The sequence below is a fragment of the Apilactobacillus zhangqiuensis genome (genome assembly GCF_019656215.1).
Taxonomy (GTDB): domain Bacteria; phylum Bacillota; class Bacilli; order Lactobacillales; family Lactobacillaceae; genus Apilactobacillus; species Apilactobacillus zhangqiuensis.
The window spans coordinates 1-57,671 of the sequence record NZ_BPLK01000002.1 but is presented as its reverse complement, the minus strand read 5'-3'; the positions used below and the strand labels follow the sequence as shown (position 1 = coordinate 57,671).

Here is a 57,671-nt window from a genome sequence, read left to right as displayed (position 1 = left end):
TTTGAATCGTTCTACGATCTTGTTTAACCATACATATGTCTCCCCCTCAAAAATCACTTATCTAATAATTCAATTACATTATAAAAACAACGCGCTCATAAAGTCAACACGTTGTTCAGTATCTTTTTTATTTTTATTCTTTTTTGTTCCCTAAAGCTAGGATAAATACCGTACTTAGTACCAAAAGACCACCGATAACTTCTGCACCATTAAATGATGTATTAAGGAAAATAACGGCCCCGATGGTAGCAGATAGTGGTTCAAATGTATCTAACATCCCTGCAACAGTTGGTGAAATGAATTTCAAACTACTGATGAAACAAATAAATGACATCATCGTACCAAAGAAGACAATAAAACTAACACCTAATACTGTACCAAGAGTTAAATTAGGAACATCTACCCAAAAAGGATGAATGAAGGTAAAGATAATTCCGCCGACTAGCATTGCCCATCCAACGACGACTAGCGTTGAAAAACGTTTTAATAGGTTCACCGGTAACATGGTTTGAATTGCACCAGCTAGTGCTAATAATAGTCCAGCGGTTAATGCTGGAGTTGAGATTGCTAGTTGGGTTAAATGACCCTTAGTTACCAATAGCCATGTTCCAATTAAAGCAACCAATACTGCAGTGGCTTCATACTTGTTGGGTAGTTGGTGATAAAAGATTGCTGTAAAGATAACAATCAACACCGTTCCCAAACTTTGCAACACCGTTGCGGTTCCGGCATTACTTAGATTAACCGTTACTAAGTATAGGTATTGCACGGCTGCTAAACCGAATACTGCATATGCAGCAAACACCCCTAGATTCTTTGGTTTCTTCCAAAGATCCATTACCGGTTCTTTTTTAACAAAATTGGTGAATAATAGGATGATAATTCCTGAAATCCCCATCTTAATTCCCATTAGCCATTCGGGTGATAAATGATTATCTTGGAATAAAAATTGTGATACAGGACCTTGAATCCCCCAAAGGATAGCCCCGGTCACTGCTAGGATTCCACCGATTAGTCTCTTTTGCGCTTGTGTCTTATTTTCCAATCCAATTCTCCATTTCTCTAGTTGTTTAATACCATTATAGGACAAAAGAAAAAGCGTTGTCATTAAAGACAACGCTTTTTTATGATTAGTGATTATAACTAGTCTTTGTAGTTTGCAGGAGAATCGTCCCACTTATCAACAGTATCTGTCATTTTACCGGTAGTGTGCCATTCAAAATCAGGGTACCATAAACTACGCTTTTGCTTGTCGATACCTTCGATGGCCTTCATGTCATCTTCTGATAACTTGAAGTCGAAAATATCTGAGTTTTGAATAATTCTTTCTTCATGTGATGACTTAGGAATGGTTACTACACCTTTTTGCCAGTCCCAACGAAGAATTACTTGAGCAACTGACTTGTTGTACTTGTCAGCAATCTTCTTAATTTCTTCGTTAGATAAAGCTTCCCCACCACCAAGTGGTGACCATGCTTCTAGTTGAATTCCAGCATGGTTGTTAAATTCTAGGATATCCTTTTCTTGGTTAACTGGATTGAATTCCATTTGGTTAACAGCAGGAACGATATCACTATGATCTAACAAGTTTTGTAGTCTTTCGTTATCGAAGTTTGAAATTCCGATAGCTCTAATCTTACCTTGACGGTATAATTCTTCCATTGCCTTCCAAGTATCAATGTACTTGCCATCTACTGGCCAGTGCATTAGGTATAGGTCAATGTAAGTTAAATCAAGACGTTTTAGTGTACCATTTAAGGCATTAATTGTACTTTCATAACCTTGGTCACCGTTAAATAATTTAGTTGTAATAAATAAATCTTTACGGTTTTGTCCAGTTGCGGCCAAACCTTCTTTAATTCCTTCACCAACACCAGTTTCGTTACCATATTGCTTTGCAGTATCAATTAAATGGTAACCCTTGATGATTGATTCTTTAACTGATTCCTTGGCACTTGTATTATCTGTTTTCCAAACACCTAAACCAAGACGAGGCATTTCAACGCCATTGTTTAGAGTAGTTGTTTCTTCAAGTCCTTCTAATCTGTTCATAGAAAATTCAGCCTCCTATTTCTTAAGTTCAACTTTATGGTAAATCCCATCTTCGTCATTTTCAAGAAAAAAGACATGATTATAATCAAATATAATCGAATATTAATCTTCGTATCCGTGTGGGTGCTTTTGAGTCCAAGTCCATGCACTAGCGATAATGTCTTCAACATTGTCGTGTTGAGGTTTCCAGCCTAATACTTCACGAGCCTTAGTAGAATCAGCAACTAAAGTGCTTGGATCACCTGGTCTTCTTGGTGCGTCTTCGGCAGGAATTTCCTTACCAGTAACCTTACGAGCAGTCTCTAGCATTTCCTTGTTGGAGAAACCAGTTGATGAACCTAGGTTGAATGCTTCTGAATCTCCACCCTTCATCAATCTGTCCAATGCTAGAATATGAGCATCGGCTAAGTCGACAACGTGGACATAGTCACGAACGTTAGTACCATCTTTGGTTGGGTAGTCTGTACCAAAGATTTGTAATTTTTCACGAGTACCTTGAGCAACTTGTAGGATGATTGGAATTAAGTGAGTTTCTGGACCATGGTCTTCGCCAATTGACCCATCCATCTTTGCTCCACCAACGTTAAAGTAACGTAGTGCAGTGTACTTGATACCATAGGCAACGTCAGCCCACTTCATCATCTTTTCCATCATTAGCTTACTTTCACCATAAGGGTTGGTAGGTACTTGAGAATCGGTTTCCTTTACAGGAATGCTTTCAGGTTCTCCGTAGGTAGCAGCGGTAGAAGAGAATATAATGTTCTTAACGTTATGTCTTTGCATTGCTTCTAATAGATTAATCATTCCACCAGTATTGTTATCAAAGTACTTCAATGGTTTTTCCATTGATTCTGGAACGATTGAATTGGCGGCAAAATGAATTACCCCTTCAATTTTTTCGTTATCAAAGATTTTGTCTAAGAAGTCAGCATCTCTGATGTCTCCTTGATAGAACTTTGCTTTTTTATTAACACTGGCTAAGTGTCCAGTTGCTAGATTATCAGCAACGACAACATCGTAACCTTTTTCGATTAAACGATCTACGGTGTGAGAACCGATATAACCGGCTCCACCTGGTACTAAAATTGCCATATAAGAACGCTCCTTTTAAATTACTTATATTATCATTATCAAACAGGAACCTTAAAAATTCAATAAATTCCAGAAAAAAAGACGCGGTATCATACCGCGTCTTTTAATTGTTTTATTAGTCGTTTTCGTACTTCTTGAATACAAGAACTGCGTTGTGACCACCAAAACCAAATGAGTTTGAAATTTCGTAGTTAACTGGTGACTTCTTGTTGTCTTCGTTTACTAGTTCTACTTCAACTTCTGGATCGATGTTCTTAACACCGTAGTTAACTGGCATTTGTTGACGTTGTAATGCACCAACCATGATAACGGCTTCTAGTGAACCAGCAGCACCTAGAGCATGACCAGTCATACCCTTTGTACTACTTACCTTGATGTGGTCGTTGTCAGCAAATACTTTCTTGATAGCTTGTGATTCAGCTGAATCGTTAGCATGAGTACTTGTTCCGTGAGCGTTAACGTAGTCAACGTCCTTAGGATCAACGTTAGCATCTTTAAGAGCTAACTTCATAGCATCAACAGCACCTGAACCGTCTGGTCTTGGAGCAGTTAAGTGGTAAGCATCTGAGTTAGTACCGTAACCAACAACTTCGGCTAAGATGTTAGCACCACGAGCCTTGGCATGTTCTAGTTCTTCAAGAACTAAAGTACCGGCACCTTCACCCATAACGAATCCATTTCTATCCTTATCGAATGGAATTGAACCACCTTCAACAGTTTCTGAAGTTGAAAGAGCTGATAGAGCAGCGAAACCTGCAATACCTAATTCGTTAACTGAAGCTTCTGAACCACCGGTAATCATCATCTTGGCTTTACCAAAACGAATGTAATCAAATGCATCACCAATAGCGTTAGTACCTGATGAACAAGCAGTAACGATTGCTTGAGAAGTGTTTCTAGCATTTAAGTTAATTGAAATGTTACCAGCAGCCATGTTAATGATTGAGTTAGGAACGAAGAATGGAGATACACGACCTGGACCCTTCTTTGACATCTTGATTGCTTGTTCTTGGATAGTTGTTAAACCACCAATACCTGAACCATAGATAACACCTAATTCATCTGGATCAAATTCGCCTTCTTTTAGGCCAGCTTGTTCCATAGCTTCGTAAGCTGAGTATAAAGCGTAACGTGAGAAATCATCCATACGTTTTGAAATCTTCTTGTCGATACGTTTTAGTGGATCAAAATCTTTAACTTCGGCAGCTAATGTAACACCAGTTTCTGAAGCATCAAACTTAGAAATTGGAGCAATACCTGTCTTTGAAGCAAAAATATTGTCTAAGAATGTGTTAGCGTCGTTACCTAAAGGACTAACGGCACCAATACCTGTAATTACAACACGCTTTTCCATAGAGTTATCCTCCTTATTTACGTTTTACGTCTGGAACGATAAATGTTAGTTGAGCTGAACAAGCTTTCTTGTCGCCAACGTAAGCAGTACAGTCAACTTGTCCCATGTTCTTCTTTTGTTTACCCATAGTAACTTCGAAACGAACAACGTCACCAGGTTTAACCATCTTTCTGAACTTAGCACCCTTAATTTCGCCAAGGTAAGCAGTCTTATCCTTATACTTTTCACTCTTCAAAATAAGAATTGAAGCAGTTTGAGCCATAGTTTCGATGATTAAAACACCAGGCATAACTGGGTTTCCAGGGAAGTGACCTTGGAAATAGTTTTCGTTGATAGTTACGTTCTTAGTAGCAACTACCTTTTCGCCAGGGATTAATTCATCAACCTTATCGATGTATAGAATTGGGTATCTGTTTGGAATTAAATCCATAATTTCTGTTGTATTTAAAACACTCACAATAAGCACTCCTCGTATAATTCAAAATTTTAACAATTAAACGTCTTTTATTAATCTAATTTATGATCCTAATCCAATAGGATTATGGATAACCACCTCATGTAGTTTTCATATCTAGATGAGGTAATTAACATAAATAAGTTTAACAATTACCGTACTAAGTTACAACGTACAAGACTCTTTTTATTACTTAAAATAAATAAAACGCTGTCATAGCAATGCTTTACGTATATTTCCTTATGTGACACATGGTAGAATGTATATCTATTTTGCCGTTTTTTATTAGAATTCAGCTAATTATCATGATTTGATTCGTTTAATGTTTGAACAACCCATTACCCCGGAAAATCATTTAACAGCAGATATTAATCGTCATATGTAGCAAGGGTTCCAACGTAGCCATCAGCTATCTCAATATCGGTTAATTTAATTTTACGATCTAATCGTTTAGCAGATTTCTTGGTATCAACATCAATGTCGACACTCTTAACCTTACCGGATAAACCAGTACCGACTAATTTTAATGCTGATTCCTTGATTGTCCATAGTTTAAGCGTTTCATCACCTTCAACAGATTCGTCTAAATTGCTTAAGTAATCTAATTCTTTATCAGTAAAAGCACGAGTAATGCGCTTGTAAGTAAATGGACGTAATTTTTCGATATCTATTCCTATCTCTTGATTTGAAACCGCAAGGATTACCAAATCATATGAGTTAGAAATATTATATTGAAATTGGTTTGACTTTAGAAATGGTTTGCCATGATCACCATAGTAGAATAGGTCACCATGCAATAATTCATCAATACTAATTCCCATGTAATCTGCCAGCATCAAGTTACCGACAATTGCTTGACGTTTATTATACTTCGTAAAATCAACATCAGCCTTCTTGAAGATTTCTTGGTACTTTGGATTTTGAATAGAATCGATAAAAATTTCTGTATTATTAAGCAAGTAAATGAACACCTTTATCAGCGTAAATCAAGTCACCAGTAACACCTGATGATAGGTTACTCATTAGGAAAGTAGCAACGTCACCAACTTGGTGGATGTCAACAGCTTCACCGTCAACAGTTCTTGCTTCTGATTCCTTCAATAGGTCACCGTGATTCTTGATACCAGTAACAGCTAGAGTCTTGATGGCACCAGCTGAGATAGCGTTAACACGAATCTTCTTAGGACCTAGGTCTGAAGCTAGGTATCTAACGTTAGCTTCTAGAGCAGCCTTAGCAACACCCATCATGTTGTATGAAGGGATAGCACGAGTTGAACCCATGTAAGTTAGAGTAGCAATACTACCTTGAGGATTCATAACACGACTTGCATAACGTGATACTGAAATTAGTGAGTAAGCTGAAACGTCTTGAGCTAAGTTGTAACCATCTTTCTTAACATCAATAACGCCACCTTCAAGAGTTTCCTTGTCAGCGTAAGCAATGGCATGAATAACACCATCGATGTTACCAAATTTAGCTTGGATGTCTTGGAAAGTCTTTTCAACGTTTGCATCTTCAGCAACGTCACATTCGATCATTTCAGTTCCTTCAGGAACAAGCTTGTCTAATTGACGCTTTAGTCTTTCGTTTTGGTAAGTAATGATAACTTGAGCACCGTTATCCATTAGTGACTTAGCACAACCCCAGGCAATACTACGTTTGTTAGCAACACCCATAACAACAATTGTTTTTCCATCTAATAAGTTTGACATTATGATTTGGCCTCCTAAAATATACAAATCAATTAAATTACATTAGTTGAATTTACGGTAACGTTCATGACGTTGGGCCAATAATTCTTCTTTAGGTAATTTGTTAAGTTCATTAATTTTTTCAATTAAAGCTTCTTTGAAGTTTTGCATTGAGTTTGCATCTTTGACTTCGGGAATAATCTTATCAATGATTTCATTGTCTAATAGTTCCTTTGGTGTAAGTTGCATTTGTTCAGCAGCTTCTGCTGCCTTACTTGAATCTTTCCACAAGATTGTGGCATAACCTTCAGGTGATAGGACTGAATAGATACTATCTTCTAGAGCCCAGACGGTGTCACCTACAGCAAGTGCTAAGGCACCACCGCTTCCCCCTTCACCTACGATGACACTGATATATGGCACTTTTAACTTAAGTCCTTGCATAATTGATTGAGCAATCATGTAACCTTGACCCTTGTATTCAGCGTCCATACCAGGATATGCACCAGGTGTATTAATCAAGTTAATGATTGGACGGTTAAACTTTTCCGCTTGTTTCATCAAACGTAAAGCTTTTCTGTATCCAGAAGGTTCAGCTGATCCAAAATGTCTTTCGATATTTTCGTCAGTGTCGTTTCCCTTTTGGATACTGGTAATGGTAACTGGTTGACCAGCAATAGTTCCGATACCTGCGTAAACGGCAGGGTCATCACTGTAAGCACGGTCACCGTGTAGTTCCATAAAGTCATCAGTAATTCCAGCAACTAGGTCTTGGATACTAATCTTATCAGCACTTCTAGCCGCTAAAACACGATCATATGCTTTTCCCATAATACTAATATCCCCCTAATTCCAAGCCAATAACTTGGCTAATACTGATTTCATTTCATCTCTCTTAACAATGGCATCTAAGAAACCATTCTTAAGTAGAGTTTCTGCACGTTGGAAATCCTTTGGTGGACGTTGTTGAATTGTCTTTTCGATAACTCGACGTCCAGCAAAACCGATTAATGTGTGTGGTTCAGAGATGTTGATATCTCCTTCCATGGCATAACTAGCAGTAACCCCACCGGTAGTAGGATCAGTTAATACAGAAATGTATAGTAATCCTTTTTCGGCGTGATCAGATACAGCTTGTGATACCTTGGCCATTTGCATTAATGAGTGGATTCCTTCTTGCATTCTGGCACCACCAGAACATGAGAAGACAACTACTGGTAAGTTCTTTTCGGTAGCTTGTTCGAATAATCTAGCAAGCTTTTCACCAGTGGCAGTACCTAAACTACCCATGATGAAACGGGAATCCATTACACCTAGGGCAAATTCAGCATCGCCAATCTTAGCAAAACCGGTTTGAACACTTTCGTTTAGGTCAGTGGCCTTCTTTGACTTTTCAAGCTTTCCAGCGTACTTTTCGTCGCCTAGGAAACGCTTTGGTGCGCTGATTTCTGAATCAATTGGTGTGAATTCATCCACAGTCATGTTGATTCTTTCTTGAGCACCAAGTCTAAAACCATAACCACAATTAGGACATAACTTGTATTCTCCTAACTTCTTGTTGTAAAAGTTTTCTTCACAAACAGGACATTTGATGAACAAATGATCTGGAACTTTATCCATTAGTGTTTGTAAATCTTTGGTTTCTTCTGATTTATTATTCTTCAACGTTTTTCAACCACTCTTTCAAGAATGATTTTTCAATGTATAGATTATTGAAATCTGAATCATTGAAATGTTTGTCTTGTAACAAATCGTTTAGGAATTGACGGTTAGTCTTAACTCCATCAACCTTAAATTCATTAATTACTCTTCTCATTTTTACGACAGCCTGAGGCTTGTCAGGCATATGTACAATGATTTTAGCAATCATTGAATCATAGAAAGGAGAAATAGTGTCGCCTTGTTCAACTCCTGAATCAATACGAACACCCTTAGTTCCGAACGGGAAGTTAACCTTACGAAGAGTTCCTGGTGCTGGTAAGAAACCATGTGCAGGATCTTCTGCGTTAATACGGCACTCGATTGCGTAACTATCTACTTTGATGTCGTCTTGGGTGAATGGTAATTCTTCACCAGCAGCAACTTGAATTTGAGCCTTGATTAATTGAACTCCAGCAACTTCTTCAGAAACTGTGTGTTCAACTTGTAGTCTGGTGTTCATTTCCATGAAGTAGAAATTGTTGGTCTTTTCATCCAATAGGAATTCAAAAGTACCAGTGTTTTCATAACCAATTTCCTTGGTTGCCTTTGCAACAAGTTGACCTAAGTAGTCACGTTGAGATTGAGAAACTTCCATACAAGGAGTTTCTTCGATAATCTTTTGGTGACCTCTTTGTAGAGAACAGTCACGTTCAGGGAAGTAGACAACATTTCCCTTTTGATCAGCGATAACTTGCATTTCAATATGCTTAGCATCACTTAAATCCTTTTCCATGTACAATGAATCGTCATTGTATGAAATTCTTGCTTCACGCTTAGTAGTGTTGAAGATTTCCTTTAGTGATTCTTCATCATCACATTCACGGATACCTTTTCCACCACCACCGGCAGCAGCTTTAAGCATAACTGGATAACCAATTTCATCCGCTAGTTTTAAAGCTTCGTCTAAAGTTTCAATGGAGCCATCTGAACCAGGAATGGTTGGTACTCCACTGTTCTTCATTGCTGCCTTGGCATGAGATTTATTTCCCATTAAATCAATTACTTTTGAACTTGGTCCAATGAACTTAATTGAACATTTTTCGCAAAGTTCAGCAAATTCAGCGTTTTCAGATAAAAATCCGTAACCGGGGTGAATAGCTTCTGATCCAGTTAAAACAGCAGCGTCAATCACTGCAGCCATGTTCAAGTATGATTCGTTTGGTTGTGGACCACCAATACATACTGATTCATCGGCTAATTTAACGAACATGCTATCCTTGTCGGCAGTTGAATAAACGGCAACAGCTTTAATGTCCATCTCATGAAGTGCTCTTATGATTTGCACCGCGATTTCACCACGGTTAGCAATTAATACCTTTTTAAACATTTCACTCATCCTTTATGAACTTATTCAATTGCAAAGATTAAAGTACCTTCACAAATAACTTCGCCATCTCTAGTAACTGTTCCATGACCTTCACCAATGTTTCTCTTTAGCTTTGTCATTTCAACAGCTAGTTCCAACTTGTCGCCTGGTCTAAAGCTGTCTTTGTAAGTAGCTTCTTTGATACCACCAAAGAAAACATTATGTCCTTTGTATTCAGGCATTGATAGTAATGCACATACTCCAGTTTGAGCTAGCATTTCCATCGCGATTGGTCTTGGCATTCCAAATTCAAGATGTTGTTTTGAGAAGAACCATTCGTTAACAGTTAAAAGCTTTTCAGCCTTTGCACCTTCACCAGGTCTTACTTCAATAATCTTGTCTAACATTTGGAATGGGAATCTTTGAGGAATGAAATCTTGTACGTTATAGTCCAAAATTAATCCTCCTCAATTTCAAAAATTGGTTGATCGTATTCAACCATGTCACCATTTTCAGCAACCTTCTTAGTAATAGTTCCAGAAACGGGACTCTTAACTTCGTTGATAACCTTCATGGCTTCGATTACACAAACAGTATCGCCCTTCTTAACGTGATCGCCCACTTTTTTGTAGACTGGTTTTTCAGGACTTGGGGCAAAGTAGACGATACCAACAAGTGGAGCCTTAATCTTTGCACCTGAAGCAGCTGGTTTAGCAGCTGTTTGTTCACTTTCAGTTGCACCAGCAGCTGGAGCTGGTTGAGCAACGTTTTGTACTGCAGCGTGTTCTAACTTACTGAAGTATAAATCAGTACCATCATCGGCAGTAATCTTAAATTCTTTCATGCTGGACTTATCGAACTTGTCCATTAACTTTTCAATGTCTTTTTGTTCCATGTTTTTATATCTCCTGTTAATTAAGAATGTTCTTACTTAACTTTGATTACATAGTTAATCCACCGTCAACGGTGATTACTTGTCCATTCATGTATTCATTCTTGATTAAGAATTCAACAACTTGAGCAACTTCGTCTGGAGTACCAAAACGTTTTGCTGGGATTTTTTCTTCCCAATCAGCGATGTAACTGTCGCCTAATTTAGCTGTCATAGCAGTCTTAATCATACCTGGAGCAACCGCATTACAACGGATTCCACGTAGAGCACCTTCTTGGGCTGTAGTCTTAGTTAAACCTACAATACCGGCCTTAGTAGATGAATAGTTAGCTTGACCTAAGTTACCATGTAGACCTGCGATACTTGAAAGGTTGATAATACAACCCTTACGAGCTCTTTGCATCTTCTTCATAGCAAACTTAGTCATGTTAAATACACCAAACAAGTTAGTGTCTAATACTTGTTTGAATGAATCACCCTTCATTCTAGTTAATAGAGTATCTTGGGTGATACCGGCATTGTTAACCAATACGTCTAGTTTGCCGTATTTTTCAATAACACTGTCAATCATTGCTTTAGCGTCATCTTCTGAAGCAACGTCTCCAACCAATACATCAATTTCTGAATCGAAGTTAGCTTGGAAAGCCTTCAATTCTTCTTCATTCAATTGACGGTGTGAGTTAGCGATTACGATATTGTTTTCATCCTTAGCTAGACGAACTGCGTCGGCTAAACCTAATCCCTTAGTTGCACCAGTGATTAGAATTACTTGTTTTTCGTTATTTTCCATAATTATTCTCCTAACTTATCTAATAAGGCATCTAGAGTTTCAACACTTTCTACATTGTATGTATCAGCCTTTAATGTCTTTTTAGCAAGCTTACTTAGCGTATTTCCTGGACCGATTTCGATAAAAGCGTCGATGTTTTTGTCTTCTAATGAAGCAACATCTTGCATGAAATGTGTAGGATTGATTAGTTGGTTAACTAATGTTTCCTTAATGGTGTCCTTAGTAAATGGTTTTACAGTAGTATTGCTGATTACATCTACTTGAGGTTCATCAAATTCAACACTTTCAAGACGTTTTGCTAATTGATCTGATGCAGGTTGCATCAATGGAGTATGTGAAGCTACGGCTACTTGTAGTGGAACTACACGTTTTGCGCCTTTTTCCTTCAATACTTCCATGGCGTTTTGAACCCCTTCTTTAGTACCACCAATAACAACTTGTGACTTGTTATTGTAGTTAGCTGGGTATACGTCATCAATTTCATCACAAACGCTCTTCACAAAATCAGGGCTAAGACCCAATACAGCAGCCATAGAACCTGGATTTTGCTTACCTGCTTCATCCATGTAATGTGAGCGATCGTGTACTAGCTTTAGCCCTGATTTAAAAGATAGTGCTTTAGCAGCAACTAAAGCACTATACTCGCCTAAACTCAATCCCATCATTGCAACAGGTTTCTCTATTTTGTCTTCTAAAATACGATGAATTGCTACACTCATCGTCAAAATAGCGATTTGAGTATTATTAGGATTATCAAAAATTTCCGGATCAGCTAAGTTTAAATTCAATGTTTCTGAAGCCTCATCAATTGTACGTTTGTACACAGGGTTTGACTTGTACAAATCCTGTCCCATTTCCTTAAATTGACTACCTTGGCCACTAAATAGATAACAAATATTCAAACTTAAACACTCCTAGTTAATTAAAACTAATTATTATTCTTCAACTTTACCAGCAACGTAGTCAACTAATTGTTGTACAGTTGCGATGTCGTTGTCACTGTCGATTTCGATGTCGTATTCGTCTTCTAGAGCATCGATGATTTCAAATAAGTCTAAACTGTCTAGGTCTAGTTCTTCTTTGAAGTTAGTGTCCATCTTGATGTCTTCAGCCTTAACGTCTGATTGATCTACAACGATTTCTTTTACCTTGTCAAAAATTGCGTTCTTGTCTGCCATAATATAATTCACTCCATATATAAAATTAAAATAATAAATTAATACCTTAAAATAATAGTTCCTGTGGTTAGGCCGCCACCGAAACCAGAAAGGGCGATAATATCTCCCTTAGCTATTAAACCATTTTCCATCATTTCTGACAACAAAATGGGTTCACTAGCTGCAGAGGTGTTCCCATAAAGATTAATATTGATAGGGAATTTGTCCTTGCTAACGCCCAATTTACGGGCTACAGATTTAATAATTCGCGCGTTAGCTTGATGTAACACAAAGTGATTTATGTCACTTAACTCAATCCCAGCTTTTTCTGCTGCTTCTTTAATTGATAATGGAACATTCTTAGTTGCGAAGTTAAATACTTCTCTTCCATCCATGTGCAAATAACGATCTGTGTCGTCATCATCTCGTGGTCCAAATGTTTCATTTCCCAATATATGACCAGCAAGAAGAGCTTCTCTTCTATCTCCATAATTCTTCAAGTTACTGGATAATACTTCTCCATCACCTTGGTTTGAAACTAGCATTCCACCAGCACCATCACCAAATAGTACAGCGGTGGTTCTGTCTTCCCAGTTAATCAAGTTACTCATTTTTTCTGAACCAATTACCATCCCTAAAGCGTTAGGCTTTAGTTCAAATAATGAGTGCATCACATGAGTAGCGAAAACAAATCCAGAGCACGCAGCGCTGATATCAAATGCAACAGCATTCCTAGCACCAACAATACCTTGAACTGCAGAAGCAGTTGATGGCATATGGTAGTCTCCAGACATCGTAGCTACAATGATAAAATCAATATCATTCGCATCAACGTTTCCGTTCTTAAGTAATTGCGAAGCAACCTCAGCACTTAAAGAAGTGTTAGTTTCCTTAGTGGCGATTCTACGTTGCTTAATCCCGGTTCTTTTACTGATCCATTCATCAGAAGTATCCATGATTTTAGCTAAATCGTCATTGGTAACTATCTTTTCAGGAACAGCTTTAGCAGTAGCTAAAATTGAAAAACTGCTCATGATATCTCCTCTAAACTGAATTTAGTTTACTTTCTCGATAGTATCTATAAAATACCACTCATTTATTTTTAATTAATTCCCCCTTTTTTTCAACTGATAATAACTCATATCGACGCCATGTCAATGGTAAAATGTTGTTATATCAACGGTTTAGATATACTTTTCATCCATATTTTTAAAAGTTACGCATTATATATTATGTAACGCATCATAAATGCTTGTTTCTTATAAAATTAAAAAGCCACCTATAATAGGTGGCTTTTTTCTATTTAATTACTCTATATATTTCATCCATTGGTTGACGCTTCTTAGGAGTAATATCTTGGTCACGGTATCCGAAACCAGCCATTACTGAAACGCCCCATTCTTTAGGATCTAAAATTCCCTTTTCAGTTAGAATATTTTCAATCTTTGAACGGTTGAATCCTTCAATCGCACAACTATCAATATCTAATTCAGCTGCTGCAGTCATCATGTTAGCTAATGGAATGTATGTTTGTCTGCATGCCCAATCAAATCTCTTTCTGTCATCAGTTAAATCAAATTGTGTCTTTTGAAAATCATCAAACTTCTTTGAGAATGGTGAATCTGGAGCAAAATGGTGACCACTAACATCTTCAGTAATGTGTTGAACATACTTACTAGTTGCAGTGATACCCTTTTTAGCTAAGATAATTAAGAAGTGGCTGGCACCATTTAAACTGTTTTGAGCACCCCAAGCGTCTTCATAGATATCCTTTTTTAAATCTTCACTTTCAATTAAAAGGAATTGCCATGGTGCAAAGCCAAATGCACTAGGTGAAAGTCTACCTACTTCCATGATAGTATCCCAATCTTTGTCTGAAATTTTCTTGCTTGCGTTAAACTTTTTTGTCGCATAACGACGATGAGCAGTTTTAATAATTTCTTCATTTTTATCCATTATTATCTACCTCTTTTACGTATATATTAGATGTAACTTAACATAAAGATTTGTTTAAGTTCAACAATATACACTTATCTCATGCGTAATAAAATTGACGCGGTATAGTGATTTAACTATACTTAAAATGTAATTTAAATAAGTTTATTGGAGACTTTATTATGAATGCACAAGACTTATATCAAAAATGGGTTGATCAACCTAATCTAAACGAATCCGTAAAACACGACCTAGCAAAAATCGCTAATAACAACGAAGAAATTAACGATGCTTTTGGTACTAACATGTCATTTGGTACCGCTGGTATGCGTGGTTTAATCGGTGCCGGTATTAATCGTATGAATATCTACACAGTTAGACAAGCTACCGAAGGTCTAGCATCATACATGGATACATTAGATAAAGAATCAAAGAACCGTGGAGTTGCCATCAGTTTTGATTCCAGATACCACTCAAAGGAATTTGCATACGAAACAGCCAGAGTCTTAGGACAACATAACATTAAAGCTTATGTATTTGATGATATTCGCCCTACCCCTGAATTATCATTTGCAATTAGACACCTACATACTTTTGCCGGTGTTATGATTACCGCCAGTCATAATCCAATGCAATATAATGGATACAAGATTTATGGTGAAGATGGTGGTCAAATGCCACCAAAGGCTTCTGACATGATTACCGACTACGTTAGAAAAGCCGATGACGTCTTTGCAATCGATGTTGCCGACGTAAAAGAACTAAGAGATAAACAACTTCTATCAGTTATTGGTGAAGACGTTGATGATGCCTACCTAGCAAACGTCAAGACAGTTAACGTTAACCACGACTTAATTAGGCAAGTTGGTAAGGAATTAAAATTCGTCTACACCCCACTACATGGTACAGGTAAGATTATCTGTCGCCGTGCTTTAGATAATGTTGGTTTTAAAAACTACTCATTAGTAAAACAACAAGCAATTGCTGATCCAGAATTTCCAACTGTGGACTTTCCTAATCCTGAATTTCCAGAAGCATTCAACTATGCCATCAAACTTGGTAACGAAGAAAACGCCGATGTTTTAATCGCTACCGATCCTGATGCTGACCGTTTAGGTGCAGCCGTAAGACAACCAGATGGTTCATATGAACTAATGACTGGTAACCAAATCGCATCCGTCCTATTAGACTACATTCTAACTGCCAAAAAGGATGCAAACGATTTACCAGAAGACGGAACAGTTGTTAAGTCAATCGTGTCTACCGAACTAGCTACCAAGATTGCTAACAACTACGGTGTTGAAATGCAAAACGTCCTTACTGGTTTCAAGTACATCGCCGAAAAGATTAAGGACTTCGAAGCAAACAAGGTTCACACCTTCCTATTTGGTTTTGAAGAAAGTTTTGGCTACCTAATCAAGCCTTTCGTTCGTGACAAGGATGCTATCCAATCAACCGTTTTACTTGCTGAAGTTGCTGCTTACTACAAGCAAAAAGGTCAAACTTTATACGATGGTCTTCAAGCAATCTACAAGAAGTATGGTTATCACGAAGAAAAGACCATCTCTAAGACATTCAGTGGTATTCAAGGAAAAGAAAAAATGACTAACATCATGAACGAACTACGTTCAAACCCATTGAACGAATTCAACAATCAAAAAGTTGAATCACTTGAAGATTTCCAAACATCTACTAAGACCAATGCTGATGGTTCTACCGAAAAAATCGAACTACCTGAAGCTAACGTACTAAAGTACTGGTTAAGTGATGGTACATGGTTTGCTATTCGTCCTTCAGGAACAGAACCAAAGATTAAATTCTACTTAGGTACTGTCGATGATTCCAAAGACACAGTTAACAACAAACTAAAGACTTACGAAGAAGCTGTCGATCAATTAATTGAACAACTTGTCTAATCTAAAAGCGTTATTAACATATTGTTAATAACGCTTTTTTTGTGTTTCGTGATAGAATGTTAATATGAATTCAAGTTGAAAGGAAATTTCCATGAGAGAGCAAACCTTCTCTGTTGAAATTGAGGCCAACCCGACCGATTTGCTACAAATGAAACATTATTTGCATAAATGGCAGCCAGACTTTGTTTCAATTAGTAATCTAAGTCGCTATTCATATGAAGAAATGGTCCAATGTGCCAGATACATTCAGACGGATTTACACATCCCTGTTGTCATCCACTTAACTGGATTAACGCATACAAAAGAACAAATCAAAAAAGCTTTTAATGAGTTAATGGAATTGAAAATCCATAACTTTTTATTAGTCCGTGGAAACATCCATCACAACATGCATATCGAAGATGACTTTAATTACGCTAGTGATTTGATTAAATATGTGCATCAACTAGATAAAGATTCAAAAATTAATGTTATCGCCGGTTGTTATCCTGACATCCACGCACTTGCTAATTCCCTTACAGAAGACATCGAGTACCTAAAGGAAAAGGTAAACGCTGGTGTTGATAGTCTAATATCATTGATGTGTTTCGATAATGATCGCATTTATAAGTTTCTAGAAAAAACACGTGAATATGGTATTAATGTACCTATTCGCGTCGGAATCATGCCAATTACCGATTCATTTAAGCGTCACTATCTAGCACACAATGACGTCAAAATGCCAGAATTTTTTGAAAAAACTGATAACCTATTAGATGAAGGAATTAATTTTGCAGTTAATCAAATCAATGATTTGTATGAACACCACGTTAATGGTATTCATTTATATACTCACAACGATTGGATGGTATCCGATCGAGTATTCGAAAACATCAAGCACAATTTATAAAGGAGCATCATTCAATGGACAACAGTAATGCTGCTGATAATAAGCTTGCACCAACCAAGCAACTTACCGATGAACAATCTAGCTTAGTCGAAGAAATTAAGCAATTTGCCATCGATCATTTAAACGACGATACCCATGCTGTCTTCACGATTTACGGTGATGCAGGAACCGGTAAATCTGTCATTTTAAGCAAGTTATTCTATGACATTCAACAAATGGCACATGAAAAAAGCAGTCCGTTATACCAAACTAATAACTATTTCTTGGTTAATCATCCCGAAATCCTAAAGGTATACAAGAAGATGGCTGGAAATCAGGACAACGTTTTAAAGAAGAACTTTAACCGCCCCACTTCCTTCATTAATCAAAACGATAAAAACCATCAAGATGTCGATATTACAATTATCGATGAAGCTCATCTATTGTTATCACGTGGTGATCATTACAATAATTTCTACTACGATAATCAATTAGCAGAAATCATCAATCGTTCTCAAATTACCATCTTGGTATTTGACCACCGCCAAGTACTTAGAACTAAATCGTTTTGGAATTTAGAAAGACTTCATCATATTATTGACCCATACACCAATGGCGAATATCATCTAACTCATCAATTCAGAATGACCGCCAGTGATTCACTGGTAAAATGGATTAATACATTTACGGATGGTAAACTAACACCACTTCCTGCTGACGCAAAAAAAGATTACGATTTCCGCATATTCGATAACGCCGAAGAAATGCGCAAGGCCATCTTTGCTAGAAACAAGGAAGTTGGTCTTTCTAGAATCGTTTCCACTTCTGGATATCCATCAACACTAGACGGTGGTAAACACTATGTGACTGAACCAGACTTCAAAATGCCATGGGATCAGTATAATTATACGCAAACCCCATGGGCAGAAATTCCAGAAACCGTTAATGAAGTCGGTTCAATGTTTACCTGCCAAGGTTTTGATTTAAACTACGTCGGTGTCATATTAGGACCGCCTATCTATCTTGATGGTGATAACGTCCACGTTGAAATGAGTAAGTTCACAGATGTAGAATCACTAAAGAAGAGAAAAGACATGGCAGATCCTGTGGCGTTCGAAAAGATTAAAGAACAACTTGTACTAAACTCGGCCAATGTTTTACTAAAACGTGGTGTTAAAGGTTTATACATCTTTGTTCACAACAAAGAACTACGCAAACGTCTATTAGACGATTATAAAAAGCTATAAAAAAACGTCACCTAGATAATCATTTCTAGGTGGCTTTTTAACATAAACTGATATAATTATTTCAATTAAGTTTTTTGGAGGGGAAAATATGAAATACTCGCTTAACTGGGATTTAGATTCTATCTTTGCCGGGGGATTACATGGTAAAGAACTAACTGATAAGTTATCCGTCATTTCTGAATCAATCGAAGCATTTAGGCAAGCAATTAACGAATATAATTTCGCTGATGATGACGATCACTTCTCAAGATTTTCAGAACTAACCGATTTCTTGCAAAAAATTCAAGCCGGCATTATTCAAGCTTCGATGTACATAAATGGTAAACATTCTGACGATGTTAACAACGAAGAAGTTCCACCAATGATTGATAAGATTCAATCACTAGACGTCAAAGCTGCCCAAATCGAACAACTACTACAAAAGAAACTTGCTGATTTATCTGACGCCAGTTTTGAAAAGCTAATTAAACAACCTGGTCTAGACACTATCGCATTTGCTTTAGAAGAAAAGAGGCACTTCGGAAAAGAACTACTCGATGACACTAACGAAGCCATCATTTCTGAAATGAATTTAGAAGGATTAAGTGCATGGTCGAATCATTACAGCACATTAATCGCTGGCGTTAACGTTGATTTTAGAGACGAAGATGGCAATCCTAAGACTTTATCGGCCGGCCAAGCAGATAACGAAATTCTAGGTAACGCTGATGCTAAGTATCGACAAGATTTAATGCCAAAATGGGAAGAAGCGTTTGAAGACAATCAAAACCTATTTGCTGATACTTTAAATCACCTATCTGGTAGTCGTTTACTAGACTACAAATTCCATGGTACTAACGATTTCTTAAAGTACCCACTAGAACTTAATCGCATGTCCAAGCAAACTCTTGATACCATGTGGCAAGTCGTCAACGATAACAAGGATATCCTAATCAAGTTCTTGAACCGCAAAGCCCAATTAATCGGCAAGGATAAGATTGGTTGGGAAGACGTCGCTGCACCAATTAACATTGGTAATGAAAAATCAAAGACATTCACTTACGACAAAGCTGCCGAATTCATTATCAAGCAATTCAATAGTTTTTCACCTAAGATGGCTAAGTTAGCCCAAAAGGCATTTGAAAACAGATGGATTGAAGCTGAAAATCGTCCTGGCAAGGAACCTGGTGGTTACATGCAAGATCTACCAGAAACTGGTGAAGCCCGAATTTTCCTAACATTCACTGGCTCACCTAATGATGCATCCACCATTGCTCACGAATTAGGTCATGCATTCCACAGCAGTGTCATTAATGATCTTCCTTACTTCCGTCAGGATTATGCAATGAACGTTGCCGAAACAGCCTCAACATTCGGTGAACTAATCGTTTCAGACGCAAACGTGAAAGAAGCTAAGACTGACGAAGAAAAGATTAGCTTGTTAAATGCCAAGATGGATAACCCTGTGGCAATGTTTTTAAACATCCGCGCTCGATTCCTATTCGAAACTCGTTTCTATGAAAAGAGACAGAATGGTATTTTAACGGCTAACGAAATCAATGAACTAATGCTACAAGCTCAAAAAGATGCATACGGTGAATCACTATCTACCTACTCACCACACTTCTGGGCAAGCAAAATGCATTTCTACATCGACGATGTTCCGTTCTATAACTTCCCATACACATTCGGTTACCTATTCAGTCTAGGAATCTACGCAAAAGCACAAACTACCGATAACTTCGAAAATCAATACATCTCACTACTACGAGATACCGCTAATATGACAACCGAAGAACTAGCAAGCAAACACCTAGGAGTTGATTTAACAAAACCTGACTTCTGGGAAGCTGGCGTTAAATTAATCGAAAAAGATGTTAATGAATTCATCAAGTTGACAGAAAAATATGTATAAAAAAAGAAGCGCTCATATCGAGTGCTTCTTTTTTATTAACGAACTACAACGGCCATTTTACCTTCATAGTTGTATAGACTCATAAATTGTGAAGTTGAAACCCAGAATACTGGGTTGCTCTTACCGGTCTTAAATTGGTATCTCCATGATGATGGATCTGCCATCTTGAAGAATCCCTTCTTGTATCCAACAACCACTAGAGTGTGTCCAGTAGGCTTCTTCATACGATATCCAGTGTATGAGATGACTGGGTTACCATGTTTGATTTCATTGATGATTTGGTTCTTTGATGAACCACTGAAATTGTAAACAGTCTTTCTGTAGGTACGTCCGTACTTAGCTAGAGCTCTTGGGAAGATTGTCCAGTTTTGGCTGGTGTAATTCTTAGCGAATGGATTTCCTACGAAACCATAGTTTTGATTGGTAGATCTTGGCATTCTGTCTAAGAAGTACTTAATCCCTTTGTTTAAACCAATACTTCTAGTTGAAAGTGCCATCTTTAAAGCAGTACCTTCACAACCGTTTGGTGCATCGAATGGGAAGTGTTGACTTGTATATACGAAAGGAATTTCGTAGACACTAGTCTTGCTCAAATCTCTTGAGCTAATCCATCCTTGGTTGATTCCTTGGTAACTAATCTTGTAGTAAACAGCTTTCTTTAGCTTAGCTACTTGAGTTAATTGAACAAGTTGGTTTTGAAGATTAATTTTCTTCATTACCTTTACTCCTTCTTTGTAAGGAGAAACGTAAGTATCTACGTTGTTTTTGTTAACGATTCTTGCATTTTGGTTTCGCGCTGAACTAATGGTATAGTTCTGACTTTCTGCGTTTGATGTATCAGAATGAGCTACGCCCAATGCGACGATAACTACACCTAAAAACATTACCACACCAAGTGCAGATAATATTTTCTTCATTATGTCTCCACTCCATCCATAAATTATTATTTATATTTATAATATAATACAAACAAAATTTAATTGCTTAGAATAAACTATTCTGTAAATAAGTTTTAACATTTTGGTAACATTTTTGATATTTTGTTAAAAAAAGACATGATTAATAATTCAATCATGTCTTTTTTAGGATATTAGTATAATTCTTCGACTTGTTTTTGAACATCTGGATGATTTACGAAATCATCGTAGTGGGTATCGGCTCTTTGAACCATCCCTTTATCAGATACTTCAATAATGTGGTCAGCGATAGTTTGAACAAATTCTCTATCGTGAGAGGTAAAGATAATTGATCCATCAAATGGAATTAAAGCATCATTTAGTGCAGTAATTGATTCCATATCCAAGTGGTTTGTAGGATCATCTAGCATCAATACGTTACCCTTTTGTAACATCATCTTAGATAACATACAACGAACCTTTTCTCCCCCTGATAATACCTTGATTTGTTTTTGGATATTATCACCAGAGAATAACATTCTACCTAAGAAACTACGTAGGAATGGATCATCACTTTCTTCTTTAGAAGCAAATTGTCTTAACCAATCAATGATAGTTAATGAATCATCTTCGAAATCAGAATTGATGTTCTTTGGCATGTAACTAGTACGAGTAGTTTGACCCCATACTACTTCACCTTCGTCTGGTTCCATCTTACCAGCAAGAATTTGCATTAGAACAGTAGTAGCAACGTCGCTTCTACTGATGATAGCAGTCTTTTCTCCAGGACGAAGAGTAAAGGTAATGTTGTCCAGAATCTTCTTGCCATCGATTGTCTTTGAAACACCCTTAACAGAAACTAAGTCATTTCCTAAATCACGTTCCTTTTCAAACTTGATGAATGGGTATTTACGTGATGATGGTTGAATATCATCTAGTGTAATCTTGTCTAATTGTTTCTTTCTTGAAGTTGCTTGTTTTGACTTAGAAGCGTTAGCAGAGAATCGAGCGATAAATTCCTTCAATTCTTTGATTTGGTCTTCCTTCTTAGCATTTGCGTCTTGACGCATCTTAGCTGCTAGTTGACTTGATTTCAACCAGAAGTCATAGTTACCAACGTATAGTGAAATCTTCTTAAAGTCAACGTCACACATCATGGTACATACTTGGTTTAGGAAGTATCTATCATGGGATACAACAATGGCGATGTTTTCGTAATCAGCCAAGAAGTCTTGTAGCCATTCAATGGTATGGTTATCCAAACCATTGGTAGGTTCGTCAAGAAGTAGGATATCTGGGTTACCGAATAAAGCTTGAGCTAATAAGACCTTCACCTTTTGTCCTTCAGAAAGTTCACTCATCTTTTCGTAATGTAATGATTCATCAATTCCCACACTTTGTAGCAATTGTGATGCATCGGCTTCGGCGTTCCATCCGTCCATTTCGGCGAATTCACCTTCTAATTCAGCAGCCTTAACACCATCTTCATCAGAAAAGTCTTCCTTAGCGTATAAGGCATCCTTTTCCTTCATGATTTTGTAAAGCTTTTCGTGTCCTTGAATAACAGTATCTAGAACTTCGCAATCTTCAAAGCCATAGTGATCTTGGTTTAAACTAGAAATTCGTTCATTCTTACCGATTGAGATACTACCACTAGTGGGTTCAATCTTTCCTTCTAGCATTTTTAGAAAAGTTGATTTACCAGCACCATTGGCCCCAATAACCCCATAACAGTTACCAGGTGTGAATTTTAGGTTTACATCTTCATATAACTTTTTACCTGAAAAATGTAATCCCATGTTAGTTACAGTTATCATTTCATACCTCCATCCAATCAATTAAGATAAAAAGGGCCCTTGTTTCTCAATTGAATCAAGGGCTTTTTTATTTATTGATTCTATTAATAACTCAAATAACCATATCATACGAAAACTAGTTAGACAAGTTAATTATTATAGAACAGCTTCAATGTCGCTACTTCCACTTGTAATTTCGTATATGTGATTAATTGTCTTGTCATCGTGTAATACGGCAACGACGAAGTTGGCAACATCTTTTCTTGGAATGTTCATTCCTGCGACGCGTTGGTCGATGACATCAACCTTACCAGTTTCATCATCGTTGGTTAAAGCTGATGGTCTAATGATGGTGTATTCTAGGCCACTGTTTCGTAATTCAACGTCCGCATAGTGTTTGGCGATGTAGTAGCCATGCAAACCAGAATCTGCCCAGAAACTTCTGTCATCAGCACCCATGGCACTAACCATGACATAACGGGTAATACCAGTTTTCTTAGCTGCTAGCATTGACTTGATTGCACCATCTAAATCGATAATCAATGTTTGATCATCACCGGTAGCACCACCTGAACCAGCAGAGAAGACAATCTTATCAATGGCATTGTCAGTGTATACCTTTGCCATGTCATCAATTGATCCATTTAAATCAAAGATAACTGGTTGGACGTTTTCCATGTCCTTGTATTCAACGAATTGCTTTTCACTTCTAACTCCGGCAAAAACGTTATCTCCGGTTTTACCTAACTTTTCTACCATATGAATACCTACGTGCCCATGGGCCCCAATTACTAAAACGTTACTCATAATATTCATCCTTTCCATACTTACTTATTAACAGTAATTCTATCAAGAATATGACTACTGATAAAACGTTTTGCTCAAAAAAAGACGACCATCACAAGATAGTCGTCTTTTTACCATAATTGTTTTTTATTAAGCGTTTTTGTCTATAATTGTTTTTTATTAAGCGTTTTTGTCTATAATTGTTTTTATTTTCTCTTGTCAATTACTGGAACGTTACCATCAATCATACCAGAGTCACCAGATAGGATTAATGCATTGTACATAACGTCTAATTTCAAGTTTTGTTCTAAAAATGATCCACTGTAGTCCTTGTAGTAGATAGGTCCTAAATCTGAATCCATACTTGCGTTAAAATCTTTGTCTTCTAAATCAGGGTCAACTGCAATCAAGTCGAAAGATGTGTCAATCGCACATGAACCTGCGTCAGAGTAGTTTCCAACACCATCATCTAAGCTCAAGAAGAATTTTGCGTCGCCTTGAACCTTGTTTTGAATCTTTTCTTTTGCTGCATCTGTAATAGTTAATTTCATAAAATGAACCCCCTTCATTTATATTACAAGTACCTATAATACTCGAATAAAATCTTGTGTCAATAGCTTGCACACGATTTAATTAAATTTTACAACATTATATTATTTCCTCAATGTTGCTATTTTATTCTCTCTAAATCTAGTAACAAGTTGTTGAAGTCGGCCAGCTTACGATATCCTTCTGAATAATCGACATTTAAGATACGGTGTGTTGGAATAATCAAAATTAATGGATTATTTACTATCGCACTTTGTACATCTAAAATTTTAAATTTATATGTATCACAGAAATCGTTGATATCAATACTCTCTCCATAATCGATATCGCTAATCTTTTGATAAATTGCTTCATTTAACTCACTGGTTGTTAAATCGATTGGAACGTTGAAATGCTTTCTGGTTCCATCAATATATTCACGAAGTTGAATTTTGTATTCTTCAGTTTTCTTTCTGTCAAAAACGAATTCCGCATCTAACTTAGGGTAAAAATTGTAAATGTTGGAAATTCCTGTATTGGGATTATTAATGAAACTAATCCCTTCTCTGGTACAGGTAAAATAGATTTTTTGCTTTTGGTATTCGACTTGATCCCAGTATAGTTTTTCCATTTGTAACCTTCCTATTTCTAGTATTATTAATATCTTACCATAACTCACTTTGCATTTTAGACAAAAAAGACACGACAGATTGTCGTGTCTTTTAAAGTATTAAGCTACTCGAGCGTAACCAACTTCATGCCACCAAGGAGCATGGATTTTTTCTGTTACAACACCACGATTTTGTGCATCAATCATTCTATCATGACCAATGTAGATTCCCACGTGGTAAATGTTTCTGCGGCTAGTTCCAAAGAATACTAAATCACCTTTTTTAACATGCTTTCTACTTACATGTCTGTTAGTGTTGTATTGCATTTGAGCTGTTCTCGCTAAATATTTGTGTGCACCATGACGGTAAGCATATTGTGTAAAACCAGAACAATCAAAGCTGTATGGACCAACGGCACCATATACATATGGATGGCCTAACTTACTTGAAGCTGATCTATATAGATTTGCAAATCTTGTTCTACGAGTTTTCTTGTGTGTAACCTTTTTGTGGGCAACTTTTTTAACAACTCTGCGTGCTTTCTTCTTAGCAGCTGGTCTTTTGTAAGCAGCTTTTCTAGCTTTCTTTTTGTGCTTAGCCTTCTTAGCGACATGACGCTTCTTAGTCTTTTTATTTTTGTAAACTTTATGAGTTCTCTTATGATGAATTTTATTAGCGCTTGCGTTGGTAACATCTGTTGCAAACAATGTTGCCATCGCCAAAACAGTCAACATAACTAACATGATTGTTCTTTTCGTTTTTGTTTTGTTCATAGCACTTTATTCCTCGCTTTTTAAAATTTTATACTTTCTTAACTTATGTCTAAAGTATAGCGAGAAAATGCTACATAACGGGAACAAAAGTATTTCAAAAATATGAAAAAATGTTACTTAAATGTTACATCCAATGGTTTTATAATATAAATCGTTCTATAATGAGAAGTATACTTAATATTTTTTAAGAATAAGGTGATTTCATGGATTTATATTCATATGACTACTTAATCCATCCAAATACTATTGTTACATATTTACTATTAGCATTAGCTGTAATTGTTGGATTAATGATTATTTTTAATGGTTTTAAATACATGCGCGATAGAACCAACTTAAAATATCGTGATCTATTTATTACCATGATTTTGATTGCGATATTATCAATAAGTATTGGTTTCAGTAACATTTTGCAACAACGCAACTCTTCGTCGCAAAATTCTCAAACTACCGAAATGGTTAAGGCAATTAGTCGAAGCAAGCATATCTCAACATCAAAGATTTATGTTAGCTCCCCTCAATTAACTAACGGTATGACTGTTAAGGCTGGAGACAAATTCTACCAAGCAACCTTCAACTCCAGTTTTAATAGTTACCAACTTCAACCAATTCAACTAATTCCTACTAATATTACTTATCACGACAAACCATCACTTCAGATTGGTGACTTAAACAAGGAATACTTGGTAATCCTATTTAAGTTCTTAATTGGATTCATCGTATTAGTAATTCAAATTAACATTTCCGGTAAAGGTAATTTGGCACCTTCTAACGCGGTTGATCAAATTCAAAACTACGTTCTTGGTGGTATCATCGGTGGTATGATTTACAACCAACAAATTACCACACTACAATTCTTCATTGTATTGTTAATTTGGTCACTGGTTATCTTTACCAGCCGCATTCTTAGTCGTCAGTTCTCGTTATTCCACCGGATCTTCAATGGTGAACCACAAAACATTATTACTAACGGTATCGTTAACGTTGATACAGCCTTAAGAAATGGTATGTCTGCTGCTGATTTAGCATTCAAACTAAGAACTAAGGGGATTAGTAACTTTCAAGACGTTAAGTCAGCTGTCCTAGAACAAAATGGGCAACTTACTATTACGACTTTCGGTGATGAATCACTAAGCTATCCTATCATTACTGATGGAACAGTTAATACTGAAGTTCTAGAAAAGATGGGACGCGACATGGATTGGATTGAACAACTAGCTAAAGATTCAAACAAAGAAATTGCTCAAATCTACTTAGGTCAATATGTAGAGGATCACTTGGTAATCATTCCATATCCTACTCATAAGAATCGTCCTTGGTACTACGAATTGGGTCAACGTGTTGAAAACTTTTCCCACAACCACAAGTTAACACCTGAAAGCATTAAGAATGCTAGGGCATTACAACAACTTAAAGAACTTTCAAAGAAGCGTCATTTAGGTGCCAAATCAAATAAAGATGATAAGAAACCTACTAACCAACGTGGTACAAAAGGAACAAAACAATAATAAAAAAAGATAGGTCGAACGACCTATCTTTTTTATTTATATTTTTTATTTATTGGGGATAAATACTAATTATTTGAATACCTTGAAACGATCTTCGTCGTCCATGTAATCCTTTGCTTGAGCCGGTGCTTCTACCGAACCGAATACCATTTCAGCACGTAGTCTCCAGTTAGCTGGAATATCGAATTCCTTAGCAACGTCTTCGTCGATTAGTGGATTGTAATGTTGTAGGTTAGCACCTAGACCATTTTCAGCTAAACCAGTCCATACGGCGTATTGAGCGTTACCTTGTGCTTGTTCTGACCAGTCGTAGAAGTTGTCAGCATATGCTGGAAAGTTCTTTTCTAGACCGGAAACAACATCCATGTCAGTGAAGAATAGGATAGTAGCGTAACCATTCTTGAAACCATTGATCTTGTCAGTAGTTGCCTTTAGAGCATCTTCATTCTTCAAGTGTGGCTTTAGGTTATCTAAAGTGATGTCCCAAATCTTGTCTTGGTTGTCGTTAAATAGGATAACGGCACGAGTTGATTGACTATTGAAAGCTGATGGAGCTTCCTTGATTGAAGCTTTGATAAAGTTAGCTAATTCATCTTGGCTTTGTTCAACGTTACGACCTAATGCGTAAATAGTACGACGGTTCTTTTGTAAATCTAGTAGTTCTGTTTTCATTCTATATCTCTCCTTTTGTCATATCCGATTGATTAATTTATATTATATCACTTACTTTTAGTTAGTAAACCTTTTTGTTCAAATTTTTTTAATGAACAAATAAAAAGTTAAGTGATATTATTTAAGTATCAGCATAATATTATTTTTCGATGGGGTAAATTAATATGTTTTATTACTTGTTTTTAGCGCTCGCTATTATTGGTGAACTCATCGGTACTAATCTATTAAAAATGTCGATGGGTTTTACTAAGATACTGCCAACAATCGGATCGCTAATATCATTCGCATTATGTTTTTACTTTTTATCGATTGCGATGGTCAAGATTCCGTTAAACATTGCCTACGCTAATTGGAGTGCATTAGGAATTCTTGCCACCACTGCGATTGCTTCATTGGTGTACAAGGAACAAATTAACGTCATGAGCATGATGGGCATTGTCTTCATCATCATCGGCGTTGTCTTGTTAAACTTGTTCAGTGCAAAATAAAAACGCTAAGTTAGAATATCTAACCTAGCGTTATTTTTTATACATAGAAATAAATTGAGAAGTACATCAAAAGCGTCCCAATCATTACGAAGATGTGCCAAACGACATGGCCGAATGGAATCTTAGGAATACTGTAGATTAATGCACCTACCGTAAATGCAATTCCACCGAAAAGTAGTAATAAGAAACCATGAACACCTAAGTAATCATATAGTTTGACGATTCCTAATAAGCACATCCACCCCATTACCACGTAGATAACAGTAGATAATGTTTTTAGTTTACCCATCCACAATGCCTTGTAGATAATTCCCAGCACGGTCATAATCCAAATAACGGATAAAATAACCCAACCTAGCCATCCACCAATGGCGATTAAGCAGTATGGTGTATAACTTCCGGCAATTAATAGGTAGATTGCGGAGTGATCAAAAATTTGGAATAGCTTTTCTACACGCGTGAAATATAGGCTATGAAACATGGTAGAAGCAATGTAGAAAGTTACCAAAGTAATTGAATAAATGACGAAACTGGTAATACGCAATGCCCCACCAACGTTAACACCGTGAATAATCAATGCGATTGCACCGATAATGGCCAGTAGTTCACCAATTCCATGGGTAATTGCACTAAAGATTTCGTTTAGTAGGTAGTATGTTTTGTCCTTAATCCAGTTAAACCTTTGCTTAACTGCATCGGTAGTCTTTTGATTTAAGTCTTTGTTCATAATAAAGTACCTCAATTAATATTTATTTAATTATATAACTATGTAATCTAGTTTTCAATACTAGATGTAAAAGACCACAAAAAAAGAACCCTGTTTGGGGTTCTTTTTATTAGTACCAGTTATGTGATAACCAGAATGATTTAGCATTTACCCATGATCCATAACGACTTTTAACGTATCTGTTAGCAGTACGTTCTTGGTTCTTATGAGATAAGTTACCACCGTAGTAGCTGATTAATAATTGGTATTTACCGTAACATGAACCGTTTGATGCGGTGTATGAACCACCTGATTCGTGTCTAGCAATCCATGCTTTAGCAGCAACGTTTGCTCTTGATAAATGTTTTCTTACTTTGTAAGTTGAGTGTTTCTTGATACGTCTTGAACTAACAATCTTCTTAGCTGCATGCTTCTTAACGTGTTTTTTAACATGCTTCTTAGCACGCTTTACAGTATGCTTTTTAACATGCTTTTTAACATGCTTCTTAGCAACTTTCTTGTGAGTTCTGGTTGCTTTCTTAGATACTTTCTTGTGCTTACGTACCTTTTTTACGTGTTTTGCAGCCTTCTTCTTAGCGGTTCCTTGAACAGTCTTTGTTTGAGCTGGTGTAGTTGATGTAGCAACTGAATCAGCTTTTGCGGTTTGTGGTATTAAAAACAATGTCGCAATCAATAATGATACCAATACAGCAAAGGTAATCATCTTATTATTCGAATGCATATAATGTTTTCCCTCCTTAAAAATTACTTGAATAACATAACGAACCAGTTTTACTAACTTGTTAGAGTTATGTTACAGGAGTGTTACATTTTATTTCAGGACTGAAACAAAACTATTCCAGAACTTGATCTGAAAGGTCTTAAGACTTTCTTAAGTTTCATGAAAAAGAATTGACTTTTAAAAGAAAAATGTATACAGTTAGTTACATAAGTAATTAACTATTATTATAAGGAGATGCACTATGAAAACTCTTGAAGTTCAAAGCTTAAACAAGTTCTTCGGAAGAAAACAAGCTCTATTCGATATTTCATTCGATATCGAACCTGGTACTATTCTTGGTCTAATTGGACCAAACGGTGCTGGTAAGTCTACCATTATGAAGAGTATCGTTGGTCTAACCGACTATAACTCAGGTAACATCAAAATCGATGGAAAAGAATTAACCAAAAATAAACGCAGCAGTCTAGAAAACGTTGGTTCAATGATTGAATCACCTGCTCCATACTTAAACTTAACTGGTCGTCAAAACCTAAAGCTTTTCAATGACGGTTCTACCACCGCTGAAGAAATGCAAGAAATTATGGAAGAAACTCAAATCACCGAATTTGCTGACCGTAAAGCTAAAAAATACTCATTGGGTATGAAACAACGTCTGGGAATTGCGATTTCATTGCTTAACCACCCTAAGCTACTTATCCTAGACGAACCTATGAATGGTCTAGATCCACAATCAACTCACGATTTACGTGATTTACTTGTAAAACTATCAAAACGTGGCATTAGCATCCTTATCTCAAGTCACTTGCTAGATGAATTATCACGTATCGCTGATTACTATGTAGTAATTAACCACGGTAAGGTAATTAAGAAGTCAGATGCCAATTCATTCTTATCAGAAGGACCTAAGAAGATTAAGTTCGAAGTTCAAGATACTGATGCTGCCAAGAAAGCTCTTGAAGCAGCTGACCTATCAGCTACTATCTACGACAAGTCCGTTGAAATCGATGATAACGATTCATCTTCAATGAACGCTGGTCTTTCAGCATTAAGCCAAGCTGGCATCGAAATTCTAAATGTTTCAAGAAACCAAACTGACCTAGAAGAATCACTATTGAAGCTTCTATCAAGTGATGACAATAAGGAGGCTAAATAATGTTAACTTTAATCAGACAAGAACTATACAAACAATTACACGGTAAGTTTTGTATTGGTTGGGGTATTGTTATCTTAGCCATTACCTTGTTCAGTGGTTACTCATACCAAAAAATAAACATAGGTATCAACCCTGTTTCAAGAATTTTCTCCAATGGAAATTCAATGTCAATGATTGCAATGATCATCTTTGCTAGCTCAATCCTAACCGTTGATTTTTCACAAAGCACTGTTAAATACCTATTTGCTAGACAATTCTCTCGTGGCCAAATTCTTATTTCAAAACTTGTTACCATCGTTTTGATGTATGTTTACCTAACTATCATAAATTTTGTTACTACAGAAATTAGTAATTTAATTTTTAATAAGAATGGCGCATGGAACTTCACTGACGTATTCACGAAGGTTGAAGCTACATCCTTCTACCTATTCTTACTACTATCAATGGTTCTTTTAATTAGCAACATTTTTAAGAGTAATGCCATTGCCATAGCGATTGGAATTGTATTCGTATACGTTTCACAAACTATCAATAGTATTATTTCACTATTTACCCAAAATCATTCATGGGTTAAATTCAACCCACTAAACTTCCTAAATGTTAATTCCGAAGTAATGTATGGTGAATCAATGTTTAAACAAGTTACCAAGCTTTCACTTATTCAAATTGAAATTGGTGCTATCATTTGGGGAATTATCTTCCTATTAATTACTTACGTTGTTTACAACCGTCGTAATGTTTAATAATAATATAGTAGAAAAGAGCGACTTAATTATCTTTTAGTCGCTTTTTTTATTGGAATGAAAGCCACAAAAGTGATAAACTCTTGTTATTGATTAATTTCGAATAAAGATTTGGAGGCCAACATATTGGTTGATTTATTAAAACAAGAAATGAACAAGAAAAACCGTCTTATTTTTCTTGCGATGGCAGTTTTCTTAGTTATTGTTACTATCTTAATGGCTGTCATTGGTAAAAATACTAGAACACTAAATGGTTACCAACTAATGAATACATTTGGTGGAATTACTCCGGTAATTGAACTACTCGCTACTATTATTACTGCAACAAGATTTGCTGGTGTTGATAGCAACAAACAAGTTCGTGCCAACATGGAAAACCACAGCAAGGTTACTATCTTCTTCTCAAAGGTATTCACTTGCGTGATTGGTTACTTCATCCTACTTGCCCTATCAGTGCTAACCATTATCTGCATGAAATATCTTGTATTTCCTGAAAGTGCCTTTGCTGGTAAGCTAGCTCAAGAATTACAATGGGCTACATTAGGTAACATTGCCTACGTACTAATCTTTGAATCATTCGTAATCATGGTAATTGGTTTCTGTAAGACATGGTACAGTGCGATTGCTTTCGGTGTTGCACTAAACTACATCACTGAAATCATTGCTGGTATCTTCATGATTTTCATTTACAATAACCGTCAATTGATTTGGAACCCATTCAACTTCTTCTTCGTTGAAAAACAAATTCAAGATGGTATGAAGCACATGATGACTCGTTTAACATTGAACCAAATCATTGCGGGATCAATTGTTTATGCATTCATCTTCTTCGTAATTGGATTTATCATCTTTGTATTTGTAAGAAAGTTCAAAACTGATGACGATTTGATTGCAAAGCGTCAAGCAAAGAAAAATAAAAAGCAAAAATTACAAACTGCATAATATTACTTATATATAGCACTCAAATAGGCACCGTGAGTAAAATCACAGTGCCTATTTTGTTGACCAATCTCAATTTAGTGATATTCTTTAATATTGTATACAATATAATCACTTGCTAGACAAAATCCACCGAACGAAAGAAAGGAGTTTTGCATTATGCCAAAAGAAGTAACTCTAAACGATCAAATTTGTTTCCAAATTTCTCGTGCACACCAATTATTTAACAAATTCTATCAAGAACCGCTAGAAAAATTCAATTTAACTTACGTTCAATACATCACCCTACTTTCATTATGGGAAAACGATGGAGTAACTGTTAACTACCTAAGCCAAAAATTAGGTCTTTCAAACGGTACTTTGACTCCATTATTAAAGAGACTTGAAAAATCCGGCTGGATTACTAGAAACCGTGACAAAGCTGACGAACGTCGTGTCCTAATTCACTTAACACAATTAGGTAAGGACAACAAAGAGCCAATCTTAGAATCAGTTCAAGGTTGCTTGAACCGTTTAAACTACAGCGATGATGAATTCGCTGACGCAATGGACACTATCGTCGATCTTCAACACCGTTTGGAAAAAACTAATGAAAACGACAAATAGTCTGTCATTATTTAATTGACACCTGTCTTTTATGAGTATACAATATTAGTTATTAAGAAAAGACATGTCTATTTAATGATGCTTTCCAGAGAGGATTACATTTTTCTGTAAGTAATCCATTGCACTTAAATAGTTACCACTTTTCTCTTCTATTAAATCGATATTATTTTAATGACTAATATGAGGGCATTATGGACTTAACCGTAGTGCTAAAGATGGGTGGAACCACGTTAATAAAACGTCCCTGACACATAAGTGTCAGAGGCGTTTTTTGTTTCCCCACCTCAAATAAATTCAAGAAGGTGGAAGTATTGTCAAAAAATAATGATAAGTTAGAAAGAAAGCTTAGTGCTCGTCATATGAAAATGATTGCGCTAGGTGGAACCATCGGGGTTGGCCTCTTCATGGGTGCCAAATCTACAATCGGTTGGACTGGGCCTTCCGTATTACTGGACTATGCCATCGCAGGTTTGTTCTTATACCTAATCATGCGTGCGCTAGGTGAAATGCTATACGTGCATCCAGTTACTGGATCATTTTCACAATTTGCATCGGATTACCTACATCCTGTTTTCGGTTATCTAACCGCTTGGAGTAATGTTTTCCAATACATTGTGGTCGGCATTTCTGAAGTAATTGCAATTGGTACATACATGCAATTCTGGTGGCCTCATTTACCATCATGGCTTCCTGGAATCGTCGCAATTGTCTTCCTATGTATTGCTAACCTAGTATCAGTTAGTGCCTTTGGTGAATTAGAATACTGGTTTGCCCTAGTCAAAGTCGTTACTATCATCGCAATGATCATCATTGGTTTGGTCATCATCGTATTTGGTTTTAACGGAATCGCTCCTACCGGTATCTCAAACATTTGGAGCCACGGCTTCTTCGCAAATGGTTTCAAAGGATTCTTCTTTGCTCTAGCAATCGTAATCGCTTCATACCAAGGAATCGAATTAATCGGTGTTACTGCTGGTGAAGCTGAAAATCCTAAGCAAACATTAGTTAAGGCTATCCAAGATACAATTGGCCGTATCCTAATTTTCTACATTGGTGCCATCTTTGTCATCCTAAGTATTTACCCTTGGGATAAAATTAGCCAAATCGGTTCTCCTTTCGTAGAAACATTCTCACAAGTTGGTATTACAGCTGCAGCTTCAATCATTAACTTCGTTGTGGTAACCGCAGCTCTATCAGGTTCTAACTCCGGTATCTACAGTGCCAGTCGTATGGAATTCTTACTATCTGAAGAAGGTCAACTTCCAAAGGCATTCAAGAAGTTAAACCGTCATGGTGTTCCATACGTTTCAGTAATCAGCATCTCAGCTGGTATCCTAATCGGTTTATTCTTAAATGTATTGCTACCAATCTTCTTCCCATCAGCAAACCAAATCTTCGTGTACGTATATAGTTCATCTGTTCTTCCAGGTATGGTTCCATGGGTTGTTATCTTGGTATCACAAATCAGATTTAGAAAAGAACATCCAGAAGAATTAGTGAACCATCCATTCAAGATGCCACTATCACCTATCAGTAATTACGTCACATTAGTATTTTTAGCGATTACTTTGGTGTTCATGTTCATTAACCCTTCTACTAGAATTCCTTTGATCATCGGAATCGTATTCCTATTGTTCATAACAATTCTATACTTTGTTAAGTTCAATCAAAAAGCTAAATAAGCAATATGATGTTTGGTGAATAAAATTCATCAATTGTCACATTCCTTGACATTAATTTTAATATGTAATAATATTTCTTAAATAATAAACATTAGAATTATGTATTGGAAGTTCTTATCAATAATCGATTTATCGGTATTGGATAAGAGCAACAAGGTGTAAAACTGGTTCAATATAGTAGCAATTTTAACGATTATTTAAAAATTATTTAAATATATTGTATTGGTTATGCAATTTTATAAAATACCTAGTACAATAGATTGTGTAGTACTAGGTATTTTATTACATAATTTCTTACAGGATGGTGAAATATATTGGCAGAAGAAAAGCAAGAAAAGAAACTAGAGCGTAAATTAAGTTCTAGACAGATGCAAATGATCGCCCTTGGGGGAACAATCGGGGTTGGTCTATTTATGGGCGCCAAGTCCACAATTGAATGGACTGGTCCTTCTGTATTGCTAGCATATGCAATTGCTGGTGTGTTCTTATATTTAATTATGAGAGCTTTAGGTGAAATGTTATACGATAACCCAATAAGTGGTTCATTCTCACATTTTGCTTCTGAATACATGCACCCCATTTTCGGTTATTTGACTGCTTGGTCAAACATTTTCCAATGGGTTGTTGTTGGTATTTCAGAAATGATTGCTATTGGTACTTACATGCAATTCTGGTGGCCATCAATTCCATCTTGGGTACCCGGAATTATCGCGGTAGTATTCTTATGTATCGCTAACTTAATCTCAGTTAGTGCCTTTGGTGAATTGGAATACTGGTTTGCTTTAATCAAGGTTGTTACTATCATCGCAATGATTGCCGTTGGTTTAGTAATTATCGTTTTAGGTTTCAATGGTATTGGACCTACTGGTATTTCTAACCTATGGTCACACGGATTCTTCACTGGTGGTATCAAAGGATTCTTCTTCGCACTATCAATCGTGTTCGCTTCTTACCAAGGAATCGAATTAATCGGTGTTACTGCAGGTGAAGCTGAAAATCCTAAGAAGACTCTAGTTAAGGCTATTCAAGACACTATTGGCCGTATCTTAATCTTCTACATTGGATCAATCTTCGTAATGCTATCAATCTACCCATGGGATAAGATTGCTAACATCGGTTCTCCTTTCGTAGAAACATTCTCACAAGTAGGTATTACAGCTGCCGCTTCAATCATTAACTTTGTTGTTTTAACAGCCGCTCTATCAGGTTCTAACTCAGCAATTTACAGTTCAAGCCGTATGTCATACCTATTAGCACAACAAGGTCAATTACCTGACAGATACAACAAGATTAATAAACACGGTGTTCCATACATCTCTGTTATTTCAATTGCTACTGGTATTTTATTGGGAGTTATTTTAAACGTAATTCTTCCTCTATTCTACAAGGGAGCAAATCAAATCTTCGTATATGTATACAGTTCATCTGTTCTTCCAGGTATGGTTCCATGGTTCGTAATTATCATGTCAGAACTTAAGTTTAGAAAGCAACATCCTGAAAAACTAGTTGGTCATCCATTCAAGATGCCACTAGCACCTTTCTCAAACTATCTAACATTACTAGTACTATTCATTACTTTAGTATTTATGTTCTTCAATGATGATACAAGAATTCCATTGATTGTAGGGATCGTCTTCTTAGCATTAATGACAATCCTATACTTTGTTAGATTTAATAAGAAAGAAAACTAATTCATATTAAAACTAATTTAGCCACCCTTTTGCTATTCAAGGGTGGCTATTTTCATGTTAAAATATTAGTTACGTTTGTTTATTATTTACAAACAACATTTGACAAATTAACAAAAAAGATTAAAATATAATCAATTTCTAATCATTTTTTAATAAATGAGATGCCATCTTGTTTATACATACGAAAAGAGGTAATTTTTATGGCGAATCTATTCAAACGAATGAATCGAAAAGAAGATCCAAGTGTTTATGAGCAAAAGGATTCTAACTTGGTCAGATCATTGACTACAAAGGATTTCCTAGCTTTAGGAGTTGGAACAATTGTTTCTACTGCTATTTTTACCCTTCCTGGTATCGTGGCCGCTAACAATGCTGGTCCTGCGGTAACAATCTCATTCTTACTTGCGGCTATTGTCGCTGGGTTGGTCGCTTTATCCTACGCAGAAATGGCTTCAGCCATGCCGTTCGCCGGTTCTGCATACTCATGGATTAACGTTGTTTTTGGAGAATTCTGGGGCTGGGTTGCCGGATGGGCACTTCTAGCAGAATACTTCATCGCTGTTGCTTTCGTGGCAGCCGGATTATCCGCTAACTTCCGCGGTCTGATTGCACCGCTTGGAATTAACTTTCCTACATATTTAGCTAACCCTGTCAGTGCAAAGGGCGGATTAGTTGATATTTGTACCGTTGTTGTAATCTTCATTGTAATGTTCTTGATTACACGTGGTGACAAGCAAACTTCTCGTGTTGAAAATGTATTAGTAATTTTAAAAGTAGCTGCCGTATTAGTATTTATCGTTGTCGGTGCTACTGCAATCCACTTCGCCAACTACGTTCCATTTATTCCTGCTCACCATGTTAATGCCGATGGTACTAGCTTCGGTGGCTTTAGCGGAATTTATGCCGGTGTATCAGTAATTTTCCTATCATACATTGGTTTTGATTCAATTGCTGCAAACTCTGCAGAAGCAAAGAACCCTCAAAAGACAATGCCTAGAGGTATTATCGGATCACTTGTAATTGCCGTTACATTGTTCGTTGCTGTATCACTAGTTCTAGTTGGTATGTTTAAGTACACTAACTACGCTAATAATGCTGAACCTGTTGGTTGGGCCCTACGTCAAGCCGGTCACCCAATCGTTGCTTCAACTGTTCAAATCATTGCTGTTGTTGGTATGTTTACTGCCCTAATCGGTATGATGATGGCAGGTTCACGTCTACTATACTCATTCGGTAGAGATGGAATGCTACCTAAGTTCTTAGGTAAGGTTAACAAGAAGAGTCACCTTCCACTAAATTCAATCATTACTATGACTGTAATTTCTGTTATTATCGGTGCCTTCCTAACATTTACATTCCTATCACAACTAATTTCAGCTGGTACATTGATCGCCTTCATGTTCGTTTCAATTGGTATTTACCCACTTAGAAAACGTGAAGGAAAAGACATCAACATGCCAGGATTTAAAGAACCATTCTTCCCTGTTATGCCTGCTCTAGGTTTCCTAGCTTCTCTAGCAGTATTCTGGGGACTAGATAACGATGCTAAGATTTATGCTCTTGGCTGGTTCATCATCGGTATGGTTATCTACTTTGTTTATGGTATGCACCACAAATCAAGAAACCAAGCAGCCGAAGTTAAATCAAATGATAATGAATAATTAAACCAAAAAAAGAGGACTCAAACGAGTCCTCTTTTTTTATGCTATTTTCTAACGTATAGGTCAATCCAACCTTCGCTATGATCTTGATAGTTAAATCTCATATGACGAAGTCTAGTGTAGTGTTTCTTCAAGAATCTAGTATCAACCTTCCATAGTCTCCAGCCCTTACGGTACTTAGTAACTACGAACTTGTATTTTAGTGAATGTAAGTAATCACGTTGTGCATCATACATTGGCTTGTATGTGATGTTGTTTCTAATAAAGAAACGGTTATCAGCATGTGTTCCTGTGTAAGTGTATAAACCAACATCTAGGAAACGGTAGTTCAATAATGACTTATCCTTAGACTTGTTAATAATCTTAGAATATTCATATTGATATGATTGACTAGGTTTTGAGTAATGTAAGCTTGTACGGTAATTTCTGTTTGTAACAAAGATTCCTAATAAAGCTAACACTGACAATCCCCAAATTAAGTACTTCTTGTTGTATAGATACTTATCGACTAGTAATCCTAATTCAAACAAGTAGAAGATGATAAATGGTTCACAGGCGAATAGGTAGTATGAGAAACTTGCTCCACCTACTTCGTAAGTTGCTAGGATATCAATAAAGACGATTAAAACAACTAATGCCTTGTTACTATCATGCATCTTTGCTTCACGCATGTATCTAACAACTGCGCAAATGAATAGTGCAATCATCAAGTAGTAGACAGTTCTGATAATAACTAGGTGATGTGAAAAACCAAATGTTGGGTATTCCATCTTAAATAGCGTGTATGCGAACGATGCGTTTTGCACATGGTAATGTGTCAAGTTTAGGTAGAAATAGTCGTTAAATAGGAATTTTAAGGCTCCTGTGGACCAATAAAGAATAATGATTGGTAAAGTTACAGATAAGAATCCGACTAAAGCGTCTAAGATAATCACAAACAACTTCTTGAATCGTTTAGTGAATAGACATGCTAAACCAACATAAATAAAGAATATTACCCAAGGAATAACTAATGAATATTTAATCCAGAATAAAATTGCAACAAAGCATCCATTAACTATGTAGTAACGACGTGGCATATCAAACCAATTGTATTGAATACATGAATATAACAAGATTAATACAAAGGTCATAGCGTATTCTTCTGGTAAATCACCATAGTAGAAGATACGGCTGGTAAATGCCAATGGAATAAATAAGAAACTGCAGAACATTGCTGTTCTTGCGCTTAGTTTCATTGATAAAATTCGATTAATGTACGCGATATCTAGGAACAACAACAATGATTCAATTACATAGATAAATGTAAAGGAGTTGTATGAAAAGATCGCATTTGCGGAATGAATTAAGTAAATTAATGGTCCCCTGTTATCGAATAAATCCTTGTAGGGAAGTAATCCGTGTAGTAATCCTTTTCCAACAGTATACATTGTATTCGCGTCTACTGATCTATTGAACTGGTAGAACGGCGAAGCTGTTGTTAAAAAGAACATACAAACAAAACTAATCACTAACATCAAAATGTTCTTCGTGGTTAGTCTATTTATAATTTTTTTCATTTTCTCACCTCATCTTGTAATGATAATCCAATAAAAATAAAATAGCTATAAAAAAATTCCCCAAAATGAAATTTTTTAGGGAATTTTTCAGATTTAATTAAAGATTTTATTTTTCTTCTTGCGCTTGAGCAGCTTGACCTAAGATGTTTAGGTAGTGGAATGGACGGTCAAAGTTTGGTTGGAATAACATATCAACCATTGCTAAGTCATCAATTGTGTTCTTGTTTTGAATAAGAACAGATAATGTGTTAGCTGATTGAGAAATGTCGTAACGACTCATTAATGATCCACCTAAGATACGACGAGTACTTGGATCGTAAACTAGTTCCATTAATACCTTTTCAGTTGTTGGCATGAATTCTGGACGGTAGTTATCTTCAACAACTACTGAGCTTGCTTTCATACCCTTTCTTTCGGCCATACCAACGGTCATACCAGTAGAAACTAATGCATAATCATATAGTTGTAGACCAGATGATGATTGAGTTCCCATGTACTTAGTTGTTGGTTTTTCAATGTTTTTACCAACTAGAATACCTTGACGAACAGCGTTAGTTGCTAATGGAATGTATTCGTTAGTTTCACTTGGGTTGAAGTGTACGGCAGCACTGTCACCGGCAGCAAAGATATCTGGGTTTGATGTTTGCATGTATTCGTTAGTGATGATGGCACCGTTATCCATCATATCAACCTTACCAGTTAATAGTTCAGTGTTTGGTTGGAAACCAACACATAGGATAGCCATGTCGGCTTTGATGTCGTGATCACCAGTTGACAATGTTAATTCATCATCACCTGAGAATTTTTGTACACGAACGCCTAGTTCTAATTTTACGTTGTGGTCAGCGTAAAGTTCTTCAATCTTGTCAGTGAACTTCTTGTCAAAGTACTTTGATAGAACGTGACTGTCACTGTTGATTAAAGTAGTTTCGTGACCGTGGTTTGAAAATGCTTCTGCTAATTCAGCACCAATGTATCCGGCACCAACAACAGCGATACGTTTGTGGTCCTTAGCCTTTTCAAATAGGATTTGTGCATCGTGCCAGTTCTTGCAGAAGAATACGTTCTTGTTATCGCGACCTTCGATTGGAGGAAGAACAGGACGTGAACCTGTTGTCATAACTAGCTTGTCGTACTTGTCAGTAAATACGTCGTGTGAATCTAAGTTTTCAACTTCAACAGTCTTAGCGTCAGTATCTACAGACTTAACACTGTGTAGCATTTTAACGTTTGCACCTAAATCGGATAGTTCCTTAGGGTTTGAGTAGAATAAACCTTGAGGATCCTTAACCTTACCATCTAGGTATAATGCGATACCACATGATAAGAATGAAATGTTGTCATTTCTTTCGTATACAGTAACTTCTGCATCTGGGTGTTCTTTTAGAATTTGTTTAACAGCGAATGTACCTGCATGTGTACAACCAATAACAATAACTCTCATATTGTAATACCTTCTCTATTCTGTAATTTTCATTTATATTTTCTCTACAAATCTAATTATATGTATTGTGAATAAAAACACAATAATTTTATTTCACCTTAAGATAAATTTAACATTTGATATATTAACAGTGGTTATAGCTCCCTTTAACTTTGTGTAACATCTCACTGAGTTTCACAAATGCACAAAAAAACAACGGAATTTTCCGTTGCTTTCGTGCTTAAAATAATAAATCTTTCTTGCCTTGTTTACGATTATACGCAATTAACGATAAGTAAGAAGATATTAATCCGATTATGAAAATGGCAATCGACATGGCATCTATCGTGTTGGTAGTTGCTGTATTTGCATACATTGAATGCATTGAAAAGACAAATGCCGAGTAATCCATCAAGGCATGTAGCGTGATAGAAACCCAGATATTTTTACTTATATAGTAGACGGTCGCTAATACAAAACCTAATCCAGCTGCGTAAATTACCTGATTGGTGGTATCCCAAAATGGTGCATCTGCGTAATTCAACATGTGTAGTGATCCAAAGATTACGCTGGAGAAGAAGATACTCTTCATGACTGGATACTTCTTGAATCCTTTTAACATGGCACCCATCATGACTCCTCTAATAGAGATTTCTTCAAACATCCCTACGAACAATGCCTCAATTAGTCCAACACCAAAAGCCAGTGAAATATTCAATGCATCCATATGATGTAATAGACTATCCCAGACAATTTTGTCACCTGCAAATGCCACATTGATAACAGTTAGCAAGATTAGTAGCCATCCCGCCTTAAACATGTTGATGTATCCACCCTTTTGATGCATGACGTCAATATTCCATTCTCGTTTGGCATATATCAATAGAGCAATCGCAAATACCGCCCTTAAGATGCCAGGTTCCATTTGTCCAATAACCTTATGGGAAGTTGTGTAAATATTTATATATATCGGAGTTAAACTGGTAAGGTTTAACGCAATAAAAACAATCAGCAATACCCAAAAGGTAATTGCCCACATCTTGGTTAATTTCATATTATTTCCTCGCTTTAATTGATGAAAATATCATAACATACAAAAAAAGAATGCCAAAATGACATTCTTTTTTGTGTTACTTGTAACTATGCTTAAATTTGCTCATTGCTTTGTAGTATTTAGACATGGTCTTGTTGATTTTTGTAACCTTTGCCTTTAGTTTTTTCAAAGCAGCACGGTTCTTCTTAGTGTTATGCTTCTTTAGATTCTTGTTAGCCTTAGCTTCTTGAGCCTTAACATTAGTTAATTCAGCTTTGGTCTTGTTTACTAAAGCAACATTCTTGAAGTAACTAGCTAAGCCGTTCTTTCTCTTATTAAGCTTAGTATATGACTTCTTAGCCTTGTTGTACTTCTTAAGAAGATTCTTGTATTGAGTTGAAAGCTTCTTTGCAGTCTTTTTAGTGTGTTTCTTATTTAGGTTCTTCTTCAACTTAGTTAGTTGTGCTTTTTGTCTTGATAGATTCTTCTTGTCGCTAGCAAGCTTACGTTGAATAGCAGTTAATTCAGATCGTTTAGGCGCCTTTTTGCCCTTTTTAGAGCTGGTCTTTGATTCATTGTTTGCACGATCATTAACTAAATCACCGGTGTTTTTATCGTAGTAAGAATATGAGCCATCTAGATTTTGAACAGCTCTTCCCTTCACTTGTTCACCATTTCTATCAAAGTAAAGGATACGTCCATCTAGGTTGACTTTACCGACAACCATATCTCCACTATTTTTGTCATAGTATGAATAGGTTCCGTTGGCATTTTTAACGAATCTGCCTTTGACCTGTTCCCCATTAGAAGCAAAGTATAGCTTGCGACCGTTTAAACTAACCTTACCAGTCTTCATATCCCCACTATTTTTATCATAGTATGAATAAGTTCCATTGGCATTTTCAACGAAACCACCTTTGACTTGTTCTCCGTTAGCGTCAAAGTATAGAGTGCGTTTACCGACCTTGACTTGTCCGATAGCCAAATTACCGTTACCTTGATCATAATATGAGTAAGTTCCATTGGCATTTTCAACGAAACCACCTTTGACTTGATAACCATTGTTGTCAAAGTACATCTTGTTACCATCAATGATTTGGTTACCAAACACAGCTTTATTGTCATTTCCAAAGTAATAGAATGGTCCATTTGTATATGCTTGAACAAATTGGTTTCTTGCCAGTTTACCATTAGAAGCAACGTAGTATTGAATTCTGCCATTTGCATCATTCTTGTATTGGTTTAATTCTGGCAATCCATTGTCATCGAAGATATATGCATTACCCATTGAGTTAATATAACCGGTTTGAATATGGTTATCCTTTAGGTAGTAGAAAATTTTAGCGTTTAGTGGTGATTGTACGAAAGTATCATTACCTTGAATAATACCGTCACCATTAATGCTTAAGCCATCATTACCCCAGGTGGTATTTGTTGCTAATTTTCCATCTGTACCGTAATAAGATAATGTGCCATCAGCATTCTTTACAACATCGTTATTAACGATTAGGTAATTACCGTCAGCATAGTATTTATCACCATTGACTGTAATTTGTCCCTTAACAGCCTTACCATCATCGCCAAAGTAGTACTTTCTTGTGCCGTAGTTTGGCGTGATATCGGAATCATTATTAATGACCTCGAAGTTATCCTTTAGCATATTACCATTGTTGTCGAAATAATAAGTACCGTCATTTGTGAACACTACTGTATTTTTAACTTCGTAACCGGTTTGATCATCAAAGTAATTATTGTTAAACAATCCGGTCTTTCTAATTCCATTTTCAAAGTAGACAGTGTTGCCATTAATGGTATCGAAACCGGTTTGGTTATTTCTGCCATTGTTTGAAGAACTGTTAGAAATAGCCATAATAAGTGCAGCTAATTTGTTTTCTAGACTTTTGGCTTGTAGATAATTGTAGTTAGCAATGTCTAAGTACAATGATTGGGTGGCATCATCTTTATCTTTATTCTTTACAGTTGTAAGATATTGTTCAGCCTTAGCTAAATCAGCTTGTGCTTGATTATTAAGGTCATTAGCTTGTTTATCTTGGTTGGCATCTTTATCTTTAATATTAACTAGTGATTTATAGTCATTCTCTACATCTTTTCTAACATCTTTAATGTTTTGGGAAACTGAATCTGATGTAATTGATGCAGCATCCCCGCCAAATTGATAGTTATCAATATTAGCATTTCCTTGGACGCTCATTGTGTATGGTTCGTTTTGTTGTGAAGTATAGTTCACAATATTGTATGATTCATTAGCCTCTGGAAGGTAAACTTCCACTGTTGAATTATCTACATACAATTGCATCTTTGTAATATCAGTAGTGCTTAGCGGTGTAGTAACATCCTTATCCATTTTTGGATTTAGGTTACTCTGGCGATTAACTGTGATTCCATTATTGTCGACAGTAATGGTAATTGTTGATTCTGCACGTTTTAATGTAATAACCTTAGGTGATTTTGAATCATCAAAAGTAAAGTCATATTTGTTGTTAACGTTTGCCAATAATGAATTATTGTTACTGCCAATTCTATAGCTATTAACCAACTTACTGTTTGGTTCGATTGGAATATAGATTAGTGACTTAGTATTACTATCAAATTGGATTAATCTTGGTAATGTGATAGTACCAGCGTGCTTAGTTAAGTCATCATAAGCAGGAGTTCCGATTGGTGAGTATAACCAGTTACCACTCCAGTTGATGTTAACTAACGCATCTGCATTTTTACCATCTTCATCTAGGTATGCATAGTTACTTGCGTAAGTGTCACCTTGATTGGCATCACCGTCTACTTGATGGAATTCAGTATCCTTTACTTTGAAGACACCATCTTGGTCAATGGATCCCTTAACGTAAGCATTACCTCTTAAGTTATCACTATGCCAACTAAAGAATAGTAAAGCTTGACCATTAACAATCTTCACAATCGGTGTTTCAACTTCTAGTTTTTTGTCATTTAAATTCGATACGTCAACGTCTTGTTTAGGATCATGGGTCCAATGAACACCATCGTCACTGCTAAGGACATAGAATTTCTTTTCCCATCCACCAGCAATGTAAGCATACATTTTTCCATTTCCTTTTGTTGATCTTTGAACAACAACATCCCTAAAGTCCCCTGTATTTGGACTTGGGATTTGATCAATCGACATAACAGGTTGTGATTGGTAAGGCTTGTATTGTTCATCATTATTGCTGTACATTAAGAAAATTTCTTGTTTGTTATCGATGGCACTAAAGTAAGCAAGCTTGGCGTTATCATCAATTTTATTACCCCATACATCATGACTTAGCAATTTGTCATTATATAAGACTGAACCGGTGGCAACGTATGACCATAACATATGGTCTTGGTTATTCTTATTTTCATCAGACATTTGGTTAACCTTGTAAGTCTTATAAGGAATGGCAACGTTTTTAATTGAAGTTGGATCAGCCTTATCAAAGGCAGAAAATGTCTTAAAGTCCTTAGTTGTTGCGTGGTACCATTCGTTAGAGAATCTGACATCACTAGGGTATGGGTTGTATAAGAAGTAAACGTCATAGTAATCAATTGTTCCAGTTTTAGGATCGTTATTATTATAGTGAGGAACGATTGATTGAATATCGTTTGAGAATCCACGAGGCGTGTTGTAGTGGTAATTTTGATTAAACGCTGAATTGGTCATCAAAGACGCTTCAGTTTTTGAGTTATCTTCGGTCAAAACACCATTTAAATCGGCATGGTAATTTTTACCATCAACGGTTACATATTGGTTTGTGACTAATTCTCCGGAATCCGCTGAGAAATACATTTGTTTGCCGTTAACTTGGACAATTTGTCCCTTTACCTGTGTGCCGTCATCGTTAAAGAACAAGTGTTGATTATTAACATCTTGTAGTCCGGTTAGTAAGTAACCATTATTATCTGCATATACATATGATCCGTTGTAAGAAATGAATTGGTTACGCACTAAGTTACCATTAGCCCCGTCAAAATACATGCGATGACCATTCACATCAGCGATTGAACCTTTAAATTGATTACCATTATTGTCGAAGTATTGTTCATTACCATCAATTGAAACTAAACCTTTAGCTAAACTACCATCTGACATAACAAATTGGACGTTATTATTGTTTAGCTTATATTTCGTTTCACTATTATTAGTGTAACTACTAATTTGGTCAGCAGATGCCTTAGTGTCGTTGCCATAAAATTGTGTAAGAGCGAATAAAGGAATAAATGCTGATGTCATGATTGCTGCGTTAATCCAGTGTTTACCTGATTTGTAACTCTTATAGTGAACCTTTGTATCGTTATTGTTGAAATTCATGTTTTTCCCCCTAAAAAAACGAAAATATTATGTAAAAAAGTGAGATACCAGAATTGGCATCTCACTTTTTCTTACTTGCGCTTGTTATAACTAGTGATATAACCATTAAGCTTGCTTATTGTGTTTTTCAATGCTTTCAAAGCCTTTGTAACTTTCTTATATGTTGCTTTGTTGCTCTTTGAATTATTTCTGTTAACTGCTTTTTTTGCAGCTAAAACATTCTTATTTTCAGATGCAACAGCTTTCTTCTTGGCAGATAATTGTTTCTTAACAGCCTTCAAGTCTTTGGCAGAAACTACTTTTCCAGTGTTAAAGTTAACAGTTCCATTTTTTCTTACCTTGTAGGTAACGGAGCTGAACTTAGCAGTACCAGATGTCTTCATTCTTCCATTGCCATCAAAGGCATAGTATTTACCAGAAAGTTTATGAACTCCTGATCTGACATGGTTCTTGGAGTTTAGCAAGAACTTACCAGCAGAAGTAACAATTAACTTGTTAGGAGCGTAAACAACTCCCTTTTTAACAGTAATTGTCTTGCCCTTGTACTTGAATGACTTGGTAACTAGTTGTGCATTAGATGCATTGTAGTAAGAAATGGTCTTATTCTTGTTTACAACCATCTTGTTCTTAGCTTGCACACCATTGCTGTAGAAGTAGTACTTCTTACCATTGATTGTTTGATGACCCTTAACTACATAACCGTTGCCATTTGCGTAGTACCATTGCTTGTTGTATGAGAAGAAACCATTCTTAACAAGGTTTCCAGATCCAGCAGCGAAGAAACGTTTAATACCTTTGGTAGTTACGAATCCATTTTTAACTTGGTATCCATTTTTATCGAAGTATTGAAGGTTATTACCAGTGTTCAAGAATCCTTTGTGAGCATAACCGTTCTTATCGATATAAACGATTCTTCCAATGTTATTACTCAAATAGTAACCTGATGATTGTGCTTGAATACCATTTGGTTGGTAGTAGGTTGTTGTTCCGTCAGGGTTTGTCACCATCGCATCTCTAACATTCACGCCGTTTGGTAGGAAGTAGTATTGGTATCCGTTGATGATGGTTGGTGTTGTTACGAAGTTACCTTGCGCATCAACGTAGTACCAGTTACCACTTTCATCCTTTAAGAATGAATTAGTAGCAACGTAACCACTTGGTGTGATGTATCTTTGTTGACCATCAATAGTGGTAATACCGTAGTTAACAGTTTGACCTAATAATTCCTTAGGTAATACGGTTGCCTGAATCCCTGGGTTATCAGAAGTTAACACAGTGAAGTATCCAGCACCATATGAGTTACTCAATACATATTCAGCACCACGACATTGAATGTTAGAACCATTTAGGTACTTAGCATCCCATACCTTAATCTTGGTTGAAGGATCGATTGTCTTACCTGTTGATACTTGTTTTGTTGTAAACAAGTCTGGGTACATCTTTTGTAGTTGACTTAAGAATTCACCACCGTACTTAGCTTGGTAGTCAGCCCCTGAACCTTGACTGTATGAATCATATAGCATGTTAATCAAGTTGGTCTTATCGCTAAGAACACCTAATTGGTTTACACGAGTTGCTGAAACAACTTGTTGTTTTGGCAACATATATAGTTGATCTGGCACAAAGTCCATCAATACCTTTAGGTTTTGAGCATGTAATGCCTTGATTGCTGTAGTCAATTGTTCTGCAGTACCGTACTTAGTTGGTGTGTTAAATCCTAGGTCATATCTATCATTGAATGAGTAACCATTTTGAACAGTTGAGTCCAAGAATGTTCCATCGTTTGTTGAACGGTATTGTGGTGGTAATTCAATGTTGGTAAATCCTAGGCCACTAAATAACTTAGCATTCTTTGCAATCACTACGTTTGAGTATTGTGATTGTTTAGTTGGCATGCTTTGGAAGTTAGAGAATGCTTCAAAGATAACGTTTGAATCTAAAGCAGCGTTTGAGTGGTATGACTTACCATCCTTAGTTACCTTAGTACTTGGTGCAGTTCTTACATCTTGTTTTGCAGATGCTCCAACTGGTACCCACATTGATAGGTATCCAGAAACTTGTGGATTGGAGTATCCCTTAATTGCTGAACCAGTAAGAATTAAGCGACCCTTTGAATCGGTGTAAATAACACTCTTCTTGGCACCCTTGTCAGTAGCATAGGTAGTAATACCCTTCTTAGTGGTATTAACCAATGGTCTGTATGCTTGGTTCTTGTGAGCAGCACCCATGTAGATAACTACTTTATCCCTCTTACCTAACTTAAGTTTTGGATTGTTACTTTCAATAACAGCAATACCAGATTTTCTAGTTTGCTTAGTTCCCTTTGAAGTAACGGTGTTAGCACCCTTACCAAAACGAACTGATACTAATACCTTATTCTTACCCTTATTTACTGCAAAGGTCTTCATTGCTTGACCACCGGCCACATACTTAACTCTTCCTTTAAGCATTGCGCTAATTGAGTTGTAGTATGGAGTCTTAGTTGCCATAAATTGACCATTATCGGTGTACAAATCACCGTAGTATACACGTGGTGTTGTATCCTTGTTGGTCAACATCAATGCGTAGGCTGCTGGAATGTTGTATTGAGTATATTTCTTGTTAGTACTCTTTTCATCGGCATTGTAAATCTTAAATGCCTTGTTAATTTCATTCCAAGTTGGGTTTAATCCATTGGCAGTTGGATTAATCTTATCTTGAATAATTTTAGCAATAACAGTTTGAACACCGGCATCATGGGCTCTGACGATTGAGTAGTTAGGAATAGCTGTGTTGTAAGTACTATCTTTTCTTCTGTTAACAACACCAGCGGTAATTAACTTGGCGATGTCAGAACGTTTCTTAGGATTATTAGATAATACATTAGCTAGTGCATCCTTAAAACCACCATCGATGGTCATTTGGTTAGATCCGTTATCCTTTAGATATTGAGGATCGTTTGCACTCCAATCTTCTAGGATTGATAAATGATCGTTTGCATTCTTATCATTCTTGTTAATGCCATAAGCATCCTTGTAGTAATCTGCAATGATATTTAAAACATCTGCATCCATGTTATCAACGGCATCGACACGGATACCATCAAAGTTAGCATCCTTATCGTTTTGAGTGATGGTACCGAAGTTCATCATGTAGTGTAGCCAGTTAAGTGTTTCAGCTTGAACAACTGGATTTGAATTATCAACGTCGTTTGCTAATAAGAATTCATAACCTATGTAACTGGTCTTGTTGTAGTTTAAGATTCCATTTTGTTGAGATGGGTTTCTATTGATTAAACGGTAATCTGAGTTAGCATTTGGTGTTTGTGCATTGTTACCGTAAATTAATGATCCACCTTGGAATCCATCATTTAAATCATAGTTTTCACTGGAAACATTCCATTGAGATTGGGAATTTACAAAGTTAGTGAAAATAGTTTTAATTTTATCTGTTTGTCCATTGTTTGCTTGAATGTTTTTTTCAATGTTCAATCTCACGGTGGCAGCTGCTTGATTTAATTGAGCAGATGTATTTTTTGAGCTAAATTTACCGGATACTAATCCTTGTTTGCTCATATAGTTTAAGTAATCAATTTCTACTTTTTGTGATGGCCACCATACACTTAATAGCGGTCTAAAATCGTTGGCAGTAGAGTCTCTCCACTGACTGTCACTAACTTGGATTTGTTTTGGACGGTACCATGAATCTGCTGTAATAAAACCATTTACATTAGTAATGTTTTTATCATCTGATGAATAAATTGCTGTCTTATCTGATGCAGCAATTGTTCCAGATGCAAAATTATTAGTAGTGTTTGTTAAAACACCATCTGGGCCGAAGTAATATGAAGAACCGTTATCAACAATAACTTGTGACTTAACTTCTGTATTATCGTTGTAGTAATAAGTCTTACCATCAATGTATTTAGTATGTGATTTGAAATCATCTGAAGCATCTGATGCTAGTTGTGGATTAACACTTTGTGCAGCACTAGCTTCTTTTGCACCCGCAACAGTTACAGCTTGCGAATTCACGCTTGAAGCTGATGAAGGTGCTGCTGATGATCCATTAGACATCGCTGAAGATGAACCTGCACTAGATAATGAAGATACACTACTGCTTGTCTCTCTGCTAGAAGCAGATGATGAAGCAGATGATGACAACTTATCAGAAGAATCAGACTTTACACTTTTATCTTCATTATTCTTAACTAATGTGTCTGTACCAGTTGTTGCAGCTTTTGCAGACAAATTACTACTATTAAAGCTAACAAATGTAATTGCCATCGCACCAGTGATGATACCGGCAGTTATCCATTGTTTTCCAGCTTTATACATTTTGTAATGTAATTTTTTATCATTATTACTGAAATTCATAATTACCCTCCAAATAAATTTCGATGTACAACTGTTAAAATTATATCAAATTTCTTTAGAAAAATAAGGTTATTTTAATATAATTTTAAGAAAAATAATATTTTAAACTAATTGAAATAATATTGTTATAATTTTATCTTTAGATTACGCATACAAGACTTTTAAATTACAAAATTTTAAAGTTTCTGAAATAAAAATTTAACAAAAAAAGAATACCTAAAAGGGTATTCTTTTTTAACGTCATTATTTTTTCTTATTTTTCATTGATGAAACTTTCTTAAAGTTGTTAACAATGGACTTCTTAAACTTAGCTTCGTCATCCTTACACTTTTTGATGACTTTATTAAGTTTCTTTTCATCCTTCATGTCTTTTGCGTAAGCTCGTTTCAACTTTTTACTTCTATGATGTTTTAATTTTTTCTTATCCTTAGCTAGCTTTTTCTTTACACTATGCAATGCCTTTTGATCTTTTTTAAGGTTCTTGGAACTCTTTAAATATTTCTCAACAGTATTTTGTTCAGCAACAAGAGCTAAGTAGTAATTCTTATTAGATTTATATTTTTCTAACAAAGCGCTGTACTCTTTTTTCAGCTTCTTGGAACTGTGTTTCTTAAGTTCAGCTTTGAGTTTATTTAATTGTTTCAACTCTTTCTTCACTAGTTTGTCTTGGGAAGAAGCTAATTTATTAACCTGTTTCAAACTCTTAGTGGTCAACATCTTACTTTGAATCTTTTGGTTTTCACGCGTCTCAGTTCTTGAAAGAGTATTTGATTGATTGTCCCCTCTATAATCGTTGGAACCTTGATTATCATTTGTAAACTCTCTATTACTCAATTCTCTATCATTATTAACATTTACATTAGATTGAGATGGCTTTGATTCATTTGAGTTTGTCTTAGCTTGTTCGTTATTGCTTGGTTCACTAGTGTGAGTACTTGAGCTGGATTGCACTTCATGACTTGATGCACTACTTTGTGCACTTGAACTTGTTTGTTCTTCGTGACTTGATGCAATGCTTTGGGCGCTTGAACTACTTTGTTCTTCGTGGCTTGATGCACTGCTTGGAGCACTGGAGCTACTTTGTACTTCATGACTTGATGAAATGCTTGGAGCACTGGAGCTACTTTGTACTTCATGACTTGATGAAATGCTTTGTGCGCTGGAGCTACTTTGTACTTCATGACTTGCTGAACTACTTTGTGCACTTGAACTGCTTTCTGATTCATGACTTGCTGAACTACTTTGTGCACTTGAACTGCTTTGTGCTTCATGGCTTGATGCACTGCTTTGTGCGCTTGAACTGCTTTGAGTTTCATGACTTGCTGAGCTACTTTCAGCACTTAAACTTGATTGTGCTTCGTGGCTTACTGAGCTGCTTTGAGCACTTGAACTGCTTTGTGCTTCATGACTCACTGAGCTACTTTGTGCACTTGAACTACTTTGTTCTTCATGACTCGCTGAGCTACTTTGTGCGCTTGAACTGCTTTGAGTTTCATGACTTGCTGAGCTACTTTCAGCACTTGAACTTGATTGTGCTTCATGGCTTACTGCACTGCTTTGTGCACTTGAACTGCTTTGTGCTTCATGACTCACTGAGCTACTTTGTGCACTGGAGCTGGATTGTGCTTGATGGCTTACTGCACTGCTTTGTGCAATGGAACTGCTTTGAGTTTCATGACTTGCTGAGCTACTTTGTGCACTTGAACTACTTTGGGCTTCATGACTTGCTGCACTGCTTTGAGTTTTATTTGCAGCTGATGATCCAGGATTAGTATTATCTGTGGTAGTCAATATACCATCATTTCCAGCATGGTAATTAATACCATTAACTTCGATATCTTGGTTTTGCTTCATTACCCCGTCATCACCAAAGAAGTATTTATCACCATTGATATCAATTAGACCTTTTGTTGTCTTGTTATTACCATCTAAATGATAAGTTTTTCCATTTATGGTTACGAAGTATTGTGGCATATTCATTTGACCATTAGAGTTAAAGTGAATGATATTACCATCGAAGTTAACATCAGATGTAGCTAAATATCCGTCTTCAGCAGTGTAGTATGAGATAGTTCCATCATCATTAAATACATATTTACCTTTTTCTTGGACACCATTTTCATCAAATAACACTTGATGATCATTGATATGTTGAACACCTTTGACAAGTTGTCCATCATCCCCAGCGTAATATACATTACCATCGTTAATAATGAATCTATCGCTTACAACTGCACCTGATTGACCATCTAGATATAGTTTTTTACCGTTTATATTTACAAACTTACCTTTTTCTTGAACACCATTATCGTCAAAGTACATATCTTGACCATCGATTTGTTGGTATCCAGTTACTTTAAGCCCTTCAGCATTTAGATAGTATATATTGCCATCATTAAATACGAAATTATTTGTGACTTGATACCCATCTGATTCATTAAAGTACTTTTCTTGATTACCAATTGTGATAAATTGACCCTTCACTTGGGTTCCATCAGAATTGAAGTATAGATAATGATTACCAATTTCTTGATATCCAGTTACTAAATCACCATCTGCATTGGCATAAAATACGTTTCCGTTATATAAAACAAAACGGCTGGTAGCTTGAGCACCTGTATCTTTATCGAAGTACATTAACTTGCCGTTTAAGTTAACAATGACATCCTTAATTTGTGAGCCATCTTCATTGAAATACATATGTTGGTCATCAATTAATTGATATCCAGTTACAAGATGACCTTGGTTGTCAGCATAGTATTCTTTGCCATCATGAATAATGAAGTCGTTCATAACTTCAGAACCATCTTTACCATTAAAGTAAACCTTTTCGCCGGAAACATTAATAAATTGATCCTTCACTTGTACTCCATCAGAGTTAAAGTATAAGTTCTTACCATTGATGTTTTGGTAACCACTAACAAGATAGCCATTATCGTCAGCGTAATATACGTTTCCATCGAACAATACGAACTTACTTTGAGATAGTTCACCACTATTTTCATCAAAGTACATCTTATGACCATTCAATGTAACTACTGCACCCTTAATTTGCTTACCATTGTTATCAAAGTATAGGTTCTCATGTCTTACACGTTGTAATCCCTTTACTAAAGCACCATCTGAATCAGCGTAGTACCATCCGTTATCGTAAGAAATAAATCTGTCAGTAACTAGGTTTCCAGATCCATCATCAAAGTACATGCTAGTGCCGTTAAAGTTAACAATTTCACCCTTAATTTGATATCCATTTTCGTCAAAATATTGAGTATTACCGTGAATATCAACAATACCAGTGTCCAATGTACCCTTATCGTTAACATGTAGCATTTGGTTTATATTCTTACTGAAGTAATATGCTGAAGTTTGAGCCATATATCCATTATTTTGATAATAGTTCATTGTTCCATCATTATTAACAGCAACGAAATCTCTTAAGTTAATACCATTTGATAAGAAGAAATACTTGTTTCCATTAATAACTTGTGGAGAAGTAGCGAAATCACCATCATTATCCACGTAGTACCAATTACCATTGTCATCTTGAATAAAAGTGTTTTTAGCAATGTAACCACTGGTTGAAACATATTTGCCCTTACCATCAATAAACTTCAAACCATATTCAACGTTATTGCCTAACAGTTCGTTTGGTAGGTTAGAACTCTTGATGTTTGTATTGCCATCATCCACAACAGTGAAGTAGTTTGAATTTGGTGTACTACTTAATACATATCCAGCTCCACGTCCTTGAATATTGGAACCATTTAAATATTCAGCAGTCCATACCTTTAATTTCTTAGAAGCATCGATTGTTTGTCCTGTTGAAATTTGTTTAGTGGTAAATAAATCAGGATATAGTTTTTGTAATTCTTCTAGGAATTCTCCACCATACTTATATTGATAGTCGGTTCCTGAACCCTTACTGAATGCATCATACAAACTATTAATAAGATTTGAATTAGCATCTGGATCACCATATGCATTTGTTCTAGTAGCATTTACAATTTGTTGATTTGGCAATGAGTAAATTTGATCAGGAACGATATCTGCAAGAACTTTAATACCTTGAGCATGTAATGCCTTAATTGCATCCATCAATTGTTCAGCTGTACCGTATTTGGTTGGTGTTCCAAATCCTAAATCATATCTATCGTTAAATGAATAACCGTTTTGAACAACAGAATCAATAAATGAACCATCAGTTGTTGATCGATATTGAGGTGGCAATTCTAAGTAAGTAAATCCAAGATTCTTAAAGTCTTCAGCATTCTTTTGAATAACAACATTTTCATATTGATCAGTTGTTTGTGGAAAATCTTGGAAGTTAGAAAAAGCTTCTAAAATAACATTTGAATCTGATGCATCGTTAGAATGAATAGCTTGTCCGTCTGTAGTTGGTGTTGAGCTTGGTGCAGTTCTAATATCTTGGTTATCTGCGGCTCCTAGCGGTACCCACATTGATAAGTATCCAGATACTTGAAGGCTGGCATATCCTTTGATGATGCTTCCATCTAATGTTAGGTCACCATTGTCATCAGTACGAGCAACAACGTAGCCGTTGTAACTATCACTATCAAAAGTTGCAATACCAGAATCAGTAGCTGTTAATAATTGACGATATTCTTGATTCTTATGAGCTGCACCCATGTGAATAACAACCTTGTCCTTAGCAGAAAGAGTCAAGGTAGGATTGTTACTTTCAACAACAGCGATTCCAGATGTTCTAGTTAGACTATCTCCTAAATCATCTGCATTTTGTGCACCCTTACCATATCTAACAGATGTAAGAATGGTGTCTTCACCATTGTTTACTTTAACTGCTTCCATATGTTGTCCACCAGAAACATACTTAACCCTTGATTTAAGCATTTCAGCAATTGAATCGTAGTATGGTGTCTTTTGTGCCATAAATTGGCCACCATCAGTATACATATCACCGTAGTAAACTCTAGGAGTTGTATCTTTATTGGTTAAAGTTAGCGCATACGCTGCTGGAATATTGTATTGTGTGTATTTTTTAACGGTACTATTTTCATCTGCATCGTAAATCTTAAATGCTTCTCTCATTTGTTCCCATGTGGGGTTGGAAGCTGATGCATGTGGATCGATATTATCAATGATAATTTGTGAAATTATGTCTTGAACACCCGCATCATGGGCTCTAACAATTTCATAATTTGGAATTGCTTCGTTGCTTGTATTGTCATCTTGTCTGTTTACAACACCCGCATTAATAATAGTAGACATATCAGATCTCACTGCAGGATTGTACATTAAAATTGAACGTAATGAGTTTAGGTAACCACTATCAATGGTCATTTGGTTAGTTCCATGATCCTTTTGATAGTATGGATCGTTTCCACTCCAGTCTTCTAGAATAGAAAGATGGTTATCTGAATTAACGTCATTGGCATTAATCTTATATGCATCCCTGAAGTATTGACTAATAATATTTAAAACGTCAGCATCCATGTTATCAACGGCATCAACACGAAAACCATCAAAGTTTGCTGAACTATCATTATTAACAATTGAACCGAAGTTCATTAAGTAGTGCAACCAGTTCAATGTTTCTGCTTGTACTACTGGATTAGAGTTATCCACGTCATTAGCTAATAAAAATTCAAATCCCGGATCTGATGTATGGGTATAATCAACTTTTCCGCTTTGTTGAGTTGGATTTCTGTTAAGCAATCTATAATTTGAATTTGCATCTTTGGTTTCGTTGTTATTTCCGTAAAGAAGGGCTCCACCTTGTAAACTATCGCCGGAATTATAGTCTTCACTATTGATGTTCCATTCATCTTGAGAATTTACAAAAGTGGTAAATAAAGATTTAATTTCGTCTAAATTACCGTTATCAGCTTTAATTTTATTTTCGATACTTAATCTAACAGTGGCAGCTGCTTGGTTAATATCGTTAGCACTGCTGTTACTGTCAAATTGACCACTAACTAAGCCGTTTTTACTCATGTAATTTAAGTAGTTAATTTCCACAGTCTTATTAGGCCACCACACACTTAATAAAGGTCTAAAATCTGCGTTAGTAGAGTCTCGCCATTGTGTGTCGCTAACTTGAATTTGTTTAGGACGGTACCATGAATTAGCAGTTAAAAAACCGTCAATATTTGTGATTGATTTACCATCCGGTGTATAAATAGATAACTTATCTGATGAATTAATTGATCCATCTGAGAATTTTGAATTGAATGTAGTTAAATAACCATTTGGGTCAAAATAATAATATGTGTCATTGTCTTCAATCAACGCGGACTTCACTTGATTATTGTTAGAATCATAGAAGTATGTTTTTCCATCAATTTGCTTTGTGTGTGCTTTCAAACTGTCTGAAGCATTTGAAGCTAATTGCACACTTAAAGACACAGATGCAAATGATGATTGTGATGAACTATCACTTGCATTTGATGATTGGTTTGAATTGCTTGCTTGTGATGAACTAACGCTCGAGTTTGATGATTGGTTAGTATTACTAGCTTGTGAGCTTTCTGTTTGTGATGCAGAACTAGAGCTAGCTGATTGTTCTGAATCTTTGGAGCTAGATGATGTTTCTGTTTGTGATGCAGAACTAGAGCTAGCTGATTGTTCTGAATCTTTGGAGCTAGATGATGTTTCTGTTTGTGAT

The 57,671-nt window shown here is 36.1% G+C and carries 46 protein-coding genes (1 of these 46 running past the window's edge); 13 read left to right on the top strand and 33 right to left on the bottom strand.

The window, feature by feature from the left end; genetic code table 11:
* The 18 genes from K5Q07_RS01515 to K5Q07_RS01430 all read right to left on the bottom strand — a co-directional run.
* Positions 1-31, bottom strand: the 5' end (the start) of a protein-coding gene (locus tag K5Q07_RS01515; RefSeq protein WP_220729280.1) for a TetR/AcrR family transcriptional regulator. Its footprint begins 581 nt before the window's first position; the window shows 31 of its 612 coding nt (coding positions 1-31); its start codon is at positions 29-31; its stop codon lies beyond the left edge, outside the window.
* 102 nt (positions 32-133) lie between these two features.
* The gene (locus K5Q07_RS01510; RefSeq protein ID WP_251067613.1) at positions 134-1,045 is read right to left on the bottom strand and encodes a DMT family transporter; all 912 of its coding nucleotides are present in this window, start codon (positions 1,043-1,045) and stop codon (positions 134-136) included.
* Between the two features lie 98 nt (positions 1,046-1,143).
* Positions 1,144-2,052, bottom strand: a complete 909-nt coding sequence (locus K5Q07_RS01505) for an aldo/keto reductase (protein WP_220729278.1) — start codon at positions 2,050-2,052, stop codon at positions 1,144-1,146.
* Between the two features lie 102 nt (positions 2,053-2,154).
* A complete protein-coding gene (galE, locus tag K5Q07_RS01500; protein ID WP_220729277.1) occupies positions 2,155-3,144 on the bottom strand; it encodes a UDP-glucose 4-epimerase GalE in 990 nt (329 codons plus the stop codon).
* 115 nt (positions 3,145-3,259) lie between these two features.
* Positions 3,260-4,498 (bottom strand): beta-ketoacyl-ACP synthase II, encoded by a 1,239-nt coding sequence (gene fabF / locus K5Q07_RS01495; protein WP_053792048.1) that lies wholly within the window; start codon positions 4,496-4,498, stop codon positions 3,260-3,262.
* Between the two features lie 13 nt (positions 4,499-4,511).
* The gene (gene fabZ / locus K5Q07_RS01490) at positions 4,512-4,955 is read right to left on the bottom strand and encodes a 3-hydroxyacyl-ACP dehydratase FabZ (RefSeq protein WP_054606919.1); all 444 of its coding nucleotides are present in this window, start codon (positions 4,953-4,955) and stop codon (positions 4,512-4,514) included.
* A 365-nt stretch (positions 4,956-5,320) separates the two neighbouring features.
* Entirely contained in the window at positions 5,321-5,911 is a 591-nt protein-coding gene (locus tag K5Q07_RS01485) for a 4'-phosphopantetheinyl transferase family protein (protein ID WP_220729276.1), read from the bottom strand.
* A complete protein-coding gene (fabI, locus tag K5Q07_RS01480; RefSeq protein ID WP_053792966.1) occupies positions 5,904-6,665 on the bottom strand; it encodes an enoyl-ACP reductase FabI in 762 nt (253 codons plus the stop codon). Before fabI ends, K5Q07_RS01485 begins: the two co-directional genes overlap by 8 nt.
* A gap of 42 nt (positions 6,666-6,707) precedes the next feature.
* Positions 6,708-7,475 carry a carboxyltransferase subunit alpha gene (gene accA / locus K5Q07_RS01475; RefSeq protein ID WP_220729275.1) on the bottom strand — a complete coding sequence of 256 codons (768 nt, stop codon included), beginning with the start codon at positions 7,473-7,475 and terminating at the stop codon, positions 6,708-6,710.
* Between the two features lie 15 nt (positions 7,476-7,490).
* Positions 7,491-8,309, bottom strand: a complete 819-nt coding sequence (locus K5Q07_RS01470) for an acetyl-CoA carboxylase carboxyltransferase subunit beta (RefSeq protein WP_220729274.1) — start codon at positions 8,307-8,309, stop codon at positions 7,491-7,493.
* The gene (locus tag K5Q07_RS01465) at positions 8,299-9,672 is read right to left on the bottom strand and encodes an acetyl-CoA carboxylase biotin carboxylase subunit (protein WP_220729421.1); all 1,374 of its coding nucleotides are present in this window, start codon (positions 9,670-9,672) and stop codon (positions 8,299-8,301) included. The genes K5Q07_RS01470 and K5Q07_RS01465 overlap by 11 nt, the downstream gene beginning before the upstream one ends.
* 20 nt (positions 9,673-9,692) lie before the next feature.
* Positions 9,693-10,058 (bottom strand): 3-hydroxyacyl-ACP dehydratase FabZ family protein, encoded by a 366-nt coding sequence (locus K5Q07_RS01460; protein WP_051592197.1) that lies wholly within the window; start codon positions 10,056-10,058, stop codon positions 9,693-9,695.
* Positions 10,059-10,108: 50 nt separating this feature from the next.
* The gene (locus tag K5Q07_RS01455; RefSeq protein ID WP_220729273.1) at positions 10,109-10,546 is read right to left on the bottom strand and encodes an acetyl-CoA carboxylase biotin carboxyl carrier protein; all 438 of its coding nucleotides are present in this window, start codon (positions 10,544-10,546) and stop codon (positions 10,109-10,111) included.
* A gap of 46 nt (positions 10,547-10,592) precedes the next feature.
* Positions 10,593-11,333, bottom strand: coding sequence for an SDR family oxidoreductase (locus K5Q07_RS01450; protein WP_034532417.1), 741 nt, complete (start codon positions 11,331-11,333; stop codon positions 10,593-10,595).
* Positions 11,334-11,335: 2 nt separating this feature from the next.
* Positions 11,336-12,235, bottom strand: a complete 900-nt coding sequence (fabD, locus tag K5Q07_RS01445; RefSeq protein WP_034532416.1) for an ACP S-malonyltransferase — start codon at positions 12,233-12,235, stop codon at positions 11,336-11,338.
* A gap of 33 nt (positions 12,236-12,268) precedes the next feature.
* Positions 12,269-12,511: an acyl carrier protein gene (locus K5Q07_RS01440; RefSeq protein WP_034532415.1), complete on the bottom strand. Its 243-nt coding sequence runs from the start codon at positions 12,509-12,511 to the stop codon at positions 12,269-12,271.
* A gap of 38 nt (positions 12,512-12,549) precedes the next feature.
* A complete protein-coding gene (locus K5Q07_RS01435; protein ID WP_220729272.1) occupies positions 12,550-13,524 on the bottom strand; it encodes a beta-ketoacyl-ACP synthase III in 975 nt (324 codons plus the stop codon).
* A 265-nt stretch (positions 13,525-13,789) separates the two neighbouring features.
* Positions 13,790-14,446: an NAD(P)H-dependent oxidoreductase gene (locus K5Q07_RS01430; protein WP_220729271.1), complete on the bottom strand. Its 657-nt coding sequence runs from the start codon at positions 14,444-14,446 to the stop codon at positions 13,790-13,792.
* A 161-nt stretch (positions 14,447-14,607) separates the two neighbouring features.
* Between K5Q07_RS01430 and K5Q07_RS01425 the strand changes: the two genes are divergently transcribed.
* From K5Q07_RS01425 to K5Q07_RS01410, 4 genes are all read left to right on the top strand, one after another.
* On the top strand, positions 14,608-16,341 hold the full coding sequence (locus K5Q07_RS01425) for a phospho-sugar mutase (RefSeq protein WP_220729270.1): 1,734 nt from the start codon (positions 14,608-14,610) through the stop codon (positions 16,339-16,341).
* A gap of 91 nt (positions 16,342-16,432) precedes the next feature.
* Entirely contained in the window at positions 16,433-17,230 is a 798-nt protein-coding gene (locus tag K5Q07_RS01420) for a methylenetetrahydrofolate reductase (RefSeq protein WP_220729269.1), read from the top strand.
* Between the two features lie 14 nt (positions 17,231-17,244).
* Positions 17,245-18,456, top strand: a complete 1,212-nt coding sequence (locus K5Q07_RS01415) for a DUF2075 domain-containing protein (protein WP_220729268.1) — start codon at positions 17,245-17,247, stop codon at positions 18,454-18,456.
* Positions 18,457-18,544: 88 nt separating this feature from the next.
* Positions 18,545-20,350, top strand: coding sequence for a M3 family oligoendopeptidase (locus tag K5Q07_RS01410; protein ID WP_220729267.1), 1,806 nt, complete (start codon positions 18,545-18,547; stop codon positions 20,348-20,350).
* A 35-nt stretch (positions 20,351-20,385) separates the two neighbouring features.
* On the opposite strand, the gene K5Q07_RS01405 is transcribed toward K5Q07_RS01410, so the two are convergent.
* The 6 genes from K5Q07_RS01405 to K5Q07_RS06855 all read right to left on the bottom strand — a co-directional run bounded on the left by K5Q07_RS01405 (position 20,386) and on the right by K5Q07_RS06855 (position 25,740).
* The gene (locus K5Q07_RS01405) at positions 20,386-21,267 is read right to left on the bottom strand and encodes a C39 family peptidase (protein WP_220729266.1); all 882 of its coding nucleotides are present in this window, start codon (positions 21,265-21,267) and stop codon (positions 20,386-20,388) included.
* 173 nt (positions 21,268-21,440) lie between these two features.
* Positions 21,441-23,063, bottom strand: coding sequence for an ABC-F family ATP-binding cassette domain-containing protein (locus tag K5Q07_RS01400; RefSeq protein WP_220729265.1), 1,623 nt, complete (start codon positions 23,061-23,063; stop codon positions 21,441-21,443).
* Between the two features lie 135 nt (positions 23,064-23,198).
* Positions 23,199-23,849, bottom strand: coding sequence for an SDR family oxidoreductase (locus K5Q07_RS01395; RefSeq protein ID WP_220729264.1), 651 nt, complete (start codon positions 23,847-23,849; stop codon positions 23,199-23,201).
* Positions 23,850-24,034: 185 nt separating this feature from the next.
* Complete coding sequence (locus K5Q07_RS01390) at positions 24,035-24,379, bottom strand: iron-sulfur cluster biosynthesis family protein (protein WP_220729263.1); 345 nt, start codon at positions 24,377-24,379, stop codon at positions 24,035-24,037.
* A gap of 119 nt (positions 24,380-24,498) precedes the next feature.
* Positions 24,499-24,987, bottom strand: a complete 489-nt coding sequence (locus K5Q07_RS01385; RefSeq protein WP_220729262.1) for an MGMT family protein — start codon at positions 24,985-24,987, stop codon at positions 24,499-24,501.
* 99 nt (positions 24,988-25,086) lie between these two features.
* Entirely contained in the window at positions 25,087-25,740 is a 654-nt protein-coding gene (locus K5Q07_RS06855; RefSeq protein ID WP_308442861.1) for a C40 family peptidase, read from the bottom strand.
* Positions 25,741-25,943: 203 nt separating this feature from the next.
* On the opposite strand from K5Q07_RS06855, the gene K5Q07_RS01375 reads away from it, so the two are divergent.
* On the top strand, positions 25,944-27,248 hold the full coding sequence (locus K5Q07_RS01375; RefSeq protein WP_251067612.1) for a DUF3290 family protein: 1,305 nt from the start codon (positions 25,944-25,946) through the stop codon (positions 27,246-27,248).
* A gap of 69 nt (positions 27,249-27,317) precedes the next feature.
* Here the strand turns inward: K5Q07_RS01375 and K5Q07_RS01370 are convergent, their stop codons facing one another.
* Entirely contained in the window at positions 27,318-27,920 is a 603-nt protein-coding gene (locus K5Q07_RS01370) for a nitroreductase family protein (protein ID WP_220729261.1), read from the bottom strand.
* Between the two features lie 164 nt (positions 27,921-28,084).
* Here K5Q07_RS01370 and K5Q07_RS01365 point away from each other — a divergent pair, with 164 nt between their 5' ends.
* Positions 28,085-28,408 carry a DMT family transporter gene (locus K5Q07_RS01365; RefSeq protein WP_220729260.1) on the top strand — a complete coding sequence of 108 codons (324 nt, stop codon included), beginning with the start codon at positions 28,085-28,087 and terminating at the stop codon, positions 28,406-28,408.
* Positions 28,409-28,445: 37 nt separating this feature from the next.
* Here K5Q07_RS01365 and trhA read toward each other — a convergent pair whose 3' ends face one another.
* Both trhA and K5Q07_RS01355 read right to left on the bottom strand, forming a co-directional pair.
* Entirely contained in the window at positions 28,446-29,135 is a 690-nt protein-coding gene (trhA, locus tag K5Q07_RS01360) for a PAQR family membrane homeostasis protein TrhA (protein ID WP_220729259.1), read from the bottom strand.
* Between the two features lie 109 nt (positions 29,136-29,244).
* A complete protein-coding gene (locus K5Q07_RS01355) occupies positions 29,245-29,856 on the bottom strand; it encodes an aggregation-promoting factor C-terminal-like domain-containing protein (protein ID WP_220729258.1) in 612 nt (203 codons plus the stop codon).
* A gap of 241 nt (positions 29,857-30,097) precedes the next feature.
* Here K5Q07_RS01355 and K5Q07_RS01350 point away from each other — a divergent pair, with 241 nt between their 5' ends.
* From K5Q07_RS01350 to K5Q07_RS01320, 7 genes are all read left to right on the top strand, one after another.
* On the top strand, positions 30,098-31,009 hold the full coding sequence (locus K5Q07_RS01350; protein WP_220729257.1) for an ABC transporter ATP-binding protein: 912 nt from the start codon (positions 30,098-30,100) through the stop codon (positions 31,007-31,009).
* Entirely contained in the window at positions 31,009-31,752 is a 744-nt protein-coding gene (locus K5Q07_RS01345; RefSeq protein ID WP_220729256.1) for a DUF2705 family protein, read from the top strand. The genes K5Q07_RS01350 and K5Q07_RS01345 overlap by 1 nt, the downstream gene beginning before the upstream one ends.
* A 126-nt stretch (positions 31,753-31,878) precedes the next feature.
* The gene (locus tag K5Q07_RS01340; RefSeq protein WP_220729255.1) at positions 31,879-32,694 is read left to right on the top strand and encodes a hypothetical protein; all 816 of its coding nucleotides are present in this window, start codon (positions 31,879-31,881) and stop codon (positions 32,692-32,694) included.
* A gap of 156 nt (positions 32,695-32,850) precedes the next feature.
* Positions 32,851-33,297 carry a MarR family winged helix-turn-helix transcriptional regulator gene (locus K5Q07_RS01335; RefSeq protein ID WP_220729254.1) on the top strand — a complete coding sequence of 149 codons (447 nt, stop codon included), beginning with the start codon at positions 32,851-32,853 and terminating at the stop codon, positions 33,295-33,297.
* Positions 33,298-33,656: 359 nt separating this feature from the next.
* A complete protein-coding gene (locus tag K5Q07_RS01330; protein ID WP_220729418.1) occupies positions 33,657-34,979 on the top strand; it encodes an amino acid permease in 1,323 nt (440 codons plus the stop codon).
* 368 nt (positions 34,980-35,347) lie between these two features.
* A complete protein-coding gene (locus K5Q07_RS01325; RefSeq protein WP_220729417.1) occupies positions 35,348-36,670 on the top strand; it encodes an amino acid permease in 1,323 nt (440 codons plus the stop codon).
* A 200-nt stretch (positions 36,671-36,870) separates the two neighbouring features.
* A complete protein-coding gene (locus K5Q07_RS01320) occupies positions 36,871-38,331 on the top strand; it encodes an APC family permease (protein ID WP_220729253.1) in 1,461 nt (486 codons plus the stop codon).
* A gap of 44 nt (positions 38,332-38,375) precedes the next feature.
* Here the strand turns inward: K5Q07_RS01320 and K5Q07_RS01315 are convergent, their stop codons facing one another.
* From K5Q07_RS01315 to K5Q07_RS01290, 6 genes are all read right to left on the bottom strand, one after another.
* Positions 38,376-39,890: a hypothetical protein gene (locus tag K5Q07_RS01315; protein ID WP_220729252.1), complete on the bottom strand. Its 1,515-nt coding sequence runs from the start codon at positions 39,888-39,890 to the stop codon at positions 38,376-38,378.
* Positions 39,891-39,996: 106 nt separating this feature from the next.
* Positions 39,997-41,334, bottom strand: a complete 1,338-nt coding sequence (locus K5Q07_RS01310; protein WP_220729251.1) for an FAD-dependent oxidoreductase — start codon at positions 41,332-41,334, stop codon at positions 39,997-39,999.
* A gap of 220 nt (positions 41,335-41,554) precedes the next feature.
* Positions 41,555-42,367 (bottom strand): CPBP family intramembrane glutamic endopeptidase, encoded by an 813-nt coding sequence (locus K5Q07_RS01305; protein WP_220729250.1) that lies wholly within the window; start codon positions 42,365-42,367, stop codon positions 41,555-41,557.
* 76 nt (positions 42,368-42,443) lie between these two features.
* Entirely contained in the window at positions 42,444-46,673 is a 4,230-nt protein-coding gene (locus K5Q07_RS01300) for a KxYKxGKxW signal peptide domain-containing protein (protein ID WP_220729249.1), read from the bottom strand.
* 71 nt (positions 46,674-46,744) lie between these two features.
* Positions 46,745-51,028, bottom strand: coding sequence for a glycoside hydrolase family 70 protein (locus K5Q07_RS01295; protein ID WP_220729248.1), 4,284 nt, complete (start codon positions 51,026-51,028; stop codon positions 46,745-46,747).
* A 243-nt stretch (positions 51,029-51,271) separates the two neighbouring features.
* On the bottom strand, positions 51,272-57,671 hold a 6,400-nt coding region (locus K5Q07_RS01290; RefSeq protein WP_285289173.1), incomplete at its 5' end, for a glycoside hydrolase family 70 protein.

Excerpts from the sequence above, each read along its gene's own strand:
- trhA (WP_220729259.1), bottom strand. The coding sequence starts at position 29,135 with ATGAACAAAGACTTAAATCAAAAGACTACCGATGCAGTTAAGCAAAGG.
- K5Q07_RS01400 (WP_220729265.1), bottom strand. The coding sequence starts at position 23,063 with ATGATAACTGTAACTAACATGGGATTACATTTTTCAGGTAAAAAGTTA.
- K5Q07_RS01430 (WP_220729271.1), bottom strand. The coding sequence starts at position 14,446 with ATGGATAAAAATGAAGAAATTATTAAAACTGCTCATCGTCGTTATGCG.
- K5Q07_RS01315 (WP_220729252.1), bottom strand. The coding sequence starts at position 39,890 with ATGAAAAAAATTATAAATAGACTAACCACGAAGAACATTTTGATGTTA.
- K5Q07_RS01325 (WP_220729417.1), top strand. The coding sequence starts at position 35,348 with ATGCAAATGATCGCCCTTGGGGGAACAATCGGGGTTGGTCTATTTATG.
- K5Q07_RS01505 (WP_220729278.1), bottom strand. The coding sequence starts at position 2,052 with ATGAACAGATTAGAAGGACTTGAAGAAACAACTACTCTAAACAATGGC.
- K5Q07_RS06855 (WP_308442861.1), bottom strand. The coding sequence starts at position 25,740 with ATGAACAAAACAAAAACGAAAAGAACAATCATGTTAGTTATGTTGACT.
- K5Q07_RS01370 (WP_220729261.1), bottom strand. The coding sequence starts at position 27,920 with ATGAAAACAGAACTACTAGATTTACAAAAGAACCGTCGTACTATTTAC.
- K5Q07_RS01440 (WP_034532415.1), bottom strand. The coding sequence starts at position 12,511 with ATGGCAGACAAGAACGCAATTTTTGACAAGGTAAAAGAAATCGTTGTA.
- K5Q07_RS01335 (WP_220729254.1), top strand. The coding sequence starts at position 32,851 with ATGCCAAAAGAAGTAACTCTAAACGATCAAATTTGTTTCCAAATTTCT.
- K5Q07_RS01405 (WP_220729266.1), bottom strand. The coding sequence starts at position 21,267 with ATGAAGAAAATATTATCTGCACTTGGTGTGGTAATGTTTTTAGGTGTA.
- K5Q07_RS01305 (WP_220729250.1), bottom strand. The coding sequence starts at position 42,367 with ATGAAATTAACCAAGATGTGGGCAATTACCTTTTGGGTATTGCTGATT.
- K5Q07_RS01365 (WP_220729260.1), top strand. The coding sequence starts at position 28,085 with ATGTTTTATTACTTGTTTTTAGCGCTCGCTATTATTGGTGAACTCATC.
- K5Q07_RS01345 (WP_220729256.1), top strand. The coding sequence starts at position 31,009 with ATGTTAACTTTAATCAGACAAGAACTATACAAACAATTACACGGTAAG.
- fabI (WP_053792966.1), bottom strand. The coding sequence starts at position 6,665 with ATGTCAAACTTATTAGATGGAAAAACAATTGTTGTTATGGGTGTTGCT.
- K5Q07_RS01330 (WP_220729418.1), top strand. The coding sequence starts at position 33,657 with ATGAAAATGATTGCGCTAGGTGGAACCATCGGGGTTGGCCTCTTCATG.
- K5Q07_RS01435 (WP_220729272.1), bottom strand. The coding sequence starts at position 13,524 with ATGAGCAGTTTTTCAATTTTAGCTACTGCTAAAGCTGTTCCTGAAAAG.
- fabF (WP_053792048.1), bottom strand. The coding sequence starts at position 4,498 with ATGGAAAAGCGTGTTGTAATTACAGGTATTGGTGCCGTTAGTCCTTTA.
- K5Q07_RS01455 (WP_220729273.1), bottom strand. The coding sequence starts at position 10,546 with ATGGAACAAAAAGACATTGAAAAGTTAATGGACAAGTTCGATAAGTCC.
- K5Q07_RS01420 (WP_220729269.1), top strand. The coding sequence starts at position 16,433 with ATGAGAGAGCAAACCTTCTCTGTTGAAATTGAGGCCAACCCGACCGAT.
- K5Q07_RS01450 (WP_034532417.1), bottom strand. The coding sequence starts at position 11,333 with ATGGAAAATAACGAAAAACAAGTAATTCTAATCACTGGTGCAACTAAG.
- K5Q07_RS01310 (WP_220729251.1), bottom strand. The coding sequence starts at position 41,334 with ATGAGAGTTATTGTTATTGGTTGTACACATGCAGGTACATTCGCTGTT.
- K5Q07_RS01355 (WP_220729258.1), bottom strand. The coding sequence starts at position 29,856 with ATGCATTCGAATAATAAGATGATTACCTTTGCTGTATTGGTATCATTA.
- K5Q07_RS01320 (WP_220729253.1), top strand. The coding sequence starts at position 36,871 with ATGGCGAATCTATTCAAACGAATGAATCGAAAAGAAGATCCAAGTGTT.
- K5Q07_RS01410 (WP_220729267.1), top strand. The coding sequence starts at position 18,545 with ATGAAATACTCGCTTAACTGGGATTTAGATTCTATCTTTGCCGGGGGA.
- K5Q07_RS01375 (WP_251067612.1), top strand. The coding sequence starts at position 25,944 with ATGGATTTATATTCATATGACTACTTAATCCATCCAAATACTATTGTT.
- K5Q07_RS01300 (WP_220729249.1), bottom strand. The coding sequence starts at position 46,673 with ATGAATTTCAACAATAACGATACAAAGGTTCACTATAAGAGTTACAAA.
- K5Q07_RS01460 (WP_051592197.1), bottom strand. The coding sequence starts at position 10,058 with ATGTTAGACAAGATTATTGAAGTAAGACCTGGTGAAGGTGCAAAGGCT.
- galE (WP_220729277.1), bottom strand. The coding sequence starts at position 3,144 with ATGGCAATTTTAGTACCAGGTGGAGCCGGTTATATCGGTTCTCACACC.
- K5Q07_RS01395 (WP_220729264.1), bottom strand. The coding sequence starts at position 23,849 with ATGAGTAACGTTTTAGTAATTGGGGCCCATGGGCACGTAGGTATTCAT.
- K5Q07_RS01415 (WP_220729268.1), top strand. The coding sequence starts at position 17,245 with ATGGACAACAGTAATGCTGCTGATAATAAGCTTGCACCAACCAAGCAA.
- K5Q07_RS01425 (WP_220729270.1), top strand. The coding sequence starts at position 14,608 with ATGAATGCACAAGACTTATATCAAAAATGGGTTGATCAACCTAATCTA.
- K5Q07_RS01350 (WP_220729257.1), top strand. The coding sequence starts at position 30,098 with ATGAAAACTCTTGAAGTTCAAAGCTTAAACAAGTTCTTCGGAAGAAAA.
- K5Q07_RS01390 (WP_220729263.1), bottom strand. The coding sequence starts at position 24,379 with ATGAAATTAACTATTACAGATGCAGCAAAAGAAAAGATTCAAAACAAG.
- K5Q07_RS01465 (WP_220729421.1), bottom strand. The coding sequence starts at position 9,672 with ATGTTTAAAAAGGTATTAATTGCTAACCGTGGTGAAATCGCGGTGCAA.
- K5Q07_RS01295 (WP_220729248.1), bottom strand. The coding sequence starts at position 51,028 with ATGAATTTCAGTAATAATGATAAAAAATTACATTACAAAATGTATAAA.
- accA (WP_220729275.1), bottom strand. The coding sequence starts at position 7,475 with ATGGGAAAAGCATATGATCGTGTTTTAGCGGCTAGAAGTGCTGATAAG.
- K5Q07_RS01385 (WP_220729262.1), bottom strand. The coding sequence starts at position 24,987 with ATGGAAAAACTATACTGGGATCAAGTCGAATACCAAAAGCAAAAAATC.